A 57,671-nucleotide genomic window follows, 5' to 3' on the forward strand; every position below is an offset into this window, starting at 1 on the left:
TCGCCGTCGTTCGAGCTCCTCGATCAGCGTCACCACGTCCGAGACCGCCGCGTCGACGAGCGCCGCCCCCTTCTCCGCCGTCGCGACCGTCGGGTCGCCGACGTTGCCCGCGGGGGTGATGGACGCCATCTCCTCGGCGGTGAACGCCCAGCCGACCCGGTTCTCGCCGAGCGCGTCGTAGTCCGTGAGCGGGAGCGACTCCGCGGGCGGGTCGACCGCGGTCGCGGCGTCCATGTCGACGAGTTCCGGGAACAGTTCGAGCGCGATGCTCGTCTCGAACTCCGAGGCGTGAAACGAGACCTCGCCCGTCCGGACCTCCTCGGCGACGTCGGCGAACAGCTCCACGAGCGGGACGTGGAACGCCTCCACGTCGCTCTCGGTCCGGAGACGACGGACCACGACCTCCAGTTCGGGGTCCTGAGCGAGGTAGTGGCCGTTGACGAGCAGGACGTGTTCGATCCCCCAGTCGGCCGCCGAGTCGCAGACGTCGAAGACGTACCGCTGGAACGTCTCCGTCGACACCGTGACCGTCCCTGGCTTGAACGTGTGGTGCGGGGTGACGCCGTACGGGACCGGCGGAGCGAGAAGCGCCGAGACGCGCTCGGCGACCATCTCGCCGATCGCCTCGGGCATGAAGACGTCGACGCCGAGCGGCAGGTGGTGGCCGTGCTGTTCGACGCTGCCGACCGGAAGCAACAGCGTGCGGGTCCGCTCGAGCGCGGACTCGACCTCGCGCCACGTCAGCTCGTCGAGCCGGCTCGTCTCGAGACCGGGGGAGTCGTCCATGCGACCGCTTCGCGCGCGCTCGAGAAAAAGCCGGACGGAGAGCGGAGGGACGCGGACGGGATGAGCGGTCGGCGAGCGAGTCCGACGACCCGAGGCTACGCCTCGGCGAAGTCGTCGTCGCTCACGGCGGTCGTACAGACCGGACAGCCGACCTCGAGGATGGTCTCGCGCATCTCGTCGTTCACCTCGATGGTCTGGTTACAGCCCGGACACGAGAACTCTGCGGTCGTCACGATGGTCCCTCGTTGGTCGAAAAATGGCGGCGGGCGATATAAACCACCGGCTTTCGGTCGGGGCGGCGGTCTCGCGCTATGCGAACGCGAGCGAATCGTCGGCGTCGGTCTCGTCGGTCTCCTGGAGCTTCTCGTAGGCCTCGAGGAAGTCCTCGAGCGTGACCTGCGTCCGGTCGTCGCGGATCGCGAACATCCCGGCCTCGGTACAGATCGCCTTGATGTCCGCGCCGGAGGCGTCCTCGACCATGCCGGCGAGTTCGGTGAAGTCGATCCCGTCGGCGAGGTTCATCTTGCGGGTGTGGATCTGGAAGATGATCTCCCGGCCCGCGGTGTCGGGTTTGGGCACCTCGATGAGCCGGTCGAAGCGACCGGGCCGGAGGATGGCGGGATCGAGCATGTCGAAGCGGTTGGTGGCGGCGATGATCCGGACCTCGCCGCGCTCGTCGAAGCCGTCCATCTCGCTGAGTAGCTGCATCATCGTCCGCTGGACCTCGGCGTCGCCGCTCGTCTTCGAGTCCGTCCGTTTGGAGGCGATCGCGTCGATCTCGTCGATGAAGAGGACGGCGGGCTGGTTCTCGCGGGCGACCTCGAAGAGGTCGCGGACGAGCTTCGCGCCCTCGCCGATGAACTTGTGGACGAGCTCGGAGCCGGCCATCTTGATGAACGTCGCGTCCGTCTCGTTGGCGACCGCCTTCGCCAGCATCGTCTTGCCCGTCCCCGGCGGGCCGTACAGCAGAACGCCGCTCGGGGGCGTGATACCGACGTCCTCGAACATCCCCGGGCGCTCGAGCGGCATCTCGACGGTCTCGCGGACCTCCTGCATCTGCTCTTCGAGACCGCCGATGTCGTTGTAGGTGACGTCGGGAGAGTGTTCGACCTGCATGACGCGGGCGCGGACGTCCGTCTCCTTCTCGAGCTTCTTGACGACGGACAGCGAGTTATTGACCGCGACCCGGTCGTCGGGGTCGATCCGCTCGCGCATCTCGTCGGTTATCTCCGTCAGCGCCTCCTGGTTGTTGCCGTGCTGTTTGATGACCGCGCCGTCCTCCGTGAGTTCCTGGACGGTCGCCACGAACAGCGGCGACTGCTTGAGCTTCTTGTTCTCGTGGGTGAGCCGCTCGAGCTTCTGTTGGTACTTGTTGTTCTCGGCGTTGGCGTCGAGGAGTTTGTCGCGCATCTCCTCGTTCTGCGTCTCGAGGACCTCCAGCCGATCCTGGAGGGTCTCGATCTTCTCCTGTCTCGACGCCGATCCCTCGTCGTAGGGCATGTCGACGTCGTCGACGGTGTCACTCATTGGCTGTAATAAAGCGTTTCGCGGATAAGAGGCTTCGGGTGGGGGCACTCGAGACCCGTCGAACGGCAAAATAATTCTTAATAGTAATAAAATAGGATAGTAAATATTATCTAACGGCATGAAGTACTGACGACCACGCATGAGCACCACGGAAGCCGTCGCCGCCGACGAGGACGCCCCGGACCGCTGGGAGGCCGTTCGCGACCTGCCGCCGAGCGCGAAGCTCGTCGCGAAAGTCCTCGATTACAACGACACGTTGACTCAGAGCCAGCTCGCCGAGGAGACGCTGCTCCCCCCGCGAACCGTCCGGTACGCCCTCTCTCGGCTCGAGGAGGAGGACGTGATCGACTCTCGCTTCTCCTTCACCGACGCCCGCAAGCGGCTGTACTCGCTGGCGGTGTGAGTTCCGGTCCGTCGGCCGCTATCGCCTGGAGTTCTCGCCGTTTCCGTCCGAATCCCTCGCCGCCGTTCGAAGCTCTCGCCGTCCCCGTCCGGAGTCCTTCACGCTCCGCCCGCGACCCTCCGAGGGTCTAAATCAGATGCCGACCCAGCCGCCGCCATGGTCTCGACGGACGACGTGAAACGAGCGCTCGCCGCGCTCGCGACTCGGACGGACACCGCGACCCGACCCTATGCGGCGGTGATCGACGAGGCCGACGCCGCCCGCTCGGACCTCCGCCGGGCGGCCGGGTTCGTCGAGGCCGTCGGGCTCGACCGGCTCGCGGAGGCGGTGGCGGAGGCGGACCGCGACGGCGACGCCGACCTCGCCGCTCGCGGGCGAGAGTCGCTCGAGGCGTACCGTCGGTACCGGGCCGTCGCCTCGGGGTCCGAGAAGCGATCCGACCCACCCGGCAGCCCCGGAACCCCTAAACCCGACACGGGCCAACCGTCGAGCCGATGACACGGGTGATCCACACCGGCGACACCCACGTCGGGTACCAGCAGTACCACTCGCCGGTCAGACGCCAGGACTTCCTCGACGCGTTCGGGGCCGTCGTCGACGACGCGGTCGACGACGACGTCGACGCCGTCGTCCACGCGGGCGACCTCTTCCACGACCGGCGACCCGAGCTCCCCGACCTCATGGGGACGATCGCCGTCCTCCGGCGGCTCGCGGACGCCGGGATCCCCTTCCTCGCCGTCGTGGGCAACCACGAGTCGACCCGCGGGGGCCAGTGGGTCGACCTCTTCGAGCGGCTGGGGCTCGCGACCCGGCTCGGCGACGCGCCGACCGTCGTCGGCGACGTCGCCTTCTATGGGCTCGATCACGTCCCCGTCTCCCGCCGCGACGACCTCGAGTACGCGTTCGAGCCGCACGACGCCGACTACGCGGCGCTCGTCGCACACGGGCTCTTCGAGCCGTTCGCACACGCCGACTGGGACACGGAGACCGTCCTCGCCGAGAGCGACGTGGACTTCGACGCGATGCTCCTCGGCGACAACCACACCCCCGATCGCGCCGAGGTCGCGGGGACGTGGGTCACCTATCCGGGATCGACCGAGCGCGCGAGCGCGAGCGAGCGCGAGGGACGCGGTTACAACCTCGTGACCTTCGACGAGACGGCCGTCGGCGGCGACGACCGCGTGGAGATCCGTCGCCGCGCGCTCGACACTCGGGAGTTCGTCTTCGTACCGGTCGAACTCGGACCCGAGGAGGGCGAGGCACGGGTCCGCGAGCGGGTCCGCGAACACGATCTCGCGGACGCCGTCGTGCTCGTCGAGATAACCGGCGAGGGCGACCCGGTCACCCCGGCCGCGATCGAGGAGTTCGCGGACGCCGAGGGCGCGCTCGTCGCGCGCGTCACCGACCGGCGGACGGTGGAGACCGACGAGGAGTTCGACGTGAGCTTCGCCGACCCCGAGGCGGCCGTCCGCGAGCGGATCGAGGAGATGGGGCTCTCGGCGGCCGGGCTCGACGTCGACGACGCGGTCCGGTCCGACTCGATCGCCGACGCCAACGTCCGCGAGACCGTGAAGGGCCGCGTCGAGGAGCGGCTCGACGACCCCGCCGCGTTCGTCGCCGCGAACGACGGGAAAGGCGAGGGCGACGCGGAACCCGACGACCCCGAGAAGGCGTCGGAAGGCGGCGAATCGACCGATATCGACGACGCGGGCGGTGAGGACGGCGCGGACGGTGAGGAGTCGACCGAGGATGACGCGATCGACGACGAGCGGCCGATCGGGGACGACGCGCTCGACGACGAGAGCTCGACCGACGACGAAAACGAGCGATCCGACCGGTCCACGCCGGCGGACGGGCAGGTCTCAATGGAGGACTACCTGTGAGGTTCGACCGGATCCGGCTCTCGAACTTCAAGCCGTACGGCGACGCCGACCTCCGGCTCTCGGAGGGAGTCACCGTCATCCACGGGATCAACGGCAGCGGCAAGTCGTCGCTGCTCGAGGCCTGCTTCTTCGCGCTGTACGGCTCCAAGGCGCTCGAGGGGACCCTCGAGGACGTGATCACGAACGGCGAGGAAGAGACGGAGATCGACCTCTGGTTCACCCACGACGGGACCTCCTATCACGTCGAGCGACGGCTCCGCCGGTACGACGACCGCGTCGATCACGACTGCGCCCTCGAGACCACCGCCGGCGGCGACGTGACGCGCGACGGCGCGACGGCGGTGAGGCGGTTCGTCACCGAACTGCTCAGGATGGACGCCGACGCGTTCGTAAACTGCGCGTACGTCCGGCAGGGCGAGGTGAACGCGCTCATCAACGCCACGCCGAGCCAGCGGCAGGACGTGATCGACGACCTCCTCCAGCTGGGCAAACTCGAGGAGTACCGTGAGCGCGCGGGCGACGCCCGCCTGGGCGTGGAGGACGTGTTGAACGCGAAACGGGCAGTCCTCGAGGAGAAGGAGGCGCGGATCGATCGGAAGGAGGACGAGAACCTCCACGAGCGGCTCAACGGGCTCGAGAGCGACCTCGCCGAGGTGACCGACGAGATCGAGCGTTACGAGGCCCAGCGCGATCGCGCGAAGGAGACGCGTGCGGAGGCGGCCGAGGCGCTTTCGGCCCACGAGGAGAAGCGAGCCGAGCTCGCGGCGGTCGAGGAGGACGTCGAATCGATCGAGACGGCGATCCGGGAGACGGAGCGCGAACGCGAGGGGCATCGGGAGGCGATCCGCGAGACCCGCGAGCGGATCGAGGAGGTCGAATCAGCGATCGACGACCGGCTCGACGCGGCCGGGCTCGAGGTCGCGACCGGCGACGCGATAGCGGAGCGCCGAGCGGAACTCGACGACCGGGAGGCGGAGGTCCGGGAGGAACTCGACGATCGACGGGTGAACGCCGAGGCGTTCCGCAACCAGGCGACGAACCTCGCAACGAAGGCGGACGACCTCGCGGAGCGCGCCGCCGAGCTCGAGGAGGAGGCCGACGACCTCGCCGAGGCGGCCGACGCTGCCGAACGGGAGGCCGACGAGCGGGAGGCCTCGATCGAGGAGCTTCGCGAGGAGGCCGAGACGCTCCGCGATCGGTTCGAGACGGCCGACGTCGACGTCGATCGAGACGACGCGGCGGAGCGGCGCGAGACGCTTCGGGAGCGACGCGGCGAGGTCCGCGAGCGGATCGCGGAGCTGTCCGCGGAGTTGAAGAACGCCCGCGAGCGCGTCGCGGAGGCCGAGGAGCTGCTCGCCGCCGGCAAGTGCCCCGAATGCGGTCAGCCGGTCGAGGACTCCCCGCACGCGACGGGGATCGAGGCGGACCGCGAGCGAGTCACGGAACTCGAAGCGGATCTGGCGTCCGCTCGCGAGCGTGCGAGCGACCTCGACGACCGGCTCGAGGAAGCCTCCGCGCTCGCCGACGCCGCCGAGCGACTCTCGGAGATCGACGAGACGATCGCGATGCTCGAGGAACGAGTCGCCGAGAAGCGCGAGGCGGCGACTGAGAAGCGCGAGGCGGCGACCGAGAAGCGCGAGGCGGCGACCGAGAAACGCCGGGAGGCCGAGTCGACGCGGGAGGTCGCCGAGGAGAAACGCGAGGAAGCGACGGAGACCGGAGAGCGGATCGAGGAGTCGGAGGACGCGCTCGACCGCGTCGCGGACGCTCGCGAGTCGATCGACGAAGTCGAGGAGCGGCTCGCGGAGATCGACGAGCTGGAGGCGGAGATCGAGCGCCGGCGCGAGAAGCGCGCGGATCTGGAGGCCGTGAACGACGAGCGGCGCGACCGACTCGCGGACAAACGCGCCCGGCGCGACGAACTTCGCGAGGTCGTCGACGAGGAGGCAGTCGAGGCGGCGAAGAAACGGAAGGAGGACGCCGAGGACTATCTCGAGAAGGTCGTCGAGGAACTCGACGGACTCGACGACCGGCGGACCGAACTCCAGAACGCGATCGGTGGGGTACGCGGCGAGATAGAGGCGCTGGAGGATCTCCGCGAGGAGCGCGAGGCGCTCGCCGAGACGGTCGGGGCGCTCGAGTCGCTTCACGAGGAGACGACGGAGCTGGAGGCGACGTACGGCGACCTCCGGGCGGAGCTCCGCCAGCGCAACGTCCGGGAGCTCGAGCGCACGCTCAACGAGACGTTCGAGCTGGTGTACGGCAACGACGCCTACTCGCACATCGAGCTCGACGGCGAGTACGCGCTCACGGTCTACCAGAAGGACGGGGAGGCGCTCGACCCCGAGCAGCTCTCCGGCGGCGAGCGGGCGCTTTTCAACCTCTCGCTGCGCTGTGCGATCTACCGGCTGCTCGCGGAGGGGATAGAGGGGGCCGCACCGACCCCCCCGCTCATCCTCGATGAGCCGACCGTCTTCCTCGATTCAGGACACGTCTCCCGGCTCGTCGACCTCGTCGAGGAGATGCGCGGGTTCGGCGTGAAACAGATCGTGATCGTGAGCCACGACGACGAGCTGGTCGGGGCCGCGGACGAGCTCGTGACCGTCGAGAAGGACCCGCGGACGAACCGGTCGACGGTCACCCGGGAGGACGCCGCCGGGATCGACGTCGCGTCGCTCGCGGACGACTGAGCTCGTCGGGTACCGGTTTTCGGGTATCCCGGTTCCCATACGTCCGCGGTGGCGCGCGCCCGTGAGCGGCCGGTGGCCGCGAACGGCTCGCGCGAGGGAGGTCGAAGGCGGCCCGCCGACGTATCCGGCGGGTCGCCGAGGCCGAGGCTGGGGAGGCGTGAGGTGCGGTCAGCGGTCGGTGGTCAGCGGTCGGCGGTCGACGATCGATCGACTTCCTACGACTCGTCGTCCACGGTCTCCGCGCTCTCCACGTCCCCGCGCAGCAGTCGCACCGCCGCCTCGGCAGTCGGCGTCGTCGCGTACCCTCGGCGGCCGCCGACGTCGACCTCCTCGATCAGTTCGGCGACGCGGAACTCCGCGAGCCGGCCGTGGAGGTCGGACTCGCACATGTCGTAGGCGTCCATGACTTCGACGACCGACAGCGGTCCGCGGTCGACGAGGTCGATCAGGAGCCCGAGCGCCCGGTCGTCGGGAGTCGCCCGGATCGTCCGCCGGACGGGCTCCGGAACACCCGCCGCGGCGGTCGCGAGCGACGACTCCCCCTCGACCGCCTCGAGGTCGGCGTTCTCGACGTACCGCTCCTCGCCCGTCTCCGGGTCGCGGACCCGGCTCGACTCCCCGGACCGTTTCACGAGGAGGTACGTGTCGCCGTCCGCGTCTCGAACCGTTCGCATGGATCGGAGAAGGGAGACTGGACGGATTACGGTTCCGGGGCGGGGCGGTCGGCGTCGGCGTCGTCAGGATCGTCCGCCACGTCCCCGTCGTCGTCGAAATCGGCCGTTTCGCCGTCGCCGTCGGTGACGCGTTCGGGTTCGGCGGCGGCCGCGTCCCCGACCTCGTCGTCCCCCCGCGACCGATCCCACGACCGATACGTCTGGTAGGTGCGGACTCCGGCGAGAAGCCCCCCGACGGTCAGGCCGATCCCGATCCGGCTCCACCCCTCGAAGAACCAGACGAGCGGGCCGAGGCTGACGAAAAGCACCGCGACGTTCGCATAGATCACGGCGACGACGAACGCGCGGAGGGTGCCGCCGTCGACGTCGCCGGCGGCCGAGAAGTCCCCGTCGTCGTCGAACGACTTGACCGAGGGTGCCTTCGGGATCTCCGGCGTCATCTCGCGCTCGGCGTCGGAGCTCTCCCCGAAGGAGACCTCGCCCTCGTCGTCCTCGTCGAAGGGAAACACGTCCGCCGGTACGGTACGGCGGGTCAAAGGGGTTGTGTCCGGCGGTCGCGGAGGATGACGGTCGGACGCGCCGAAACGCGATTCAGGCCGCGTCGGCGAGCCGGACCGTTCGGCTGGCCTCGACCCACGCGAGCGGGTTCTCCGCCTCGAAGAGCACCACGTTGCCGTCGTCCTCGTACACCTCCACCTCGGCGTCGGCCGCGTCGTGGTCGCCCGAGCGGTGCGTCCCGTCGTCCCGAAGCGGGTTCGAGGGCATGGACCGTGGTAAGTCATTACATGATATATGCTTTTCCGTGGGGGTGAGTGTCACCGGTCGGGGTTGCCACCGCTCGTGATAACCGCCGCTCGAGCACGACCGGCGAGCGACGGGTCCGGGAACGAACGCCGGTCTTTTAGCCGGGTGCGCCGAACGGAGCCTATGACTCAGTCGGGGCTCACGGACTTCTCGTCGCCCGCCGGTACGGAGGCCGACGGCGACGACAGCGCCCGCGACGACCTCGCCGCCGAGGAGGCGAGAGTCGTCGCGGGCGGCGGACACGGACGCGTCAGCGACGTCGTCGACGTCGACGAGGCGAAGTTCCCGGAATCGACCGGAACCGTCGATCTGATGATCACCCAGATCGACTACGCCGTCGAGGGGTACGGCAGCGACGAGTACCCCGTCGTTCACGTCTTCGGCCGGCGGCCGGCGGAACACGTCGACGGGGACGCGGACCACGACGTGGTCGAACACCTCCGCGTGCTCGGCGTCGAGCCGTACTTCTACGTCCCGACCGCCGAACTCGATCGCGATCCCGTCGAGGCGTACGACGTGGTGATCGGCACCCGCGAGGAGGGGCCGGACGGCGAGCCCTACGAGAGCATCCGCGGCGAGCCGCTCACCCGGATCGTCGCCCGAACTCCCCGCGACGTGGGGAACATCCGCGACGACTTCGAGACCACCTTCGAGGCGGACATCCTCTTTCCGAACCGCTTCCTGATCGACAACGGGCTCAACGGCGGCCTCCGCGTCGAGGAGCGCCGGCTCGACGACGGAGAGGGGACGATCCAGGTCCACGAGGGGATGTTGGAACCCGCCGACGTCGACGCCGAGATGCGGGTGAACACCTTCGACATCGAGGTCGACGACCGCCGCGGGTTCCCCGAGGACGGCGAGGAGCCGATCATCTGTCTCACCAGCCACGACTCCTACGACGACGAGTACGTCGTCTGGCTGTACGACGCGCCCGAAGCGGAGGTGCCGCCGCCGGAGGATCTGCCCGACTACGAGGGGATCGTCGAGGACGGGCAGATCGATTTCGAGGTCCGCGTCTTCGAGGAGGAGGCCGCGATGCTCGACGCGTTCGTGGACTACATCGACGAGACGGACGCGGATCTCATGACCGGGTGGAACTTCGAGGACTTCGACGCCCCCTATCTGCTCGACCGCATGGAGGTGCTCGACGAACGGGACGACGTCGAGGTGGACCTCTCGCCCGACCGGCTCTCCCGGATCGGCGAGGTGTGGCGCTCGGGCTGGGGCGGCCCCGACGTCAAGGGTCGCGTCGTCTTCGACCTCCTGTACGCCTACAAGCGCACGATGTTCACGGAGCTGGAGTCGTACCGGCTCGACGCGGTGGGAGAACGCGAGCTCGGCGTCGGCAAGGAGCGGTACGCCGGCGACATCGGCGACCTCTGGGAGCAGGACCCCGAGCGCCTGCTCGAGTACAGCATCCGCGACGTGGAACTCTGCGTCGAGATCGACCGGGCGCAGGACGTGATCGCCTTCTGGGACGACGCCCGGAAGATCGTCGGCTGTAAACTGGAGGACGCGACGACGCCGGGCGACGCGGTCGACATGTACGTGCTCCACATGGCGTTCGGTAACTTCGCGCTCCCCTCGAAGGGCCAACAGGAGGCCGAGGAGTTCGAGGGCGGTGCGGTGTTCGACCCCATCTCCGGCGTCCGCGAGATGGTGAGCGTGCTCGACCTGAAGAGCCTCTACCCCATGTCGATGGTGACGATCAACGCCTCGCCGGAGACGAAGGTCGATCCCGACGAGTACGACGGCGAGACGTATCGGACCCCCACGGGCGTCCACTTCCGGAAGGAACCGGACGGCATCATCCGGGAGATGGTGAACGAACTGCTCGACGAGCGCGAGGAGAAGAAGGCGCTCCGGAACGAACACGATCCGGGAACCGAGGCGTACGAGCAGTACGACCGCCAGCAGGGAGCTGTCAAAGTTCTGATGAATTCGCTGTACGGCGTTTTCGGATGGGATCGGTTCCGCCTGTACGACCGCGAGATGAGCGCGGGCGTCACCTCGACCAACCGCGAGGTGATCGACTTCACCGCCGGCGTGACCGAAGAACTCGACAGAAAAGTCACATATGGTGACACCGATTCTGTTATGCTTTCTCTTGGTGATCTATCGAAAGAAAGGGCGATCGAGACCTCCTTCGACATCCAGGAACACATCAACGACCGCTACGACGACTTCGCGCGCGAGGAGTTGAACGCCGAGTTCCACCGCTTCGAGATCGAGTTCGAGAAGCTCTACCGGCGGTTCTTCCAGGCGGGCAAGAAGAAGCGGTACGCGGGCCACATCGTCTGGAAGGAGGGGAAGGACGTCGACGACATCGACATCACGGGCTTCGAATACAAGCGCTCGGACATCGCGGGTATCACGAAGGAGGTCCAACAGCACGTCATCGAGACCATCGTCACCGGCGACGACATCGACGAGGACCTCGAGGCGATCACGACGTACCTCTCGGAGGTCATCGACGACTTCCTCGCGGGGAACGTCGACGTCGAGGAGGTCGGGATCCCCGGCGGGATCGGCAAGCGGCTCGACGCCTACGAGACGCCGACCGCCCAGGTCCGGGGCGCACAGTACGCCAACGAGCTTTTGGGGACGAACTTCGGGAGAGGCTCGAAACCCAAACGGCTCTACTTGCGGAAGGTCCACCCCGACTTCTGGGAGCGGATGGAGTCCGAGGAGGGACTCGACCCCCAACGCAACGGGCTCTACGGCGAGTTCAAGCGTGACCCGGACGTGATCTGCTTCGAGTACGCCGACCAGATTCCCGAGGAGTTCGAGGTCGACTGGGAGAAGATGCTCGAGAAGACGCTGAAAGGTCCCATCGAGCGAGTCATCGAGGCGCTCGGGACCTCCTGGGAGGAGGTCAAGACCGGCCAGGAGCAGACCGGCCTCGGCTCGTTCATGTGATCTGTCGAATCTACGTTTTCGTTCCTGAAAATATTCTTCTCTAATTCGTGATTTTCGGCGGGATATCCGTAACTATTAACCTCCGGAACCCCCACGTTACACCCACGAGGCAGAACCCTACATATGGCAACTCTCGAGATAAGCGACCTACGCGTGCGGGTGGCCGAAGAGGGCGGAGAACGGATCCTTCGAGGCGTCGACCTCGAAGTCGAGTCCGGGGAGATCCACGCACTGATGGGTCCGAACGGCTCGGGGAAGTCGACGCTGGCGAAGGTCATCGCCGGTCATCCCGCCTACGAGGTCACCGACGGGAGCGTCGCGCTCCACCTCGACGAGGCCGACGTGGAGGACATCGACGCCGACCTCGACGACGAGGACTACCACTGGGAGCTGCTCGAACTCGAGCCCAACGAGCGCGCCGCGCTCGGCATCTTCCTCGGGTTCCAGTACCCCGCGGAGATCGAGGGCGTCACGATGACGAACTTCCTCCGGCAGGCGCTAAACGCGAAGGCGGACGAGCGCGAGGAGCTGTTCGAGGAGGAAGACGAGGAGGAGGCCGACGCCGACGACGCGGGCTACGACACCTCCCCGATGGAGGGTCCCGCCGACGACGGCGAGATCGGCGTCGCCGAGTTCCAGGAGATCCTCTCGGAGAAGATGGAGCTTCTCGACATGGACGAGAAGTTCATGCGGCGGTACCTCAACGCCGGCTTCTCCGGCGGCGAGAAGAAGCAGAACGAGGTGCTTCAGGCCGCGATGTTGGAGCCCGCGATCGCCGTGCTCGACGAGATCGACTCCGGGCTCGACATCGACCGCCTCCAGGACGTCTCGAAGGGGATCAACGCGCTCCGCGACGAGCAGGGGACGGGCATCCTCCAGATCACCCACTACCAGCGCATCCTCGACTACGTCGAGCCCGACCACGTCCACGTAATGCTCGACGGCGAGGTCGCCAAGAGCGGCGGGCCGGAGCTCGCCGAGAAGCTCGAGGACGAGGGGTACGACTGGGTCCGCGAGGACGTCTACGGAGCGGCGTAACCGATCGTGGTTATACACCAACGATATACAACCAGAGGCGTAACCAACTGATATGAGTTCACAAGATCACCTAAAAGAGACCGACACCGAGGCCCGCTTCGAGTTCAAGAAGGAGGAGAAGTCCGCCTTCAAAAGCGAGAAGGGCCTCACCGAGGAGACGGTCCGCGTCATCTCGGAGGACAAGGACGAACCGGAGTGGATGCTGGAGCGCCGCCTGCGCGCGCTCGAGCAGTTCCAGGCGATGCCGATGCCGACCGACTGGCCCGAGGCACCCGATCTCTCGGAGGTCGACATCGACCAGATCGTCCCGTACATCCGCCCCGACATAGACGTCCGCGGCGGCGTCGACGACTGGACGGACCTCCCCGACGAGATCAAGGACACCTTCGACAAGCTGGGCATCCCGGAGGCCGAGAAGAACGCGCTCTCCGGCGTCGGCGCGCAGTACGAGTCGGAGATCGTCTACCAGAACATGCAGGAGCGGTGGGAGGAGAAGGGCGTCGTCTTCTGTGACATGGACAAGGCGGTCCAGGAGCACGAGGAGCTCGTCAAGGAGTACTTCATGACGAAGGCCGTCCCGCCGAGCGACAACAAGTTCGCGGCGCTTCACGGCGCGATCTGGTCGGGCGGGTCGTTCGTGTACGTCCCCGAGGACACCACGGTCGAGATGCCGATCCAGGCGTACTTCCGGATGAACTCCGAGGGGATGGGCCAGTTCGAGCACACGCTCATCATCGCCGAGGAGGGGTCGGAAGTCCACTACATCGAGGGCTGTTCCGCGCCCAAGTACTCCGCGTTCAACCTCCACTCCGGCGGCGTGGAGGTGTTCGTCGGCGAGGACGCTCACGTCCAGTACTCGACCGTCCAGAACTGGTCGAAGAACACGTACAACCTGAACACCAAGCGCGCCATCGCCGAGAAGGGCGGGCGCATGGAGTGGATCTCGGGGTCGATGGGGTCGAAGGCGACGATGCTGTACCCCTCGACGATCCTGAAGGGCCGCGGCGCGTCCGACAACCACATCACCATCGCCTTCGCGGGCGAGGGCCAGGACATCGACACCGGCGCGAAGGTGTACCACAACGCGCCCGAGACCAAATCGACCATCGAGTCGAAGTCGATCTCGAAGGACGGCGGCCGCACCAACTACCGCGGGCTCGTCCACATCGCCGACGGTGCCGAGAACTCCTCGACGGCCGTCGAGTGCGACGCGCTGATGTTCGACAACGAGTCGACGTCGGACACGATGCCGTACATGGAGATCAACGAGTCGAAGGTCGACGTCGCCCACGAGGCGACCGTCGGGAAGATCGGCGACGAGGACATCTTCTACCTCCAGTCGCGCGGTCTCGACGACGACGACGCCAAACAGATGATCGTCTCGGGGTTCATCGAGCCGATCACGGAGGAGCTGCCGATCGAGTACGCCGTCGAGCTGAACCGGCTCGTCGAGCTTGAGATGGAGGGTTCGCTCGGATAACATGAGCACGAAAGCAATCGAGAGCCTCTCGGAGGACACGGTACGACACATTGCGGAGGAACGCGACGAGCCCGAGTGGCTCCTGGAAACCCGTCTGAACGCGCTCGAGGCGCTGGAGACGGCCGAGCTGCCCGACGTCATCCAGACGCCCGGCCGACGTTGGACGGATCTGGAGGCGCTGGACTTCGAGGCGCTCGTCGACCCACTGAACCAGTCGGACGCGACGGAGCGGACCGCCGGCGACGACGAGGTCGTCGTCGCGCCGTTCACGGAGGCGTTCGCCGAGCACGGGGACGTCCTCGAGGAGCACTTCGGAAGCGTGCTCGACCCCGAGCACAACTACCTGACGGCGCTGTCGGTTGCGCTTTTCACCACCGGCACGTTCGTCTACGTCCCCGAGGGAGTCGACGTCGAGGACGTGAAGATCCGCGCGGAGATGAACTCCCGCTCGCTGTTCAGCCAGACGCTCGTCGTCGCCGAGGAGTCGTCGTCGGTGACGATCCTCGAGTCGATCGAGTCGGGGAGCGAGGCCGCCGCCTCGGACATCGAGGGCGACCGGTACTTCTCGAACCTCGTCGAGGTCGTCGGCGGCGAGAACGCCGACGTCCAGTTCGGATCGCTCCAGAACCTCGACGACGACACCTACACCTACTCGCTGAAACGCGGGGTCACGGACACGTACGCCACGATCGACTGGATCGAGAGCAACTTCGGCTCGAAGCTCACCCGCTCCGACGTCGAGACCGAGCTGAACGGCGACGGCTCCGAGAGCCAGATCGTCGGGACGTTCTTCGGCAGCGAGGACCAGCACTTCGACGTTAACGCCCGCGTCTGGCACCAGGCCGAACACACCACGGCCGACCTCGTCACGCGCGGCGTGCTCGACGACGTGGCGCGCTCGGTCTACGAGGGCGTCCAGGACGTCGGCCGTGACGCGTGGAACACCTCCAGTTACCAGCGCGAGAACACGCTCATGCTGTCGGACGACGCCGAGGCCGACGCGTCGCCGAAGCTGATCATCCACAACCACGACACGGAGGCGTCACACTCCGCGACCGTGGGACAGGTCGACGCCGAGGACCTCTTCTACCTGGAGAGTCGCTCCATCGACCCGAAGACGGCTCGGAACATGCTCGTCGAGGGCTTCTTCGTTCCCGTCTTAGAGGAGATCGCGGTCGACGAGTTCCGCGAGGACGTCGAGGAGCTCGTCATCGAGCGGCTCCAGTAGCGGGTCGCTCGCAGCAAAGACTCACGGGGATTCGATTTTTCGCGACCGCCTCCGGGAACGCCGTTAGTATCCCTCCTCGTCGGCGACGCGGTTCACGGCCGAGACGACGGTCTCGCCGATCGTCTCGATGTCGCCGTCGCCGACCGTGAGCGGCGGCGCGAGCATGAGGTGGTCGCCGGCCTGCCCGTCGACGCTGCCGCCGCCGGGATACGTGTACACGCCGTTCGCGAGCGCGGCGTCGTAGATCCGGTCGGCGACGTCGGCGTCGGGGTCGAACGGGGCCTTCGTCTCCCGGTCGGCGACGAACTCGACGCCGACCTGGAGACCGACTCGTCGGATCTCGCCGACGATCGGGTGTTCGGCGAGCGGTTCCAGAGTCTCCTCGAGCCGCCGCCCGCGCCGCCGAACCGCCGCGAACAGGTCCTCGGTGTAACGGTCGAGGACGCGGTCTGCCACCGCCGCCGAGATCGGGTTGCCGCTGTAGGTGTGACCGTGCTGGAAGGGGTGGTCGTGCTCCTCGAGCGTCTCGACGACGCCGTCGGCGACCATCATCGCGCTTATCGGCGCGTAGCCGGCGGAGAGTCCTTTCCCGAGCACCATGAGGTCCGGCGTGACGCCGAGCCCCTCGCAGGCGAACGGCTCCCCGGTTCGACCGAACCCGACCATCACCTCGTCGGCGATGAAGAGGAGCCCGTACTCCGAACAGATGCGCCGTATCTCGCGGTAGTAGGCGGGATGTGGACGCGTCGCGGGGATGCTCGACCCGCCGACCGGCTCGGCGATGAACGCCGCGACCGTCTCGGGACCGCGCCGTCGGACGAGCCGTTCGAGCTCTCGAGCGGCCGCGATCGCCTGCTCCTCGGGTGACCCCTCGTGGTCCCAGCGGTACGGGTACGCGGGGCCGATCTTCGGCCAGTCCCGCAAGAGCGGGTCGTACGTCGTCCGGCGACCGGTGTTGCCCGAGGCGGCGAGCGCGCCGAGCGTCGAGCCGTGGTACGACGCCCACCGGCCGATCACCGCCTCCCGGGTCGGCTCGCCGCGGGCGACGTGGTAGTCGCGGGCGAGCTTGATCGCCGACTCGACCGCCTCGCTGCCGGAGTTGACGAAGAAGGCTGCGTTCAACGGATCCGGCGTCATCGACGCGAGCTTCTCTCCGACCGATTCGACCGACGGGACCGAGAAGTGCGACGTCGAGACGTAGCCGACCCGCTCGGCCTGTTCGGCCATGGCGTCGGCGACGTCCGGCGGCGAGTGACCGAGGTTGGCGACCGCCGCGCCCGCGGCCGCGTCGAGTATCTCCTCACCTTCGGCGGTCACGAGCGTCGAGTCGTACGCGTCGACGATCTCGGGATGTCCGGGGTCCCGGCCCGCGCCCCACTTGTAGAACACGCTCATAGGGACCCTCTTCGGGTGGGGCGTATAAATCGATCCCCGAAGAGTCCGATCCCCGAGGGAACCGCTTAAGTCGGGCAGGCTCCGACGTGACACGTATGCGAACGGGCGTATCGAACGGCGACGGGTGGTCGAGGTGAGCGTCAGCCAGCGGATCACCTCCGACGACCAGCTCGCCCGACTGTTACAGATCGGAATCGTCTTGGAGGAGGTCGTCGAGGCGCGGGCTCACCACCACTACGAGAGCCTCGACGCGGAGCTCGACGAGGAGGTCGAGACGCTGCTCGCCGACGCCGCCGAGGAGTCCGCCGAGCACCGCGCGCGATTGGAGGGGCTCATCGAGGGGCTCGGCGTCGACAGCGTCCCGTTCGACGAGATCGAGTCGCTCGTCGACGCGCGGTACGGGCGGACGCAGCCGGACGACTTCGACGGCGTGTTGTACGACCAGCTGTGTAACGAAGAGACCGCCTACAAGTTCTACGACGACCTCATCGAGGCGATAGAGGGGTCGGACGCCGAGTTCTCGCTGGACCGCGCCGAACTGCTCGACACCCTGGAGTCGATCCGCGAGGAGGAAGCCGAGGGCGTGAGCGAGGTCACGGAGGTCATGGAGCGGCGATGAGTCGGAGCACCGAACCGACGAACTGGGGAACCGAGCCGACGGGACGAGCGAGCGGGCCGACGATCACAGACGGAGGCGAACCGTGAACACCGCAGACCAGTACCTCAAGACGATCTACGTCGTACAGAAACAGGAGGACGGCCCCGCCTCGACCGGGTCGATCGCCGACGCGCTCGGCGTCAGTCCGGCGAGCGCGAACGAGATGATCGGCAAGCTCGAGGAGCGCGGACTCGCCGAACACGAGAAGTACAAGGGCGTCCGGCTCACCGACGACGGGATCGTGAAGGCGCGCGACGCGCTCCAGACCTACTGTATCATCGAGCGCTTCCTCGCGAACGTGCTCGCCGTCGAGGAGTTCCGCGAGGAGGCTCACGAGCTGGAGGCGGTCATCGACGACACCGTCGCCGACCGGCTGGACACGATCATCGACCGGCAGCCCGAGTGTCCGGACTGTTTCGACCCCGAGACGGACGCCTGCGCGTGTCTGGAGGTCGCGGCGGTGCCGGCGGAGCCGGAGCAGTAGGACGGGAGAACGAGGACGTTTCGACGTTTTATACGCCGGTCGAGTACCGGAGAATGCCCGCGATGCCCCCGAAGGCGTCGAGCAGCTGTTCGCCCTTCTCGAAGTCCGTGGAGATGAACTTTGTGTCCGTGCCGCGCTGTTCAGCGATCGCCATCAGGTGTTCGATGACGTCTTCACGCTCCTCGACGGCGGCCTCCTCCCCGCATTCGGAACACTCGTGGTCGGGCGTCGAGTGACGCGCGTCGACGACCTCGAACTCCTCGTGGCCGTTCGGACACTCGTAGACGACCACGTCGGAGCGGAGGTCCTCGGAGATGAGCAGCCGGTCGACGGAGCCCATGATCAGGTTGCGCCGGGTCTGTTCGAAGCCGTAGGTGGCCTCCTCGCCGGTGTGGAGGTTCTCGAAGAACTCCTCCATGTGGCGTTTGTCCTCGACGATCTCCTGATCGGAGAGCGCCTCGCTGGCGGCGTCGACGAGGTCCTTCAGTCCGGACTCGTCGGTGTAGGCCACGTCGAACTTTCCGAGCACCTTGTCCTGTAGCTCGTGGTGGAGGTAGTCGCCGTCGAGGAACTCGTCTTTCGTCGGCGAGGGGCCGCCGACGAGGATGCCGTCGAGCTCGTGGCGCTTGTCGACGAACAGGTCGTTGGCCATCCCCGCGACCTCCTGATAGAAGTTGTCGATGGCCTCGAGCCGGAGGCGGGCGAACCGCTGGGCGGACTGGCCCCCTTTGCGCTGTTTGCCGGGAACGAGCGAGGAGGCGGACTTGACGGGCTCGACGCGTTTCCCCTTCAGCCAGCCGACGTTGGCCTCGCGGCGGTCGAGGACGATGAGCCCGAAGAGCCCGGAATCCGCCAGCATGTGCTCGAGCGGCTCCGTGAGGAACCCGGAGTCGCAGTGGTAGCGGAACGACTGGACGGGGTTCGGCGGCGACTCGAGCGTCCGGGTGACCATCTCGGTCCGGCCGCCGCCGGAGTCGACCGCGCCGGAGAAGATCACCATCCCGTTGTCGGGCGGGTAGGTGTCGTAGTAGCGGAGCCGGTCCTTGATGCTGGTCAGCGCGTCCTGGACGTTCGTCCGGGTCTGTTTGGACTTGATGTTGGACGCCTCGCTGTGTTCCTGGGTGACGTGGGCGACCACGTCCGAGATCTGCTTGTCTTCGGGGATGTAGATGGTGACGAGCTGCGTGCCGGAGCCCTCGAAGTCCTTGAGCTCCTCGATGACCTTGCGGAACTCGTACTTCCGCCGGTCCGCGCTCGTCTCCTGGGCGTCGCTACTCATTGTCTTCAATACGGCTTCGTGCGTGTAAGTAACCTTTGACCTGCCCGTCGACCCGGTCCTACATCGACTCGGGCGCGGAGACGCCGAGCGCGTCGAGCGCGTTCGCCATCGTGTAGCGCGCGGCCGCGACGAGCGCGAGCCGCGCGTCCCGCAGTTCGTCGCTCTCGGCGGTCAGGACGGGGCACTCCCGGTAGAAGGCGTTGTACGCGTCCGCGAACTCGCGGGTGAACGTCGCGATCGTGTGCGGCTCCAAGTCGTCGGCGGCCGACTCGATGACGGCCGGGAAGCGCGCGACCTCCCGCAGTAGGGCCTCGGCCTCCGCGGTCTCGAGGGCCGCGGCGTCGACGTCGGTCGGTTCGCCCGGTTTGGGAACGTCGAACCCCGCGTCGGCCGCCTCATCGAGGATCCCGCAGCAGCGCGCGTGGACGTACTGGACGAACGGGGCCGACTGCGCCTCGAAGTCGAGCGCCTCCTCCCACTCGAAGGTGATCGCCTTCGCGGGCTGTTTCGAGACGATGTCGTACCGCACCGCGCCGATCCCGACCTGGTGGGCGATGCGCTCGACGTCCTCGTCGGTCAGGTCGTCGTCGCGGATCCGGTCGTCCATCCGGCTCTCGACCGCCTCGCGGGCGCGGTCGATCGCCTCGTCCAGCAGGTCGTCCAGCATGACGCCGGTCCCTCGCCGGGTCGACATCTTCCCGTCGGGCAGGTTGACGTACGAGTAGATGACGTGGCCGAGCGCGTCGGTGTCGTTGCCGAGCAGTTCGAGCGCGGCGTCGAGCTGGTCGGCCTGGAGCTTGTGATCCTCCCCGAGGACGGTGACGGCGCGGTCGTAGTTCGCGAACTTCCACTCGTGGTGGGCCAGGTCGCGGGTGGTGTAGAGGCTGGTGTCGTCGGAGCGTAAGAAGACGAGGTTCTTGTCGATCCCCCACTCGTCGAGTTCGAGCTGCCAGGCGTCCTCCTCGTAGACGGCGTGCTCCGTCTCCTTCAACCGCGTCGCGATCTCGTCGGTCGAGCCGTCGCGCATGAACCGCGTCTCCTTGACGAACTCGTCGAACTCCGCGGGGAGCCGGGCGAGACAGTCCTTCATCCCGCCGAGCACCGCGTCGACGACCTCGCCGACGCGCTCGTAGGTCTCCTCATCGCCCGCCTCCAACCCCTGGAGGATCGCCGAGATCTCGGCTTCCGCGGCCTCGACGTCGTCCGGATCGGCCTCCTCGAGATAGGCGTTCCCGCGGCGGTAGTAGCGCACGAGGTCGTACTCGATCCGATCGTGGGCGGGCTCGCCTTCGAGGTCCGACTCGTCGAACGTCTCGTAGGCCCACGTGAACACCGCCATCTGGCGGCCCGCGTCGTTCACGTAGTAGTGGCGGTCCACGTCGTAGCCGGCGTACTCGAGGAGGTTCGCGACCGCGTCGCCGACGATCGGGTTGCGGGCGCGCCCCACGTGGACCGGCCCCGTGGGGTTCGCGCTGGTGTGTTCGACGACGACCGAGGTATCCCGGTCCGGGAGCGTCCCGTATTCGGCGTCTCCGGCCGCCGAATCGAGCGTGTCCGCGAGATAGCGCTCGCCGACGTGGAAGTTGACGTACGGTCCGGCGGTGTCGACGGAGACGAGGTAGTCGTAGGGGTCGACGTCGACCGCCTCGGCCACGTCGCTCGCGACGTTCGGCGGCGCGTCGCCGACCTCGCCCGCGAGCCGGAAGGCGACGCTGGAGGCGAGCGTCGCGTCCATCTCGTCGGGCGGGCGTTCGATGCCGAGGTCGTCGGTCGGGAGGTCGAGGGTAGCGAGCGCGTCCGAGAGCGCCGCCTCGACCTCCGACCGGAACTGTCTGAACATACCGTCCGTTCGTCGGGCCGGTTAAAAGGGCCTTCCGAAGCGACTCGGCAGAGTGAACGGACGTGACTCCGCCGCTAACCTTCTCGGTCGGGATTTCGTGTCGACAGGTAGCCTGCCGTACCTCCAAGGGCCGCAAGGGCAGTTCCGATCCCGAATCCGGGAACCGTAAGAATACTATCATCAGTCGTCTCAGAACTTTCCTCTGGCGGAGCCGTCGCTTCGGGGTTTTCCTCTGGCGGAGCCGTCGTTTCGGATGTGTTTTCCTCTGGCGGAGCCGTCGTTTCGGATGTGTTTTCCTCTGGCGGAGCCGTCGCTTCGGATGTGTTTTCGGATGAACTCCCGGAACCGTTCGATACGATGTCTATGGCTTGTCCCTGTCCGCCGTGATGACCGAGCGTTCGTAGTCTCACCCTCGATCCTTCACTCGATCCCTCTACACCGGCATCAAGTGCGTAGAGAGAACCGCTCCTACTCCCGATGAATACGATTCCGTCCACGACGGTTGGTGAACAGTGAGTCCCCTGGATCGATTCCGTAAGTGACCACCGCTCTTTTCCGGTGGCCAAGTCGATCGCGTATACACCACCCGCCCAACTCCCGACGAAGACGGTTCCGTTCGCTATCGTCGGAGACGAAAACACCTGCCCCCTCGGTCGGTTATACACCCACTCCTCCTCACCCGTCTCCGAACGTATCGCGTAAACGGCATCGGCAGATCCGATGCAAACAGTTCCGTCGGCGACCGTCGGAGAGGATCCTCCTACGACACGTTCGTCTGAGGCGGTGGTGTAAGACCATTTTTCGTTTCCCGTTCGTACGTTTATCGCATCAAGCGTCGCGCCAGTTCCGACATAAACCGTATCGTCCACCACGGTAGGCGACGAATTGATCGAAGAGATCGCTTCGAACTCCCAAATCGGATCCCCGGTTGTCGCGTCTATCGCGTATAGCGTTCCCGGATGGTCCATAGTGCCGATATACACGACGCCGTCGACGACTGTCGGAGAGGAATGAACGGGTCCCTCCGGGTCGGTGAACTCCCACTCTCGATCCCCTGTCTCTCCGTTTACGGCATACAGCGTGTCGTCGTTGGCACCGACGTAGACGGTTCCACCCACCACGTTCGGTGATGAATCGACGGCTTTCGATGGCTCGGTAAACCGCCACTCCTCCTCCCCTGAAGACGCATCGAGAGCGTACAGCGTACCGTCTTTGGATCCGACGTAGACGATTCCTCCGGCCACGGTCGGAGACGAATGGATCTCCCCGTCAGTTTCGTAGCTCCACGCCTCTTCGGCAGTTGCCGCGTCGACCGCGTATAGTGTTCGATCGTTAGATCCAACGTAGACGGTCCCATCGCTCACCGTCGGGGACGACCGCACGTGAGCCCCCGTCTCGAATTCCCAGAGGACGTCTACATCGGGGGTAGATTGTGCCGCACTCGTTCCTGTGAGTCCGATCGCCCCGATCGTTCCACCGCCAATCACGCGTAACAGGTCGCGTCTGTCGGTCGAAGGCGTGTTATTTGAATGTTCAGGCGTCGAGACGTCGTTTTCGATCCGTCGTGTACCTTTCATATTCGCAATATTTGATTACCAACAGATAATTGCTCGGAGCGGATCCGCCATGTTCCTCGACGGAAAAATCGCTGGAGTAGGATCGTCCGAACGGAAGAACCACCCGTGCGGTGGTACACTCTCAGGCAGAGCGAGCCGGAAACTCCGGTCTGTGACCAGCCCGTAGTGTCGGCGATCGGATGGGACGGTGTGGTCCGCGGTGGGATTCAAGAGGGAACATCCTATGTACTCCAACGTCCGATATCGTCCGATCGGAGCACGTACTCGAGAAGACACAGCACCAACGAGATCATGAATCCGCCCACGTCGCTGGTGACGATCTCGCTCGGGAATCTCTGTGGATGGGGTAAGTGACGGGAACTCCGAGAAACGGGTCGAAGTTTACCGATTCGGATCAGACGTTCGTCGCCGATCGACGTATCCGGTCAAATATTGGCGATGAACATCTGAATCGCCTTGGGAAGCACGATGCTGAGCAACAGCTGTGACCAGATACTGAAGGTCGCTGGGTACTCTCTGGTTTCGCTCACGAGGCTCATTCGATGTTGAATGTCGTCGATGATATCCCGGTTGTCTCGTGGGACGGAATACGTCGCGACGTCCCATGGATCCTCTGTGTGCTGTCGTCTGGCTTGCTCCAATCGGTGAAGCTCACGTCGCTTCTCTCGGTGCATGAAGCGATGGAGGATGAAGACACCAAACGCGATCGTTGCGATCGTTCCGACCCACGCTAGCGTGAAAAACAGGTTCGTCGCCGCAGTGATCTCGACCGTCGGATCCGAGAGGATCGGCTCATAGATCACGAGCGCGAGGGCGATCAGACCGGCGGCCAGGTAATAGTACGCGTGTTTGATCAGTTCACCGAGCGGTCGGAGTCCACCCAAGCGTTCGGGATCGAGAAAGTGTATTCCCACGTCTGAGCGCCAGAGACGCCATGGTGCGAGCAGGACCACAGAGACGTATACGGCGAGAAACTGAGCGGCGATACTCAACCAGATCGGGTTGGCGACCGTGAATCCGAGAAATCCCGAAAGACCGTAGTCTCGATACACGGCAACCGGTCCGCCGAGCGAGAGAACTCGAATGTACGTCACGGCGACCGTCACGAGAAACAACCCCCACGGGAGCCAGTTCGGAACGATCTGAATCAGTCGTTCGGGATCGCTCGCTCGCTCCGAGACGTCCATCTCCCACATCACCTGGTGATAGCGCTGGCGCAGTGCGTGTGAACCGTACACCGCGTACAGTAACCCGATCGGTTGGAGAAGGAAAAACGGGTTCTCGAGGACGTGTGCGGTTCCCGTAGTCAGGTACGTTCTTCCCTGTAACGAGACTTCGACGGTGAGAATCATCACGACGGCGTACAGATACGACGGTCGTATCTCTCCCGGGAGCCGTTCGGACAGCCAGCCGAACCCGATCTTCCGTGCTACTCCGTCTAACCATAAGTCGTCGGTGAACTCGACGGAGAGTTCGGCGTCATCGACGACTCCGATCCCGGGATCACCCCCGCCGCCATCGAGTGCGTCGGGAGTTGAGCTTTCGCCGTCAATCATACTGCCAGTATGAAAACGAAACATGAAAAATCCGGATCAACGCGGAATCGGATCGGCACACACCGACCGAACTCGCCCTCACTCCACGATCTCGTCGATCAGCTGTCGCGCCGCGCGGCGGACCGCCTCGTCGCTCTCGATGGAGGGCTCCCAGCCGAGTGCGGCGAGGCGCTCGATCGACAGCCGCATCTTCGGCACGTCGCCGGTCCAGCCGCGGTCGCCGCCGGTGTAAGCGTACTCCGGGTCCACGCCGAGTTCCTCGCTCACGATGTCGGCGATCTCGGTGACCGAGGTCGTCGTCCGCGTCCCGAGGTTGTACACGTTGAGATCGTCGTCTGCGTGCTCGACGACGTGGCGGATCGCGTCGACGCAGTCGGTGACGTACATGTACGACTTCTCCTGGCGGCCGTCCCCGAGGATCTCGAGCTCCGTCGGGTCCTCCTCGAGCTTCTCGATGAAGTCGGGGATCACGTTGCCACGCTGGTGGGGACCGACGATGTTCGCGAACCGGAACACCCACGACCTGACTCCGTAGGAGTGCGCGTACGTCGATATCAACGCCTCGTCCGCCAGCTTCGAGGAGCCGTAGATGGAGATCGGTTCCATCGGCGCGTGGTCTTCCGGGGTCGGACGGGGCGCCTCCCCGTAGACGGTCGAGGAGGAGGTGAACGCGAAACGGTCGACGCCGACCTCGCGCACGCGCTCTAAGACGTTGTACGTCATCTCGGTGTTCGCCTCGAACAGCTCGCGGTCGTCCTCGTAGTTCGTGTCCGTGTACGCGGCGAAGTGGAAGACCACGTCGAGGTCGGCGGTGACGATCCCGGCGACGTCGTCGGGATCGGTCACGTCCGCCTCGACGAACTCGGCCCCCTCGGGGACGCGGTCGCGCTCACCCTTCGAGAGGTCGTCGGCCACTCGAACGGTCGCGCCCGCCTCGAGGAGACGGGCCGCGAGGTGGCTCCCGACCAGCCCCGCTCCGCCCGTGACCAGCACGCGTGAATCGGCGAGATCCATACGAATCCGTGGTGGGTGTGGGGTAAGTACGTGTGGGATTCGGACGGGCGGGCGGTTCGGAGCGTTCTCTGCGGGCACCCGGGGATCGGAACTCCGGCTGACTTCCGAAGTCAGAACCCCCAGCGGATACCGGACATCGTCCCGAGGATGGCGATCATCAAGAGGAGTTCGACCATGCTCAACATGCCGTACTTCTCGTTCAGTTCGGCGAGCCGCTCGTGGTCGGTGTCGTCGGCCGCGATCTCGTCGAACATCCCGGAGGTGAACGCGTGGAGGGGGCCGAACCCGAGCACGAGCAGCGCGGCCGCGAGCACGAGCGCCGCCCACAGCGACGGCGAGGGGGAGGAGAGAAGTCCCATCATCGAGGCGAGCCCGATCCCGGAGCCGACGACGCCGAGCGAGATCGGTTCCATGAGGAGGTTCATCCGCGGGACGAACCCCGACGCGAACTCGACGTTCGCCTCCTCCGAGAGCGACCCCATCACGGGGCCTAACACGACCGCGCCGAGCACCGCGGTGCCGAACCAGAACGCGCCCAAGAAGAGGTGGACGGTGAACATCGCCCGGACGTCGCCGGAGAGGTAGCCGACGACGGGCAAGAGGAGGGGAACCGCGATCGCGCCGACCGCGAACGGTCGGCTCGCGGCGTCGGCCATCAGGCGGTACCGTTCACGACGGGTCGAAGGTCTGTGTGCGTCGGCGAGTGACATGTCGGATCGCTCAGTGACGGATCGACCGTGTGGTATCGGATCCATAAGTGGTTTGGTTGGCACAAATACATGTGTGTGGGTTCGTCGAGATCGGATCCTTCCGGCGGGCTTTCGCGTGAAACAGCCGTTATATTTCGAATGCGTATTGTTCACCGAAACTCTACGGTGGTCATCGGAACTACTGGCTCTTCTCAGGGGGCGTGATAATCGACGGTGATCTCAGTCGGTCGGTCGGCACCGTTCAGATGCCAGAGAGTGAACGAATAGTCGTAATGATACTCAGGGGTGTCCGGGTCTGGCGGGAACGCTTGGTATGAGGTTACGTCGTATCGGAGTTGCCCGTTTCGGTAGACTGAGCGGTCGGTGAAGTCATCGACGACATCTTCGACGACATTCTCGGTTTCTTCGCTATAGTCCACGAGGGCGTCACCAGTTGGAAGGACGCCGACAATGACCGACATAAACTGCGTGTCCGGCTCAAACGTGCGGAACTCCGCTCCGGGGCCGCTGTCACCCTCTGCTGGGGTGAGTTCTCCCCAGTCGATGAGTTTGCGCGCGGCATCCGGATGCCCGAGTATTATTCCCCAGGCCGCGGGGACACCCTCCTCGGGTGTTGGTTGGTCATCAATAACCGCATCATAGGCAGTCGTTCCAAGCGATGAATTAACCTGTGGCTGAGCGTCGAATCCCACGGCGCTACAACCAGCAAGGCCAGTGAGGGCTGCTACACTGGAGAGGTGGAGGGTCTTCCGTCGTGACCATTCAGGGGCCATACGCACAGGTGACTATACCGGCTGTTATAACCGGCGCATTAAACTCAAAATGCCGTATTGATGCTTCAAAGGCAGGAGAATTCACTAGATCCCTTGTCTGTACTGAACTGATTCATGTCCCGCTTGTCGCAGTCCAGGTTGCGCTCGCTTCGACAGCAGTCTCGAAAGTGAGGTGAGCTACTTCTGGCGGATAATCCTCACCACCGCCTGCGGGGAGAAACTGGAAACTGATTTGTTCGCCAGTCTCTCCGAGCAGAGCTTCTAGAGTCACGATCTCACCCGATTCGGCGGTGACAAATTCACGACGGACAACCGTTTCACCGCCAGCGACTTCGGTGTCAACTTCGGCATCAAACTGCTCTAATTTAGTGTTTACCGAGACTCTCACAGGTCTGTCACCGGTATTTTCAATAACTAATGTCCCACCCGGATACTCAGGGGCCGTATTACCGCCTGGGAGCATTTTCGCACACCCTGCGAGTGATAGCATACCAGAGCAAGTTCCAATCCTCCGGAGAATTCGCCTTCGCTGCATACCTACACACTCAACCCATCAGCAAAATATCTGGTCATAAGTCAAGAATTCCTCTCGGATTCTCTGTACTGAACAGTTCTTCGACTATGTTGACCGGTGAGGGTCGAGCGGGTCATCGACGGAGGGCGAGACCGCGGTAGAGGGCGGTGAGACGCGAGTTCGACTCGCGCCGCCTCAGATCCCCTCTTCGCCCTCCTGTGCGAGGATGACCACCATCGAGAGCCCGGAGATGACGAGCAGGATGAGCGTCGGGACGACGGCGTACTGGTAGAGCGCGGTCTCCTGGGCGCGCCAGATCTGCGTGACGATCGTGTCGAACCCGGAGGGGCGGAGCACGAGGGTGACGGGCAGCTCCTTCATCGTCGTGAGGAACACGAGGGCCGCGCCGGCGACGATCCCCGATCGCGTGAGCGGGAGCGTCACGCGCCTGAACGCGCCGGTCGGCGACTCCCCGAGCGTGCGACCCGCCTCGACGAGCCGCCGGTCGACCTGAAGGATCGACGTCCGGGTCGACCCGACCGCCTGCGGGAGGAATCGAACGACATACGCGAACACGAGGAGGGGGAGCGTCTGGTAGAGCCACGGCACGTAGCCGGAGCCGAAGTAGACCAACGCGAGTGCCAACACGATCCCCGGAACCGCGAACCCGACGTACGTCGCCCGCTCGAAGACGGTCGCGAGCGGCGAGTCGTGGTTCGCGGCGAAGTACGCGACGGGGATCGCCGCGAGCGCGGCGACGACGGCCGCCGCCGCGGAGACCGACACCGAGTTGAGCACCTGTACCGGCTCGAACGCCATCGAGGGGCGCCGACCCGCCTCCGACCGGACCAGCCACAGCCCGAGGATCCACAGGGGCACGATCAGCGCGAACCCGGAGACGCCCGCCGGAAGCAGCGTCGCCGGCCAGCGCAGCCTGCCGAGCGACACGCGGTCGTTCGTCCGCCCCGCGTCGTCGCCGGTCGCGTTCCGGTCCGATCGGACGGCCCACTCCAGCGCGAGCACGAGGAGCACGACGACGAGGAGCTGCAAGGAGAGCAGCGCGGCGTAGTCGCGGCCGAACGCGTTGTACTCGACGTAGATCTGGCGGGTGAACACTGGCAGCCGCATGATGGAGGGCGTTCCGAAGTCGGAGACGGCGTACAGCGCCGCGAGCAGCGATCCGGCGGCGATCGCCGGCCGGATCGTCGGGAGCGTCACCCGGCGGAACGCCGCGAGCCGGCCGTGGTTCAGCGTGCGCGCGGCCTCCAAGAGGGTCGTGTCGAACGACAGCAGCGCGGCCCGCGTCGTCAGGTAGACGTACGGGTACGTGTACAGCGCGATGACGAGGATCGAGCCGGAGAGCCCGGTGATCTCGGGCACGCGCGCGACACCCAGCGGCGCGAGCACCTCGTGGAACTCGCCTTGCGGGCCGAACGCGGAGACGAACGAGAAGGCGCCGACGTAGCTCGGCACGACGAGGGGGAGCGCGACGGCGACCGACCAGAACCGCCGGAACGGGAGGTCCGTCCGCGTGGTGAGGTACGCGAGCGGGACGCCGACCGCGATCGAGAGGGCGGTGACGCCGGCCATCAACAGCAGGCTGTTGACGAGCACCTCGGCGGTGGCCGCACTGAACAGCAAGTCGGTCGCGCGCTCCCGCTCGACCGCGGCCGCCTCGATGACGAGCCACGCCAGCGGGAACACGAGCGTCGCGGCGATCGCCGCACACAGCAGCGTCAGGCCGAGCGGGAGTCGGTCCTCCCCGTCGGTCAGGTGGTCGCGGATCCGGTGTCGCAGGGTCATGGTGCGGGAAGCGGAGTCGTTGCCTCCAAGCGAGGGCGCGCCCGGCGTTAGGGGTTCCGATCGTCCGGCGGACGCGCTCCGACGGATATAAGGATTTAGGGCCACCTAAAATCTTCCATGGAACTGACGCGACGCGACGCGGCGGCCGCGCTGGCCGCGGTAGGCGCGACGGGCGGCGTCGCGCTCGGCGTCCGTCGAGCGGGCGACGGGAGCGCGAGCGGCGCGGACGGGGCCGTCGGCGACGGAGAAAGCGGCGAGGAACTCCCCGACGACGGGGCGGTCCGCGAGGCGATGGCCGCGATCGCGACGACGGTCTACCCGGAGGCGGTCTCGGGCGTCGACGCGTTCGTCGACGGCTTCCTCGACGGTCGACTCGACGGCTCGGCACACGGCGAGGGGATCCGCGCGGCGGTCGCCGAGCTCGAGTCGACGGCGCGGTCGTGGTACGACGCCCCCGTCGCCGAGCTCTCGGTGGCGGACCGCGACGAACTGCTACGCGGACTCGGCGCGGACACCGCCGAGGAGAACCCGCACGGCACGACCGCGGAGCGGGTGCGGTACTACGTCGTCAACGAGCTCCTGCTCGCGCTGTACGCCTCGCCGACCGGCGGCGAGTTGGTCGGGATCGAGAACCCGCAGGGGTACGCCGGCGGGGCCGAAAGCTACGCGCGGGGGCCACCGTGAGCGGCGCCGAAAGCGTTGGAGACGGTCGATCGGACGCCGGAGGTGGGTCGCGAGGCGACGGCGTCGACCGCACGCCGGTCCCGGACGCGGACGTCTGTGTCGTCGGCGCGGGGCCGGCGGGAGCGCTCGTCGCGGATCGACTGGCGGGCGAGCACGAGGTCGTGGTGCTCGACGCCGGGCCGCGCTTCGACCCCGACGAACGACTCGCCAGACAGGAGCGGGCGATCCGTCCCTTCTACGACCGCCCGGACGTGTGGGGAGTCGGCGGCGACCGCGACGCTCACGAGAACGCGGGCGAGCGGGCGTACCCCCTGAACCACGCCCGCGTGAAGGGGGTCGGCGGGTCGACGCTCCACTGGCAGGGGATGGTGATGCGCCTCCACGAGGACGACTTCAACTCCGGGACGGTCCGTGGCGTCGGCCCGGACTGGCCCATCGACTACGACGACCTGCGTCCCTACTACGCCGAGGCCGAGCGCGAGCTGGGCGTCGCGGGCGGGAGCGGCGTCGACAACCCCTACGCGCCGCCCCGTGAGGAGCCGCACCCGATGTCAGCCTTCGAGCCCTCCTACAGCGACTCGCTTTTCGCCGAGGCCTGCGAGTCGCTCGGGATCGACATACACTCGGTGCCGAACGCGCGCAACTCCGAGCCGTACGACGGCCGGTCGCCCTGCGTCGGCTACGGCACCTGCCAGCCCGTCTGTCCCTCGGGGGCCAAATACGACGCGACCGTCCACGTCGAGCGCGCCGAAGAGCAGGGCGCGACCGTGATCGACCGCGCGAACGTCGGGACGCTCGAGCACGACGACGAGGACAGGGTGACGGCGGCCGTGTACGCGACCCCGGACGGCGAGGAGCACCGACAGGAGGCCGACGCCTTCGTCGTCGCCGCCGGCGGCGTGGAGACGCCGCGGCTCTTCCTTTTATCCGCCTCCGAGCGCTACCCGGACGGCCTCGCGAACGGGAGCGGCCACGTCGGGGAGTTCTTCATGGACCACCTGTTCACGGGCGCGGGCGGCACGCTCGACGAGCCGACCCGACAGAACCACGTCGGATTCTACACGAGCGCGTGCGACCAGTTCTACGACGAGGCCGACGAGAGCCGAGCCCCGTTCAAACTGGAGTTCTTCAACTACGCCGGCCCCTCGCCGGTCGAGATGGCGCTGTCGGGTGAGGACTGGGGCGATCCGCTTTTAGAGCGCCTCTGCGACGGCTACGGGAATCACGTCGCGATGGGTGGACTGGTCGAACAGGCCCCGCAGGCGGACAGCAGGGTGACGCTCGCGGAGGACCACACCGACGACCACGGCAACCCGGTCCCCCGGATCGAGTGGTCCGTGGACGACCGCGCGCTCGACACGATCGAGCGCACGAACGAGATACAGGTCGAAATTCTGGAGGAGCTCGGCGCGGACGTGGAGTGGGTCGCCGGCCCGGACGCGACCGGCCCCGCCTACCACCACATGGGGACGACGCGGATGAGCGACGACCCCGATCGCGGCGTCGTCGACGCCGACTGCCGGGCACACGACCTGGAGAACTGCTGGATCGCCTCCAGTTCCGTCTTCCCCACGAGCGGGGCCATGAACCCCACGCTCACCATCGCCGCACTCGCGCTCCGGGTCGCCGACGACGTAGACGCGCGGCTCGCGGGAACGTGAAACCGAACGAACGCGCGTTTCACTGGCGTATGACCTGATTCACAGATTTTTTAGGCAAACCTAAAAATTCAAGTGCGTGTGGATCGAGTTGCGGGTAATGAGCGACTCAGTACACGCGACGAACGGGACCGCGGCTTCCGTCGAGACGGAGTCCGATGCGGCGATCGACGCGACGGACGCGACCGATGACGCCGCGAGCGCCGCCGCCGACGCGGCCATCACGTCCGACGACGACGCCGGCGACGCCGGCGACGCCGACGAGTACACCTTCGACGACCTGAGCGTCGTGATGGGCACGTACAACGAGGAGGAGGCGATCGGGACCGTCCTCGACGACGTCGAGTCGGTCACCGACGGGAAGGCTGAGATCGTCTGCGTCGACGGCTCCGACGACCGGACGCCGGAGATCGCCCGCGAGCACGGCGCGCGCGTCGTCGAGCAGGAGCCACAGGGGTACGGCGTGGCGGTTCGCGAGGCGATCCTGACGCCCGACCGCCCTGTGGTCGTCACGACCGACTGCGACGACACCTACCCGATGGAGGCGCTGCCCGAGTTCCTCGCCGAGGTCAACGACGGGGCCGACGTGGTGAGCGGCGACCGGCTCTACCACGGCGCGGAGGCGATGCCGGCGTTCAACCGCCTCGGGAATCACGCGTTCGCGGCCGTCGCGAGCCTGCTGATGGGCGAGCGCGTCCACGACACCACCACCGGGATGCGCGCGTACCGCCGCGAGGTCGTCGAGGAGATCGGCTGGACGGAGAACACGGGGCTGTCCGCGGAGCTTCTGATCCGCCCGCTGATGCGCGGCTACGACGTGCGCGAGCGCCCGATCCACTACGCCGAGCGGCTCGGCGACACGAAGCTCGACCCGATCGGCGGCGGCGCGGCCATCGCGAAATCGATCGTCACCGTCTGTCTCGAGGAGCAGCTGCGGCGGTTCTGACGGGACCGCCTCGATTTCGAACCGGACGGCGGTCCACACACAGTGGGCATCCCGGACCGCCGCCGGTGACGTTTTTAAACTCGTGAGCGGCGGCGACGACCAGTCGTCACCGAAACACTCGTCTCACTCCTCGGCCGCTTCCGCGTCCGTCTCGAAGACGACCCACTCGGGGTGGGTGTCGGGCTCGTCCGGGAGGTAGGTCCCCTCGTTCCCGCACTCGGTGACGAGCCGACAGGTCGAGCGCTCGGGCGGCCAGACGGCCTCGACGCGCTCGCCGTCCTCACCCGCCTCGCCGCCCTCCGTCACCCGAACCGTGACCTCCTGCCGGTAGGTGTACGTCGCGCCCGCGGGGTCGACGAGCGTCACCGTCACGGCGACCACGTCGCCCTCGGGGTCGAACGGGACCGACTCGGCCGAGCCGTCGGCCGCGTCCGCCGCCGCGCCTCCCGCACCCGGCAGTCGCACGCCGTCCGGCGTCACCGTCCAACCGACAGCGAGCGAGTCGTCGGGGTCAGTCACCGTGTAGGAGACGTGGTCCGGGCCGCCCTCGCCGCCTCGACGCGGGTCCACGCGCACCTGCGCGCGAGCGACGCGGTCCGGGACGCCGACGGTCGTCTCGGCGGCGAGTTCGGAGCCGGACCGCCGGTCGAGCGATTCCAGTTTCGGCGTGACGTACACGTCGGGATTCGGGGTCCAGGTACCTCGGTAGCCGTAGCGGTACAGCGTCCGGTCGGGATACGCGTCGAGCACCGCGAAGTCCTCGACCGGGTCGCGGCCGAGCGCGTAGACGACGTCGCCGTCGAGCCCCGGCCCGTTCCGGAGGTACTGGAACGGGTGGTTCTGCCACTCGCCGTACGGCGTCGGGAGGAAGACGAGCCCGTCCTCGAAGTCGGTCGCGTCGATCGGCGCGTACGCCGCCTCGTGTTTCGCGTCGACCGCGGCGTTCCGGTCGATCGGCTCGGAGGCCGCGTCCACGGCGGCGACGCCAGCGACGGCGACCGCGCTGACGACGACGACCGCGACCGCGACGCGGGCGACCGTGGGAGGGACGTCCCGACGCACGAGCCGCTCGCGCGCCGAGGCGAGCGCCCGCCACCCGGCGGCGACGGCGAGCCCGCCGAAGACCGACAGCGGCACGAGCAGGTCGAAGTGGTAGAAGGGACCGAACAGCGACGCGAGCCCGTCGGTCGGGTCCGCGAGGTCGGCGAGCGCGTTGTGCGTCCCCCAGAAGAACAGGTTGCCGACGACGACCGCGACCGCGACGCCGACGAGGAGCAGGGCGGCCGTTCGGCGGAATCGGGGCGAGCCGGGAGCGGTCGAGGAACCCGCGGATTCGCCACCGCCGTCGCCGTCGGCCGCCGCGAGATCGCTCGGGTCCCCGCTCGCGAACCAGCCGCGGAGCGCGACCGCGCCGCCGGCGAGCGCGAGGGCCGTCCCGAGCGAGCCGCCGGCGAGCCACCGGGTCGCGATCTCGGCGAGCGCGTAACCGTTGGACTCCAGCGCCAGTCCGAGCGTGTACTCGACTGAGTGCCCCAGGATCCGCCGCTCGCCGAAGCCGGGTCCGTCCATCGGCGCGAACGCCTGGTAGGGGAAGGTGAGCGGCGACCCCGTCATCCGGACGTTGTACGCGAGCGTGACTGCGACGAAGAGGGTGCCCAAAAGCGCCGTGAGCCCGTGCCGACGGACCGGGTCGGGAAGCCCGCGGACGCCGGCGACGACGAGCGCGCGTGGCGTCGCCCTCGTCGACTCGGCGCCGAACCGCCGGGTCGCCGAGATCACCCGCCACAGGGCGTGACAGATGAACGGGGCGGCGAACAGCACCGCGGTGTACGGGCGCGCGAAGAAGGCGATCCCGATCGTGACTCCCGCGAGTCCGGCGGCCGGGAGCGATCCGTCGCGGACGCTCCGGAGGTACGCGACCGCGAAGACCAGGTTGAAGAAGGTCGTCGGCGCGTACGGGAGGAAGGTGGAGGTGGTCGCGATCGCCATCGGCGACGCCGCGAAGAGGACGGCCGCGGCGAGACCCGCCCGCCGGCCGAACGAGAGCGACCCGAGCAGGTACACTAAGGCGGCGTTGCCGGCGGCGACCGCCGCGAGCGTCACGCGCGGCTCGCCGAACAGGAGCATCGAGACCCCGAACGTCGCCGCCGGAACGGGGTTGTACTTCGGGTAGAGCCGGCCGCCGTCCTCGATGAAGAACCACGGGTGAAAGGCGTCCGCGAGCGGTCCCGCGTGGAACTCCAGCTGGCCGCCCAAGAGCAGCGCGGCCTGCGTGAGGTAGACGCCTTCGTCGTGGTTCGCGGAGTGGTGTGAGAAGACGGTCGCGGCGACCGCGAACGTCAGGACGCCAGCCGTGAGCGAGACGAGCGCCGCGGCCGCGGTGACTCGGTCAGCACGGGCGAGTCGCTGGCGGAGACGAGTCGCGAGTCGGCGCGGACGGACGGACGGGGGAAGAACTGACACGAACGGTGATCTGGCGGTGGAACGAGCGTTCAGATCTGGACGCCGGCCTCGCGCATGAGGTCGATCGTCGGTTCGAGGTTCGACAGCTCGGCCAGGTCGATGTCGGGGACGTCGAGCTCGTCGATCGTCGGGAGGTCGCCGATCGGCTCCACGTCGGGGATGAGCGGGTACTCGAAGGTGGAGCGCGCGAAGTAGTCCTGCGCCTCCGCCGACAGCAGGTGGCGGACGAAGTTCGACGCGAGGTCGGCGTCGCTCGCGGTGTCGACGACCGCCGCGCCGGCGACGTTGAACACCGCGCCCGCGTCGCCCTCGGTGAACGCCGTGGCGATCGGGGCGTTCGGGTTACCGTCGAGCACGCGCTGGATGTAGTAGTGATTCGTGAACGCCGCGTCGATCGCGCCGTCGGCGATCTCCTGACAGGTGCGGAACTCGTCCGGGTACGTCGTCGCGCCGCGCTCGACCATCGCCTCCAGCCACTCGAGCGTCGCGTCCTCGCCCTCGATGAGCCGCATCGCGGTGATGAACGCCTGTGCGGAACCGTACGACGGGGCCCACCCCAGGTCGCCGGGGAACTCCTCGGGGTACGCCATGACGTCGTCCGGCAGGTCGCTCTCGTCGAACTCGTCGGTGTTGTACGGGACCGTCCGAGCCCGCCCGGAGGTACCCACCCACTGCTCCGTGCGGAACTCGGAGCGGACCTTCTCGGCCACGTCGGCGGGTAGCGCCTGCGTGCGCCCCGCGTCGGCGAGCGCGCCGAGCGACCCCGCGTTCACCGAGTAGAACACGTCCGCCGGCGACCCCTGTCCCTCGTTGACGATCTGGTTCACGAGGTCCGTCGATCCGGCGTATCGGACGGTCAGATCGAAGTCGTCGTAGAGGTCGTCGATGTAGCTCACGAGCTCGCCGACGAGGAACTCGCCGCGTCCGGAGTAGACGGTGAGTTCGCCCGACAGATCGGGCATCTCGGCCATCGGCGTCCCACCGGGAGCACCGCGACCCTCGCGACCCGAACCGATCTGGCCGACCGCCGATTCGGGATCGCCGCCACCGCCACCGCCACCGCCGTCACCGGCCTCGCCGTCGCCGCTCGCGTCCTCGTCGCCGCTCCCGGAACAGCCCGCGATCCCGGCGACGCCGACCGAGCCGGCCGCGGCGAGGAACCGCCGTCGTCGCACGTTTCTCCCGTCGTCGCGTCCGCCGCCGTCGCGTTCGTCGCGTCCGTTGAATTCGTGTCCAGTCATGTGTTTTAGGCTTGCCTAAATACGTTTAATCGTGTCGATTCAATCGTCCGCGGGCGCCGGCGTCCGCCGGATCGCGTCCAGACAGTCGAGCCAGTCGCGCATGTACTCGCCGCAGTGGTTGAGGAACGCGCCGTTGTTCCACTCGGAGAAGTCTCCCTCCGCGAGCGCGTCGGCCGTCTCGGCGAAGACGGCCGCGAACGAGTCGGCGTCGTCCCCCTCCTCGTCGACGACCTCCCAGACGTGCTCGTTCAGCTCCAGCCCCGCCACCTCGTTCGCGAGGTCGTCGAACGTCGAGCGCGCGGCCTTGTTGTGCTCACACAGCGGCCCGCCGTTGTAGATACGCTTGCCGAGCACGTCGCAGGCGCGCTTCAAGAAGAGGCCCGACCAGATGTCGTCGAAGCGCCCCACGTCCCACTCGTTGTCGTCCATCGGCAGCTGGTAGAACGCCGGGATCACCTCGCGGCGGAACGCGAGGTTCATCGAGCAGACGGTGAGGTAGTTGCCGCGCGCGGCGACGAAGTCCTCGTCGAAGTCGTCGGCGGTCGTCCGCGTCTGCGCCTGCCCCTCCAGGTCGCCGTCCATCAGGATCCGGACCGCGTCGAGGTCGGGGACGTTCGTCCACAGCCCCTGCGAGGCGACGACCTCGCCGGGCTCGACCTCGGCGGTCCCCGTCTCGACCGTCTCGTCCATCGCCGAGTACGGGTAGCCGCGGGGGTAGAGACCGTGTTCGTCGGCGTTGTCGTAGAGGACGTTCACCCAGTTCTCGTCCGAACTGACGCGCTCGATCGAACCACCGAACGCGAGGTTCCCCATGTGACGACCGAAGTAGTCCGTATCGTCGTGCGGGAGCGTGTCGTCGTCGATGAAGACCCCGTACTCGAACTCGGGGTTCGCCCACATGTACAGCAGGCCGAAGCTCGTCTCCGCGTGGCTGGCGGCCGGGACGACGTGGCCGTACTCCGCGACCCCGTTGGCCTCGTACCACTCCTCGCGACCGGTTCCGTCGAAGACCTCGCCGGAGACGGCCAGATCGTCGAGCATCTCGCGCATCGATTCGACCTCACAGAAGTCCTCGGTGATCAACACGAAATGGAGCCGTGAGACGTCGAATCCGTGCGTGCGGGCGTTCTCGACGTACGCGCGGATACACTCGTACTCCCGGATCGTGGGAACGATCACGCAGACGTCCCGCGTGTCCCCTCGTGTGCTGCGTTCGTCCATGTCTCCAAGTTTTTAGGCCAGCCTAAAAACTTGGCGGTCCGGTCGCAGACGGGTCGCCCTCGCCGGTCGCGGGCTCTCCCTCCTCGGCGCCGGCTGTCGGGAGGCGATCGAACGCGAGCGCGGCCAGCCCGCCGCCGCCGAGCGTGACGACGTTCTTCAGCGCGTGGTCGAGGACCGCCGCGACGACCGCCGTCTCCACGGGGATCGCGGTGGTGCCGACGACGAGTCCGACGAACGCCGCCTCGTAGAGTCCGATGCCGCCCTGCGAGAGCGGCAGCACCTTCGCGAGGTTCCCGGCGCTGACCGCGAGCGTCCCGACCGTCACCAGCGTCACCGTCGGAACCGACCCGCCGCCGACACCCCCGACGAGCGCCGCGAGCACGAGCACCGCGGTGACGACGTCGAGCCCCCACACGAGGAGGCTCCCGGCGTAGACCCGAGCCAGCCCGCGCGGCGCGACGGCGACGACGCGAACCGCCGCGCCGAACCGGACCGCGGCGTCGACGATCCCGGAGAGTCGTGAACTCTCGGAGAGCCGAGAATCCTCGACGCGGGCGCGGAGCGCGGAGCCGAACTCCCGGTCGCTCCGCGCGACCGCGACCGTCGAGACGGCGAGGAGAACCGCGACGACGGCGAGCGCGCCCGCAGCCGCGAGGGGCGTCGAGGCACCCGCCGTCCCGACCGAGCGGTCCCCGAGCAGGAGGGTCGCGAGGGCGGTCCCGCCGAGCGTGACGATCGCCACGAGGTCGAAGCCGCGTTCGACCGCCAGCGAGGCGACGCCGGTCGGGTAGGGGACCTCGTGCCGGCGCTTGAGGAGGTACGCCCGCACCCCGTCGCCGGCGCGCGCCGGGACGACGAGGTTCACCGTCTGGCTCGCGAACACGGCCGCGGTGAGGAAGCCGACGCCGTGTCGACGGTCCATCGGCGCGAGCACGTCGCCGTACCGCTGCCCGCGGAGCGGCCACGAGAGCAGGTACGCGAGGAGGGCGAACGCGAGGAGCCGCGGGTCCGCCTCGGCGACTGCCGCGAGAACCGTGTCCGCGTCGAGGGTCCGCGAGAGCACTGCGAGGCCGAGCACGAGGACGACGACGGTCCCGACGAGGGTGAGTCGGCCGCGTGTGAGTCGGCGGGAGAGCCGGTCGCGAAGCCGTTCCTCTGACATACACTCGTTTAGGCATGCCTAAAACATATAACGCTGGCGGTTCGATCGGCGACTCCCGGTCCGCCGGCCGGCCCGAACGGTCCGGCGATCGAGTTTAATTCGACTCGGACCGAAGGGACGATCGATGCGCGCCACGCTCGAGACGCTCGTGATCGTCTGCGTCGTCGGCCTCGCACAGGCCGCGTTGAGTCTCGTCGGTCTCGGGTCGTCGCTGGCGCTCTCGACCCCGTTGTCGGTCGCGCCGTGGACGGTTCTCACGAGCGTGTACGCACACGGCTCCGTGAGCCACCTGCTCGCGAACGCGCTCGGTCTACTCCTCGTCGGCCCGCTCGTCGAGCACCGGACGACCCGGCTCCGGTTTCACGCCTTCGTCGTCGCCACCGGTGCGCTCGCCGGAACGACGCAGGTAGTCATCGGCGGGCTCGTCGGCCCGTCGACCGCGGTGCTCGGGATCAGCGGCGCGGTCTTCGCGCTCGGCGGGTATCTCCTCGCCAGCAACGTCGTGAGCGCGACGCTGTTCGACCGCCTGCGACTCTCCGTCCGAGCACAGTTCGTCCTCTTCGCCGGGCTCGCCGTCCTCCTCACGTTCGCGACGGCCGCACCCGGCGTCGCGCTGATCGCACACGCCGCCGGAGCGTTCGTCGGGCTTCTCGCCGGACGCGCGCGGCTGCTGGAGTACGACCACACGAGATAGCGGCCGCTACCGCGGTGACGGACCGAGGACGGCGGCGCTGTCCGGGATGAAAAACGAAAACGGAGAGCGTGGCGCGAACGCGCCTTAGCGCTTAGTCCTCGAGAACGATCTCGATGCTGACGTCGTTGGGCACCTGGACGCGCATGAGCTGACGGAGCGCGCGTTCGTCGGCGTCGATGTCGATCAGCCGCTTGTGGACGCGCATCTCCCAGTGCTCCCACGTCGCCGTCCCCTCACCGTCCGGGGACTTCCGCGACGGGATCTCCAGCGTCTTCGTCGGGAGCGGGATCGGGCCCGACAGGGCGACCCCCGTCGAGTCCGCGATCTCGCGGACGTCGTCGCAGATGGCGTCGAGGTCCTCGGGGCTGGTACCGGCGAGGCGGACGCGTGCCTGCTGCATCGATTATCGCTCGTTGACTTCGAGCACTTTCCCGGCCGCGATGGTCTGACCCATGTCGCGGATGGCGAAGCTGCCGAGTTCCGGGATCTCGCCGGACGGCTCGATGCTCAGCGGCTTCTGCGGGCGAACGGTGACGACCGCGGCGTCGCCCGACTTGATGAAGTCCGGGTTCTCCTCGGCGACCTCGCCCGAGGAGGGGTCGATCTTCTGGTCGATCGACTCGATCGTACAGGCGACCTGCGCCGTGTGCGCGTGGAAGACCGGAGTGTAACCGGCCGTGATCACCGACGGGTGCTGCATGACGACGACCTGCGCCTTGAACGTCTCGGCGACGCTCGGCGGGTCGTCGGCGGGACCACACACGTCGCCGCGACGGATGTCGTCCTTGCCGAGACCGCGGACGTTGAACCCGACGTTGTCGCCGGGCTCGGCCTTGGGAACCTCCTCGTGGTGCATCTCGACCGTCTTCACCTCGCCGCCCACGTCGGACGGCTGGAAGGAGACGTTGTCCCCCGTCTGGAGGATCCCGGTCTCGACGCGTCCGACGGGGACGGTCCCGATGCCGGAGATGGTGTAGACGTCCTGGATGGGGAGTCGGAGCGGTGCGTCCGTCGGCGGCTCGGACTCCGGCAGGTCGTTGAGCGACTCCAGCAGGGTGGGGCCGTCGTACCAGCCGGTGTTCTCGGACTCCTCGGCGATGTTGTCGCCCTCGAACGCCGAGATCGGCACGAACGTCGTGTCGTCGGTCGCGAAGCGAACCTGGTTGAGCAGGTTCTTGACCTCCTCGACGACCTCGTCGTAGGAGGACTCCTGGTAGTCGACCAGGTCCATCTTGTTGACGCCGATGATGAGCTCGTTGATGCCCAGCGTGCGGGCCAGGAACACGTGCTCTCGGGTCTGGGGCGCGACGCCGTCGTCTGCCGCGACGACGAGGACCGCGTTGTCGGCCTGCGAGGCACCCGTGATCATGTTCTTCACGAAGTCACGGTGGCCCGGGCAGTCGACGATGGTGAAGTAGTACTTGTCCGTGTCGAACTCCTGGTGGGCGATGTCGATCGTGACGCCACGCTCGCGCTCCTCGGCGAGGTTGTCCATCACGTAGGCGAACTCGAAGCCGCCCTTGCCCTTCTCTTCTGCTTCCTCGCGGTGCTGCTCGATTACGTGCTCGGGGACGCTCCCCGTCTCGAAGAGGAGTCGGCCCACGAGCGTACTCTTGCCGTGGTCGACGTGGCCGATAATGGCCAGATTCTGGTGCGGTTTGTCACTCATGGGGTAATCACGCGCTAAGGCGCTCTGTGAGTACGTTTTCGGTTGATTCCACTAAAACGGTTTCGATACGGCTTACGGCCGATCGCGACGCCGTCACCTGATTCCTGTGATCGGGGAACACGGCAGACCGACGCACGGTCGGGAACCGTTCACCGAAGGATCGCGAAGCGATCGCCTCGAGGCCGTTTCCCGCTCCTCGGCGTCAGCCCAGCCGACCCACGTCGCCGAGGATCGCGCTCGCCGTCTCGGGGCCGCCCGCGCCGCGTCCGGAGATGTTGAGCCGCCCCGCGTGCGTGGTCTCTATCTGAACGATGTTCTGCGTGCCCGAGACCGCGAGCGTCCCGTTCTCCTGGACGAGCCGCGGAGCGACGCGCACCGTCTCTCCCGTCGCCTCGCCGATCAGCCGGACCGTCCGGCCGTCCTCGGCGGCGAGTCGGAGGACCGACCCCGGCACGTCGCGGATCCCTTCGACCGACGCGTCCTCGAGCGAGAACTCCCGGGCGTCGGCCGGGTCGTCGGCCCCGCCGAAGGAGAGCACGTTCGCGAGGATGACGCACTTCAGGGCGGCGTCGGTCCCGTCGACGTCGAAGGAGGGATCCGCCTCCGCGACGCCGAGGTCCTGCGCCTCCGAGAGCACGTGATCGTAATCGAGCCCCTCCGCGGCCATGCGCGTGAGGATGAAGTTCGCGGTCCCGTTGAGCACGCCCCGAACCGCGGTGACGTGGCTCGGCTCGATGTCCTCGACCGTCGACACCGCCGGGATCGCCCCGCCGACCGTCGCCTCGAAGCGCACGTCGCCGGCGCTGTCGGCGGCGAGCGCTTGGAGATCGCCGTACCGCTCGGCGACCGGCCCCTTGTTCGCCAACACGACGTGACGGTCCCGCTCGAGGGCGGTCCGGACGTGTGAAAAGCCCGGCTCGGCGTCGCCGAGCGTCGTCGGCGTCGCCTCCACGAGGACGTCGTAGTCGGCCGCGAGCGCGTCCGCGGGGTCGTCGTCGCCGACGATCCCGGTCTCCGCCTTACGCGTGACGACCGCCTCGGCGTCGACGCCGTCGGAAGAACCCGCGACGATCGCGCTCGAGGAGTCCGCGACGGCGACGACCTCGTGGCCGTGCTCGCCGGCCAGTTCGACGACGGACCGACCGACCGCGCCCGCGCCGATGACGGCGAGCCTCACGCTTCCACCCCCGCGAGCGGCGCGACGACGCGAAGCTCCTTCTCGTCGGCGATCTCACGGACCGCCGCGATCGCCTCCGCCGTCTCGCCCGAGCGCGCCTCCAGACGAAGCCGGGCGCTCGAGACCTCCTCCGTCCCCTGCGGGGCCGCGAGCGACACGTCCGCGACCGACGCCGACGCGGACGCCTCGATCCGCGAGAGCGTATCGGAGAGATCGGTGTCGATGAGGTGACCGAACAGGACCAGAGTGATCTCCTCGGCGTACCGCTCCGTGCCGGCCTGCATCACCGTGATCCCCTCCGCGCGAAGCGCCTCGACTATCCCCTCGAAGCGCTCCGGCGTCGCCTCGAAGTCGACCTCGACCGGGATCCGGCCGCGCGGGGTCTTGTTCCCGCGTTCGTGGTAGATCGACAGCAGGTTGCCGCCGTTGTTCGCGATCGGCTGGAGCGCCGCGAGCAACTGTCCCGGCTCGTCGACGAGCTCCAGTCGAACCGTGTGCGTCGACGGCGAGGAGGGATCGTGCCCGCCGTCGGCCGCCGGGTCCGATCCGGCCGCCGCCTCGGGCGCGCCGTCTCGAGTGTCGCTCACGCGACCACCTCCGGTGACCCCGCCGCCGTCAGGCACGTTCCTGTCGGCGCGGAGCGGCCGCTCGCTTGCTCCGTACCGATGCGTCGATCGGGGATCGTGCCCGTCTGCATACCCGAAAGGAGTCGGTGGGATCGGTATAAGCCTTCGGCGATGGCAGTCGTTGCCTTCGAGTCATGTGAACACGTTTGACGTGCTCGATATCGAGTGGAGACTGAGCGATTCTGCGGTGGCGTCGCCGGCGACGAGGCTGGGGAAGCATGAGGTGCGGGCTGTGCTGGGCGGGTAGGACTCAACGGGGCAGCCGCGATCCCCGATCCGCTTACGCTCGCGGAAATCACGGCCGGGGTTTGGCGGTGTTCACCTCGGTCGGAAAGCGGAGAGAACGAGGAGAGAAGAACCGCGATCGAACTCGACGCGTTAGTTCAGATGTAGTCGATCGAACTGGGCAGTTCGAGCTTCATCCCCTTGCGCTCGCGGATCTCCATGATCTTCTCGCGCTGGAGGTTGTCGACGAGCACGCGGAAGCCCGCGTTCTCCGTGTTCCAGGAGGCGCGGCCCTCGGTGGCGGAGCGGATGTCGGAGGAGAATCCGATCATCTCCTCGACGGGCGCGATGCCCTCGACGACCATGAGGTCGCCCTCCTGGTACATGTCGTCGACGCGGCCGCGACGACCCTGGATCTCGCCGGACGCCGCGCCCATGTGCTCGCTGGGCACGTCGATTCGGACGTCCTGGATCGGCTCGAGCAGGCGAACCTCGCCGTCGATCAGCGAGCGGTGGACCGCGTCGCGGACGGCCGGAATGACCTGCGCGGGACCCCGGTGGATGGTGTCCTCGTGGAGCTTCGCGTCGTGGAGCCGGAACAGCGACCCCTGGACCGGCTCGGCGGCCAGCGGGCCGTCGTCGAGCGCCTCCTGGAGGCCCTCTAAGACGAGCTCCATCGTCTCGTTGAGGTGCTGGATACCCTTCGTGTCGTCGATGAGGATGTTCGTCCGGTGGATGTCCTCGACGTTCTGGGAGGTGTCCTTGTCCATGCCGGCCTCCTGAAGCGCCTCGCGGCGCTCCAGTTCGGGCATGTCCATGGAGACCTCGCCGAGCTGGATGGCGTCGACGATGTCCTGGGCCATCGGCTCGACCGTGAGGTAGAACTTGTTGTGGCGGTTCGGCGAGACGCCCTCGACCTCGCGGGACGCCTCCTGGGGCTGCTCGCGATAGACGACGATCGGCTCGCCGGTGATGACCGGGATGCCCTGGTTGTCGCGGATCCGCTGGGTGATCACTTCGAGGTGGAGCTCGCCCTGCCCGCTGATGAGGTGCTCGCCCGTGTCCTCGTTGATCTCGATCTGGATCGTCGGGTCCTCCTTGGCGACCTGCTGGAGCGTCTCGATGAGCTTCGGCAGGTCGTCCATGTTCTGGGCCTCGACGGACTTCGTGATGACCGGCTCGGAGATGTGCTCGATCGACTCGAACGGCGTCATCTCCACGGAGGAGACCGTGGAACCGGCGATGGCGTCACGCAGACCGGTGACGGAAGCGATGTTCCCCGCCGGGACGTGTTCCACCTCCTCGCGTTCCGATCCCATGAAGAGGCCGACGCTCTGGATGCGGTTCTTGCCCGCGGTGCCGGAGACGTACAGCTCCTGGCCCTTCTCCAGCGTGCCGGAGAAGACGCGGCCCGTCGCGATCTCGCCCGCGTGCGGGTCCATCGAGATGTCGGTGACCATGAAGACGACCTCGCCGTCCTCGTCGACGAGCTGCATCCCCTCGGCGAGCGAGGAGTCCGGGTCGCCGCGCCAGATGCGCGGGACGCGGCGAGGCTGGGCGTCGACCGGGTTCGGGAAGTGCTCACAGACCATGTCGAGCACGACGTCCGAGAGCGGCGTGCGTTCGTGGAGCTCGTCGCGCTTGTCGTTCTGCTCGAGCTCCATGATGTCGCCGAAGTCCATGCCGGTCCGCTGCATCGACGGCATCGAGACGCCCCACTTGTACAGCGCGGAGCCGAACCCGACCGTCCCCTCCTCGACGGAGACGGTCCAGTCGGTGGGGATGTCGTCCATGTTCTCGGCCATCCCGCGGATGAGCTCGTTGACGTCGGCGATGACGGACATGAGCCGCTCTTGCATCTCCTGGGGACCCTCCTGGAGCTCCGAGATGAGGCGGTCGACCTTGTTGATGAACAGCGTCGGCTTCACGCCCTCTCGGAGCGCCTGCCGGAGCACCGTCTCCGTCTGGGGCATCGCGCCCTCGACGGCGTCGACGACCACCAGCGCGCCGTCGACCGCGCGCATCGCACGGGTGACGTCGCCGCCGAAGTCGACGTGGCCCGGCGTGTCGATGAGGTTGATGAGGTGGTTGGTGTCCTCGTACTCGTGGGTCATCGAGACGTTCGCCGCGTCGATGGTGATCCCACGCTCCTGTTCGTCTTCCTTCGTGTCCATCGCGAGCTGCTCGCCCGCGGTGTCCTGGGAGATCATGCCCGCGCCCGCCAGCAGGTTGTCGGAGAGCGTCGTCTTCCCGTGGTCGACGTGGGCGGCGATGGCGATGTTCCGGATGTGCTCCGGGTTGTCCATCAGCCGCTCACACTCTTGGACGATCTTCTTGCGTCGGCCCATTATACCGCGTGTTACCGACAGCAGGGTCAAAAGGGTAGTGTTTCTCCGCGGCCGTTTCGTGGAGGATCGGGGCCGATCCACGCCGATTTCGTGTCGATCGCTCGCACGGTTCACGGCCCTCACGCCGCGGTTCCGAACCGCCTCGGACGGATTTAAGTAACCGGTCGGAAAGGAGGAGACATGAACGAGACGCTCACGGGGATCGTCGACAGCGGCGTCGTCGCGGTGTTGCGCGGGGTCCCGGCCGACGAACTCATCGCGATCGCCGAGGCGCTCCGAGAGGGCGGGGTCACCGCGGTCGAGATCACCGCCGACACGCCGGACGTCGCCGATCTCCTGCGGGACGTGACCGGATCGTTCGGCGACGACGAACTGGTGATCGGCACCGGGACCGTCCTCGACAGCGAGACCGCGAGAACGACCCTGATGGCCGGCGCGGAGTTCGTCGTCTCGCCGAGCCTCCACGAGGACGTCATCGAGACGTGTAACCGGTACGGCGCCGTGAGCGCGCCAGGCGTCATGACGCCGACGGAGGCGGTCCGCGGCTACGAGGCCGGCGCGGACTTCGTGAAGGTGTTCCCCGCGAAGACCGTCGGTCCGGATCACGTCGGTGCGATGAAGGGGCCGCTCGGCCAGATCCCGATGATGCCGACCGGCGGCGTCGGCCCCGACAACGCCGCCGACTTCATCGACGCCGGCGCGTTCGCCGTCGGTGCCGGCGGTGCCCTCGTCGACTACGACGCGGCCGCGCGCGGAGACTACGAGGCGATCACGGAAACCGCCCGCGAGTTCACGCGGATCGTCGAGGACGCGCGAGCGGACGGGTAGAAAGCGGGAGAGCGGAACGGAAAGGGGTCGGGCGAGAGCGGAACGAGGAGGGAAAGCGAGTGCTGCTCGTGTGACGGACCACCGCGACCGGAACGTTTTCGGAGCCGTCGCCGGACACCTCCATCCGTCGATGATCGTACTCCACGCGGTCTTCCCGATCGAGGCGGACCGACTCGACGAGGCGCTCGACCACGCGGAGACGCTCGTCGAGGGGTCGAACGAGGAGGACGGCACCATCGAGTACTGTGCGGCCACGGACGTCGAGGACGGGACGACCCTCCGGTTCTTCGAGCAGTACGAGGACGCGGCGGCGTTCGAGGCGCACACGGAGACCGACCACTTCAAAGCGTTCGAGGCCGCGCTCCCGAACCTGCTCGCCGGGGAACCGCGGGTGACGCGGTTCGAGGTCGACTCGGCGACGGAACTCGACCTATGAGCCGGAGCGCGAGGTGATCGGTTCACCGGACGGATCGTTTATAATCGCTGACCGTGCGGCGCACAGCGTCAAAGCCCCAGCCGAACCGCACCTCGTGCCTCCCCAGCCTCGTTGCTCGCGCTTTTCAAGCGCTCGCAACTCCTTCGCGCGCGACTCGCGGCTCCGCCGCTCGTTCCGCGCGCGCCGACCGTCTCACAGGATCACATGAAGTCGGCGTCACAGGATCACATGAAATCCGCGATGCCCGACTGCTTGTTGGTGTCGTCCTCGAAGATCGACTCCAGCGAGTCGTCCAACACCTTCAGCCGCTGTTTGGTGTAGGGCCGGCAGCCGAACCGCTCCGCGACCTCGATGGCGGTGTCGACGTACTTGCTCACGGAACCCTCGTGGACGGTGAGGTTCACCCGGCCGCCGCACTCCCGGCAGTCGCCGGAAAGCGGCATCCGGCGGTACTTCTCCCCGCAGTCGAGACACCGCGTCTCCTGGCGGGAGAAGGCCCGCAGGTTCCCGATGATGTCGGGCAGGAAGTGGTACTCGATGACGCGCTCGGCGACGTCCGTCTCGTCGACCGCGCGGACCTTCCGGGCGAGCTCCAGTTGCGCGTCCATCTTCTCCATCATGTCGCCAAGCGTCTTGTACGCCGAGAGGTCCGGCCCCATCGCGATGTCGGTCGTGTCGTGGGTGTGGTCGAACCCGCGGTACTCGTCGTCGGTCCCGAGCGTGTCCTCGCCGAGTTTGATCCGGTCCTCGACGACCTCCGGGTCGGCCATCTCTCGGGTCGCCTCGTAGAACTCCAGCGGGTACCGCCGCACGACGTCCATGTTGTGCGCCTCGTCGTCGATCTCCGAGGGGTCGATCCGCGAGGACATCACGAGCGGCGCGTCCATCTTCCCGCCGCGCTGGTTCGGGAGAAAAGTTTTCGAAAAGTTGAGAAGACCGTCCATGAGAAGCATCACACAATCTTCGTCACCATCGCAGTTTCGACGCTTCGCGGCGTGAAAGTACGGGTGTGCGTACCCGACCGCGGCCGACGTGAACCCGATCACCCTCCCGACCGTCGCGGCGCTCGTGTGCGGGGCCATCCCGAAGACGAGCTCGCCGACGAGGTCGTCGCGCTCGTTCACCTCGTAGAAGCGGGGGAGGTCGTAGAACTGCGCGAGGAGGTCGTCGACGAAGTCGGCGGTCTTCAGCATGTGTTCGGCCGCCCCGTCCGAGAGCACCACGTCCTGTACCTTCAGCTCGACCAGCTGGTCGTCGTGCCGGAGCGGGTCGCCGTCGATGTCGGTCTCGTACCCCAGCTCCCGGAAGTGGTCGGCGGTGACGTCGAGTTCCTCCGGGCGGACCGACGTGACCGGGAGGTCGGTCATGTCGTACCGGACCGTCCCGTCCTTGAACGAGGTGACGCCGTTCTTCGCGCGGAGGATCCCCTTCTCGATGGCTTCGGGCGTCTTGTTCGTCGACGTGAGCCCCTGAACCCCCTTCAGGATCTCGAAGGCGGACTCGCGTTCGCCGACCACCTCCATCGCCGAGCGGTAGGCGTCGTTGAGGTCGACCTCCTGATAGGTGGCCGCGGTCACCTCCCACTCACAGCGCGGGCACTCGACGCGGCCGGCCTCGTCGGGCTCACAGACGGTCCCGCAGTCGCCGCACTCGTAGTGGGGCTCGGTGTGGGCGCCGCAGTCCGGACACGCCGACCGGTAGGTGTGGGTGCCGCAGTCGGGGCACGCGCGCTCCGCGACCTCGAGTTCGTGGCGGCCGCGTCGCCCGCGGTCGTCCATCGTCGACGCGGCCTTCGCCACGTCGCGCTGGGGCCCCCCGGCCTCGTTGATCGGGAACAGCGTGTGGACCGCCGGCGAGAGGTCGCGGCTCTCCGACTTCTCCGGGCGGCCCATCCGGTTGCCGATCCGGACCGGCGCGCGTTCGCGGACCGCGAAGGGGGCGACCGCGTTGACGGCCTTCACGGCGTTGTCGCCGCCGTCCCACTCGCGGACCTGCCGTGGGAGGTCCGCCGGATTCCATTCCTTCCGGAGCCCGTCGTCGATCCCGAGCGAGCGCGCGAGCGGCCGCCACGTCGGGATCCGGAGCGAGTCGGGCGTGGCGGCGTGCTCGACGAGCAGGCTCTCGAGCGCGCTCGCCACCCGGTCGGTGCGTTCGATCGCCAGCACGCCCTCGACGACCTCGCCGCCCGCGACCGCGTCCGCGAGCGCCTCGAACTCGGCGACCGACACGTCGTGCCAGAGGTAGGTGTACTCCGGGTGGAGCGGACAGTCGTACGACTCCGCCCACTCGAGCGCCTCGCCGGGCTCCGGGTGTTCGAGGTCGACGTGGGGGTCGTCGTCGAGCGCTTGGACGTCGGCACCCGCCGCCTCGAACTCCTGGACCCACCACTCGTAGACGTACGACGCGGGCGCGAGCGGGTGGTTGTTCTCGACGAACTCCCCGTAGTTGACGAGGTACTCGCCCAGATCGAGGATCGCCTCCACGCCGTTGCGGACCGCGAGCGCCTCCTTCGGGTCGTCGATCCGCCGGACCTCGCCGTTCGCGAGCTTCACCGTCGGCCCCTCGATGGAGTCGACGGGGACGACGCCCGCGGCCTTCCCCGGACGCTCGGTCTTGATCTGCGTCCCGGTCGCGAGGAAGTCGTCCACGAGGTGCATCGTCGCCGGGTGAACGCCCGCGGTCGCGAAGCCGTGGTTCCGCGCGCGACCGTATCGGAGCCGGAACCCGCCGTCCTCCGAGGGGTGTGTGAACACCGGCCGCCCGGCGATCAGGTCCCGCAGGAACTTCTGTGAGGGCTTCGGACGGAGCGGGCCGGTGGGGCCGGTGGAGTCGTCGTCGCCCTCGTCGTCGTTCGCGTCCCCGGCCTGCTCGTCCTCACCGTTCGCGTCGTCGGTCTCCCCGTCCCCGTCGTCTCCGTCGTTGCTCCCCCCTTCCTCGCCGTCGGCTCCGTCCTTCCCGATCGTCCCGTCGATGAGGTCCTGAAGCCACGGCCAGTCGACCTCGTCGAGGTCGCGGGTGTACCGCTGGATCTTCGGGGCCTTCAGGGCGATCCCCTCCGCGGCGACGAGGCACATCCCGCCCCGCGCGGAGTTGGTGTCGACGCGCTCGAGGTCACGGAAGCCCGAGACCTCCTCGTCGCCGGTCGCCTCCCCGTCGAGCATGATTGGGAGGTTCTCCGCGATGAACTTCGACTCCTTATCCTTCGGCGTGTACTGGAGCCCGGTCTCGCGGTCGTAGAGGGCGATCTCCTCGGCGTACCGCTCGACCTCCTCGGTCCGCGCGTGGTACTCGTCGATCCCCAGGAGCGCCCGCGCGTAGTCGGCCACGAGCACCGAGAGCGCCTGTGCGGTCCCGCCCGCGGACCGGATCGGTCCCGCGTAGTAGACGTTGATGAACTCGGTGCCGTCGTCGTTCTGTAACAGCTCGACGCGGTCGATCCCCTCGATCGGCGCGGCGACGACGCCCTCGGTGAGCAGCGCCACGGCGGTCCGAACCGCGCCCTCGATCTTGCCGGCGCGGGAGTCGTAGTCGCCGACGGTCCCCTCGACGAAGTCCGTGACGAGCTCGAGGGCGGCCTCCTCGCGGGACATCTCGCCCTCCAGATCGCGGACGCGCTCGGCGACGCCGTCGATCCCGAGGATGTTCTCGACGCGGTCGGCCATGTCGCGCGCGACCGGGATCTCGATCTCCGGTTCGGGATCCTTTCCCTGTGCCTTCGCCGTCTCCGCGACCTCGAAGGCCTCGTCGAGCCGCTCCTCGAGCCGCGCGAAGTAGCGCTCGTCGTCCGGTCTCATCGCAGCCGCCTACGCGGAGCCCTCGGTCCCGACATCAGAGCCATAGGTCCAGGTCGGTGACCGGGTCGTGTTCGCGCTCGAGCGGTTCGGCGAACGCCCGGAGGTGACACTCGCCGGCCCAGACGGTCGCCGAGTCGAGGTGGCCGGCGAGCGCCTGTCCGCTCGGTCGCGACAGCACGGCGTGGGTGTGCGCGAACACGTCTCCCTCCAGGAGCGAGACGTTGCCGACGCAGGCTGCGACCTCGAGCGGCTCGTCGAACGTCACCGACCGGTACTCCGTCTCCTCTTGGTCGTAGAACCACACCTCCGCGTCCTGAACCGCGCCGAGCGCCGAGAACCACCCGGCGTCGACGTCCTCCTCGCGGGCGAGGTCCTCGATCTCCTCACGCCAGTCGGCCCCCGTCTCGAACCGCGCGACGTACTCCGCCGTCGGTTCGACTTCGCGGTACTGCATAGGAACCGGTGACGGGCCACGGGACAAAAAGCCTTCAGTCGTCCGAGTCGACCGAGCGGATGCTGTTTTCATATCGCGATATACAATTTATGACTTCACACGAGAGCGAATTCGGGACGGATAGGGAGATCGAACGAACGCGGTCGCTATCGGCTCTCGAACAGGAAAACGGGAGAAGAACCGACCGAGAACGCTCTCGCAGTTAGAAGGGGGCCTGCGGCCCCTCGTCGTCGCCGTCGGTCGTCTCGCCGGGGAAGGAGGGAGACATGCCGCTCCCGCCGCCGGTGCCGCCGAGGTCGCCGTCGGCGCCCGCGCCCATGCCGGTGTCGGCGTGGACCGTCTCGATCTCGGGGATCTCCTTGACCATCCGGGACTTGATCGCCTGGATCGTCATCGGAGAGATGCCACAGCCCGAACACGCCCCGCCGAGCTGGATCTGGACCTCGCCGCTCTCGCGGTCGAGGTGGCTGATCGCGGCGTTCCCGCCGTGCATCTGGATCTGCGGGAAGTTGCGCCGCAGGAAGTTCGTGATCCGCTCGCGGAGATCGTTGTCCGCGTCGCTCGTATCCGTGCTCATACCTCCGAGTTGGCGGTCGGTCGGCTTATGCCTTTGGTTCGGGTATATCTCCCGGCTATTCGGGTGCCTCGACGCCGAGCGTGCGGTAGAGTTCCGTCTCGATCCGGTCGACGTACTCCTCGAGGGTGGCCTCGAACTTCTCGTCGTCGACGAGGACACCCTGGAGCCGCTCGCGGGGATTCTCGGGCAGTTGGACGCGGAACTCGCCGTCCTCGTACATCGGCTCGGACTCGTTGAGCACCATCTGGTCGATCCCGTGGATCAGCTCGGAGTCGTAGCGCTCGTTCATCTGGTTGAACGCGTTCTTGTACGCCCGCTGGAGCTCGGGAAAGTAGTGGACGTACTTGTCCTCGAACTTCTCGGGGTCGAACTCGTCGGCCATGGCGGGAGCGAGGGACCACTGGGGAAAAAGCCGGTCGATCCACGAGAATCGGACCCGAACGGCGACGTGATCGGCGGATGCGCCGGCGTATCCTCGTTCCGGAGATCCGGATGTGACCCTTGAATAAACCTCATAGCGCAATATAAAATCATCTCTCGGCGGCTCACACCGACACGACTCATCGCGAAGGTGGCCGACGACGCTCACGGCGTCGGTCGGGCGGAAACGGAGATACGAGAAAAATTTCCTAGCGGTTCAGCGTATGGATCGCCTGTCCGCGGGCGTTCTCGGCGGCCTCCATCACGGCCTCCGAGAGCGTCGGGTGGGTGTGGACCGTCGCGGCGACGTCCTCGAGGGTCGCTCCGAGTTCGATCGCGAGTCCGACCTCCGCGATCAGTTCGGAGGCCTCCGGGCCGACGATCTGTGCGCCGAGGACGAATCCCTCGTCCGCGTCGGCGACGATCCGGACGAAGCCGTCGGTGTGGCCGGTCGTCAGCGCGCGGCCGGAGGCGCGGAAGGGCATCTCGCCGACCGCGACGTCGAAGCCGGCCTCCTCGGCGTCGGCCTCGGTCATCCCGACGGTCCCGATCTCGGGATCCGTGAAGACGGCGGCGGGGATCGCCTGCTGGTCGAGCGCCGCCGGCTCGCCGGCGATCGTCTCGGCGGCGACGATCCCCTCCTTCGAGGCGGCGTGTGCGAGCATCGGTTCGCCGGCGACGTCGCCCACGGCGTGGACGTGCTCGACGGCGCTCCGGGTCCGGTCGTCCGTCTCGATGAATCCTCGATCGTCGGTCTCGATCCCCACCTTTTCGAGGCCAACCCCGCCGGTGACGGGTTCGCGACCGACCGCGACGAGAACCCTGTCGGCGGGGTACGTCGACTCCTCACCCGCCTCGGTCTCGGTGTGGATCAGGTAGCCGCCGTCGCCCGCCTCCGACCAGCCCGAGGCACCCTCTCCGAAGTGGAACTCGATCCCGAGGTCTCCGGCGCGCTTCCGGACGACGCGTTTCACGTCGTCCTCGTAGGGATCGAGGACGTCCTCGAGCATCTCGACGACCGTGACGTCCGCGCCGAGCTTCGCGTAGACCGTCGCGAGCTCCATCCCGATGTAGCCGCCGCCCACGACGACGAGCCGGTCGGGGACGCTCTCGGCCGCGAGCGCGGCCGCGGAGTCCCAGACGTGCTCGTCGGCGAAGGAGAAGCCGGGGATCTCCACCGGCCGGGAACCGGTGGCGACGATCGCGTGCTCGAACTCGATCGACTCGGAGCCCTGGCCGTCGCCGCCGTGAGCGACGCGGACCGTGTGGTCGTCGACGAAGCTCGCGGTCCCCTCGATCAGGTTCACGCCGTTGGCCTTACACAGCTTCTCGACCCCGCCCGTGAGCCGGTCGACGACCCCCTGCTTCCACTCGATCATGCGCGAGAGGTCGACGGCCGGGTCGGCGTGGATCCCCATCTCCTCGGCGGTACCCGCCTCGTGAGCGAGTCCGCTCGCCGTGATGAGCGCCTTCGAGGGGATACAACCGCGGTTGAGACACGCCCCGCCGTAGGCGTCCTTCTCGACCAGCGTCGTGTCCAACCCCTTCTGTGCGGCGCGGATGGCGGCGACGTAGCCGCCCGGCCCCGCGCCGATCACCAGTACCTCCGTTCCCGTCGAGATGTCTCCGACCACCATCACTCGTTCAACAGCAGCAGCGGCTCTTCAAGGTGATCCATCACGGTGTTCGCGAACCGGGCGGCGACTGCCCCGTCGACGACCCGGTGGTCGATCGACAGCGACAGCGGCAGCGTCGAGGCCGGAACGACCTCGTCTTCGGCTCCACCTTCGGATCGGTCCCGCACGACGGGCCGCCGCTCGATCGCGCCGAGCCCCAGAATGGCCGTCTCGGGGTAGTTGATTATCGGCGTCGCGTACTCGCCGCCGATCGCGCCGAAGTTGGTGAGTGTAAACGTGCTGCCGCGCAGTTCCTCCGGCGAGAGCGATCGATCGCGCGCACGCGACGCGAGGTCCCTCACCTCGGCGGCCAGCTCGAAGAGTCTCTTCTCGTCGACGTCCTCGACCACCGGAACCATCAGTCCCGCATCGGTCGCGACCGCGACGCCGAAGTGGTACTCCTCTTTCAAGACGATCTCCTCGTCCTCCTCGCGCAGTTCGCTGTTGAGGATCGGATACTCCCGCAGTCCGGCGAGGACCGCCTTCATCACGAACGGCAGGTAGGTGAGCGTCACCCCCTCCTCGGCTGCCCTCGGTTTCAGTCGCTCGCGGGCCGCGACGAGGTCGTCGACCTCGGCGGTGTCGTGGTGCGTGACGTGCGGGGCCGTGAACTTCGACTGCGCCATGCGCTTCCCGATCGTCCGACGGACGCCCCGATACGGGATCGTCTCGCGAGTCGTTTCGGCGTCGTCCACGGGCGGCTCGGACTCGGCGTCGTCCGCGGGTGGCTCGGCCTCGGCGTCCGACCGCGGAGTCGCTTCGGCGTACGCTCGGACGCGATCCGCGTCGACGAACGCCTCGCCCTCGCGCGTCTCGTCGGTGGGTACGGCGTCGAGATCGACGCCCAGTTCGCGCGCGAGCTTCCGGGTCGACGGCGTCGCGAGCGTCCGATCTCGGTCGGCGGCTTCGGGGCTCGAACCCGACTCCGTCGCGGTCGCTGCGTCCGTCTCCTCCGCGGAGCCGCGCTTGCTCACCGCCGACTTCCGGTCGCCGGACCCGACGTCGACCGGTTTCGGACCGGGGGCGTCGTCGTCGCCCTCGTCGTTCGCGGATCCCTTGCCCTCGGCGTGCTCTCGAACGTCGCGCTCGGAGATCCGGCCGCCGGGGCCGCTCCCGTCGACGGCCACGAGGTCGACACCCAATTCGCGCGCCAGCCGACGGACCGACGGCGGCGCGAAGGTGCGATCCGACGACGACCCGGCTTCGTCGCTCTCGACGGGAGTCGGCTCCGGTTCGGTCGGCTCCGGTTCGGTCGGCTCCGGTTCGGTGGGATCCGAGTCGGTCGGCTCCGAGTCGGCGGGATCCGCGTCGACCGCTCCCTCGTCCGCCTCGTCGACGCGGAACGAGATGATGACGTCGCCGACGGGGACGATATCGCCCTCCTCGACGAACAGCTCCTCGACGACGCCGTCGTAGCTGGAGGGCACCTCGACGAGCGCCTTGTCCGTCTCGACCTCGGCGACGGGCTGGTCCTCCTCGACCCGGTCGCCGGGCGCGACCAGCCACGAGACCAGTTCTCCCTCCGCGATCCCCTCGCCGACGTCCGGCAGTCTGAATTCCTTTATCGTCATGGCTCGAACTCCGCGGCCTCCCTGATACCCTCCTCGATGCGCTTTGCGCTCGGGAGGTAGTAGTCCTCGAGCGCGTACAGCGGGTACGGCACGTCGAACCCGGTGATCCGCTCGATCGGGGCCTCCTGGTACAACAGCGCCTCCTCCTGGAGGATCGCCGTTATCTCGGCGGCGAGCCCGGCCGTCTTCGGAGCCTCGTGAACGACGGCCGCGCGGCCGGTGTGCTCGAAGGCGTCGACGATCGCCTCCCGGTCGAGCGGCGATATCGTCCGTAGGTCGAGCACCTCACAGTCGATACCGTCCTCGGCGAGCGTCTCGGCCGCCTCGAGGGTCGGGCGGGTCATCGCGCCGTAGGTGAAGACGGCGACGTCGTCGCCCTCGCGTCTGGTCGCCGCCTCGCCGATCGGGACGGTGTACGGCTCCTCGGGGACCTCCTCGCGGAACGCGCGGTAGATCAGCTTCGGCTCGAGGAAGATCACGGGGTCGGGGTCGCGGATCGACGCCGCGAGGAGGCCCTTCGTGTCGTACGGCGTGGAGGGGATCACGACCTTCAGCCCCGCCTCGTGGGCGTAGAACGCCTCCTTCGACTCCGAGTGGTGTTCGGGCGCGCGGATCCCGCCGCCGTAGGGCGCGCGCAGGGTCATCGGCAGCGTGAACCGCCCCCGCGAGCGGGCCCGGAACCGGGCCATGTGCGAGACGATCTGGTCGTAGCCGGGGTACATGAATCCCGAGAACTGGATCTCGGGGACCGGCCGCATCCCCATGGCGGCCATCCCGACCGCGCAGCCGACGATGGCCGATTCCGCGAGCGGGGTGTCGACGACGCGGTCGCCACCGAACTCGTCGTACAGCCCCTCGGTCGCGCGGAAGACGCCGCCGTTCCTCCCGACGTCCTGGCCCATCACGACGACGTCGTCGTCCTCGCGGAGTTCGGTGTGGAGCCCATCCCGGACCGCCTGTACCAGCGTGAGGTTTCGTGTGTCGCTCATTTATTCACCAAGGAAGGCCGCGTCGCCGCGTTTCTCTCGGAGCGTCTCGACCGCCGCGTACTGCGTCTCCAGTTCGGGCGGTAACCCGTCGTAGGCGTGCTCGAACAGCGCCCGGGGTTCCGGTCTGGGAGCAGACTCCGCCGCCTCGATGGCGTCGGCGACCCGCCTCTCGACCTCCGATTCGATCGTCTCGATCCGGTCGTCGTCGAGGATCCCCTCGTCGCGGAGGTACCGCTCCAGCCGGGGGATCGGGTCCTTGCGCCGCCACGTCTCGACCTCGTCGTCGTCGCGGTAGACGGTCGGATCGTCGGCGGTGGTGTGCGCGCCGAAGCGGTACTGTATCGCCTCGATCAGCGTCGGTCGGAGCCGGCCGTCCGGCGGGTCGCGCGCCTTCTCGACGGCCGCCTCCGTGACCTGATACACCGCGAGCGGGTCCATCCCGTCGACCTGGACGCCGGCGAAGCCGTACGCCTCGGCCTTCTGTGCCAGCGTCGCGCTCCGCGTCTGCCGCTCGCGCGGCACGGAGATCGCCCACTGGTTGTTGTTACAGAAGAAGACGGTGGGTGTGTCGAAGACGCCCGCGAAGTTACAGGCCTCGTGGAAATCGCCCTCGCTCGTCGCGCCGTCGCCGAAGTAACAGACGAAGACGTCGCCGTCGCCCCGAAGCTTCGACGCCCACGCGCCGCCGACGGCGTGTGGAACCTGCGAGGCTATCGGCACCGCGATCGGGAAGACGTTGACGTCGTCGGGCGCGCGAGCGCCGTCGCCGTGGCCCATCCAGTAGAGCAGCGTCTTCTCCGGAGGGAGCCCGCGGACGAACGCGGCACCGTGCTCGCGGTAGGAGGGGACGATCCAGTCGGTCTCGCCGAGCGCGGTCGCCGACCCGACCTGTGCGCCCTCCTGTCCGGACAGCGGCGGGTACGTCCCCATCCGCCCCTGTCTCTGGAGACTCACCGCCCGCTCGTCGAAGTGCCGGGCCAGCCGCATGTCGCGATAGATCCCGACCAGTTCGGCCTCGTCGAGGTCGGGCACGTCGCCGACGACCGTGCCGTCCTCGTCGAGGACGCGAACCGGATCGTCGTACGCCCTGTCGAACACGCTCACGGTCGGAGCCACCCCTTCATGTCAGTACAGTCCGACGCCCGGGTAATATCCTTTTCGTCGGTCGGTTTATAATGGACAAAAATCAGCAGGTAGTACGAATATATATCTATTATACTGCTCTATAACCAATGATTCGTAAACCATACGCCGCGAGAGCGGCAATCCTTTCGTCGAATCCCCGAGTTCGGCGAACATACTGAACAAACGTGATGATTGGGGAGATCCGTCCGCGTAGCGACTGGAGACGGGGGAGAAGGTTCGGTCGGAGGGATCGCTACCCGAGCCGGAAGGAGGGCTCGTCGGGCTCGCCGTCGAGGTCCTCCAGTTGGATCACGTCCTCGTCTTCGTCCTCGAGCTGCTCGCGGAGGTAGTTGACGTAGCGTTTGTGCTCCTCGAGCTGCTCGCGGAGGTGGTCGGCCTCGAGCTCCAGGCGCTCGTGCTCCCGGACGAAGCTCTTGGGGACCTCGATCTTCGGGGGGAACGACTCGCCGCTGTCGCCCATGCTCTCGAGCTCCGCCTCGGGAATGACGCGGACCTGTCCGTCGTGGGCAACGAGCGTATCCACGTAGTCCCGGAAGACGGCCGAAAGCGAGATGTCCCGCTCCTCGGCGATGTCCCGGAGGGTCTCGAAGGCGTCCTCGTTGACGCGGAACGAGATCGTCTTGTTCTTGTT

General features: G+C 67.4%; 50 protein-coding genes (2 of these 50 cut by a window edge). 16 read left to right on the forward strand and 34 right to left on the reverse strand.

Annotated features, from left to right (window positions below; all coding sequences use genetic code 11):
* From FN829_RS00565 to pan1, 3 genes are all read right to left on the reverse strand, one after another.
* A protein-coding gene (locus FN829_RS00565) for a creatininase family protein (RefSeq protein ID WP_142985069.1) crosses the window boundary here: on the reverse strand, positions 1 to 786 show its 5' portion. Its footprint begins 12 nt before the window's first position; only the first 786 of its 798 coding nucleotides appear in the window; its start codon is at positions 784 to 786; the stop codon falls past the left edge of the window.
* A 95-nt stretch (positions 787 to 881) separates the two neighbouring features.
* Positions 882 to 1,019, reverse strand: a complete 138-nt coding sequence (locus FN829_RS00570; protein ID WP_142985070.1) for a DUF7560 family zinc ribbon protein — start codon at positions 1,017 to 1,019, stop codon at positions 882 to 884.
* A 76-nt stretch (positions 1,020 to 1,095) separates the two neighbouring features.
* Entirely contained in the window at positions 1,096 to 2,313 is a 1,218-nt protein-coding gene (gene pan1 / locus FN829_RS00575; protein WP_142985071.1) for a proteasome-activating nucleotidase Pan1, read from the reverse strand.
* Positions 2,314 to 2,452: 139 nt separating this feature from the next.
* On the opposite strand from pan1, the gene FN829_RS00580 reads away from it, so the two are divergent.
* The 4 genes from FN829_RS00580 (at position 2,453) to rad50 (ending at position 7,289) form a co-directional block, all read left to right on the forward strand.
* On the forward strand, positions 2,453 to 2,716 hold the full coding sequence (locus FN829_RS00580; RefSeq protein ID WP_094532767.1) for a MarR family transcriptional regulator: 264 nt from the start codon (positions 2,453 to 2,455) through the stop codon (positions 2,714 to 2,716).
* A 156-nt stretch (positions 2,717 to 2,872) separates the two neighbouring features.
* Positions 2,873 to 3,214 (forward strand): hypothetical protein, encoded by a 342-nt coding sequence (locus FN829_RS00585; protein ID WP_142985072.1) that lies wholly within the window; start codon positions 2,873 to 2,875, stop codon positions 3,212 to 3,214.
* Complete coding sequence (gene mre11, locus FN829_RS00590) at positions 3,211 to 4,599, forward strand: DNA double-strand break repair protein Mre11 (RefSeq protein ID WP_142985073.1); 1,389 nt, start codon at positions 3,211 to 3,213, stop codon at positions 4,597 to 4,599. Before FN829_RS00585 ends, mre11 begins: the two co-directional genes overlap by 4 nt.
* Positions 4,596 to 7,289, forward strand: a complete 2,694-nt coding sequence (gene rad50, locus FN829_RS00595; protein ID WP_142985074.1) for a DNA double-strand break repair ATPase Rad50 — start codon at positions 4,596 to 4,598, stop codon at positions 7,287 to 7,289. Before mre11 ends, rad50 begins: the two co-directional genes overlap by 4 nt.
* A gap of 215 nt (positions 7,290 to 7,504) precedes the next feature.
* On the opposite strand, the gene FN829_RS00600 is transcribed toward rad50, so the two are convergent.
* The 3 genes from FN829_RS00600 to FN829_RS15750 all read right to left on the reverse strand — a co-directional run bounded on the left by FN829_RS00600 (position 7,505) and on the right by FN829_RS15750 (position 8,728).
* Positions 7,505 to 7,963 (reverse strand): DUF7346 family protein, encoded by a 459-nt coding sequence (locus FN829_RS00600; RefSeq protein WP_142985075.1) that lies wholly within the window; start codon positions 7,961 to 7,963, stop codon positions 7,505 to 7,507.
* Between the two features lie 26 nt (positions 7,964 to 7,989).
* A complete protein-coding gene (locus tag FN829_RS00605) occupies positions 7,990 to 8,472 on the reverse strand; it encodes a DUF7322 domain-containing protein (protein WP_142985076.1) in 483 nt (160 codons plus the stop codon).
* 82 nt (positions 8,473 to 8,554) lie between these two features.
* Positions 8,555 to 8,728, reverse strand: a complete 174-nt coding sequence (locus tag FN829_RS15750) for a DUF7331 family protein (RefSeq protein WP_185955650.1) — start codon at positions 8,726 to 8,728, stop codon at positions 8,555 to 8,557.
* 162 nt (positions 8,729 to 8,890) lie between these two features.
* On the opposite strand from FN829_RS15750, the gene FN829_RS00610 reads away from it, so the two are divergent.
* From FN829_RS00610 to sufD, 4 genes are all read left to right on the forward strand, one after another.
* Positions 8,891 to 11,686 carry a DNA-directed DNA polymerase gene (locus tag FN829_RS00610; RefSeq protein ID WP_142985077.1) on the forward strand — a complete coding sequence of 932 codons (2,796 nt, stop codon included), beginning with the start codon at positions 8,891 to 8,893 and terminating at the stop codon, positions 11,684 to 11,686.
* Between the two features lie 123 nt (positions 11,687 to 11,809).
* A complete protein-coding gene (locus tag FN829_RS00615) occupies positions 11,810 to 12,724 on the forward strand; it encodes an ABC transporter ATP-binding protein (RefSeq protein ID WP_142985078.1) in 915 nt (304 codons plus the stop codon).
* Positions 12,725 to 12,776: 52 nt separating this feature from the next.
* Positions 12,777 to 14,204, forward strand: a complete 1,428-nt coding sequence (gene sufB / locus FN829_RS00620) for a Fe-S cluster assembly protein SufB (protein ID WP_142985079.1) — start codon at positions 12,777 to 12,779, stop codon at positions 14,202 to 14,204.
* 1 nt (position 14,205) lies between these two features.
* Positions 14,206 to 15,432: a Fe-S cluster assembly protein SufD gene (sufD, locus tag FN829_RS00625; protein ID WP_142985080.1), complete on the forward strand. Its 1,227-nt coding sequence runs from the start codon at positions 14,206 to 14,208 to the stop codon at positions 15,430 to 15,432.
* Positions 15,433 to 15,495: 63 nt separating this feature from the next.
* Here sufD and FN829_RS00630 read toward each other — a convergent pair whose 3' ends face one another.
* Positions 15,496 to 16,827 carry an aminotransferase family protein gene (locus FN829_RS00630; RefSeq protein ID WP_142985081.1) on the reverse strand — a complete coding sequence of 444 codons (1,332 nt, stop codon included), beginning with the start codon at positions 16,825 to 16,827 and terminating at the stop codon, positions 15,496 to 15,498.
* 133 nt (positions 16,828 to 16,960) lie between these two features.
* Between FN829_RS00630 and FN829_RS00635 the strand changes: the two genes are divergently transcribed.
* Together FN829_RS00635 and FN829_RS00640 are read left to right on the forward strand one after the other, a co-directional pair.
* On the forward strand, positions 16,961 to 17,446 hold the full coding sequence (locus tag FN829_RS00635; RefSeq protein ID WP_142985082.1) for a ferritin-like domain-containing protein: 486 nt from the start codon (positions 16,961 to 16,963) through the stop codon (positions 17,444 to 17,446).
* An 82-nt stretch (positions 17,447 to 17,528) separates the two neighbouring features.
* Positions 17,529 to 17,969: a metal-dependent transcriptional regulator gene (locus FN829_RS00640; RefSeq protein WP_066412510.1), complete on the forward strand. Its 441-nt coding sequence runs from the start codon at positions 17,529 to 17,531 to the stop codon at positions 17,967 to 17,969.
* Between the two features lie 28 nt (positions 17,970 to 17,997).
* Here FN829_RS00640 and prf1 read toward each other — a convergent pair whose 3' ends face one another.
* From prf1 to FN829_RS00685, 9 genes are all read right to left on the reverse strand, one after another.
* The gene (prf1, locus tag FN829_RS00645) at positions 17,998 to 19,248 is read right to left on the reverse strand and encodes a peptide chain release factor aRF-1 (protein ID WP_142985083.1); all 1,251 of its coding nucleotides are present in this window, start codon (positions 19,246 to 19,248) and stop codon (positions 17,998 to 18,000) included.
* Positions 19,249 to 19,306: 58 nt separating this feature from the next.
* Complete coding sequence (gene argS / locus FN829_RS00650; RefSeq protein WP_142985084.1) at positions 19,307 to 21,088, reverse strand: arginine--tRNA ligase; 1,782 nt, start codon at positions 21,086 to 21,088, stop codon at positions 19,307 to 19,309.
* A 74-nt stretch (positions 21,089 to 21,162) separates the two neighbouring features.
* Positions 21,163 to 22,665, reverse strand: a complete 1,503-nt coding sequence (locus FN829_RS00655; protein ID WP_142985085.1) for an outer membrane protein assembly factor BamB family protein — start codon at positions 22,663 to 22,665, stop codon at positions 21,163 to 21,165.
* A 425-nt stretch (positions 22,666 to 23,090) separates the two neighbouring features.
* A complete protein-coding gene (locus tag FN829_RS00660) occupies positions 23,091 to 23,852 on the reverse strand; it encodes a hypothetical protein (protein ID WP_142985086.1) in 762 nt (253 codons plus the stop codon).
* 447 nt (positions 23,853 to 24,299) lie between these two features.
* On the reverse strand, positions 24,300 to 25,235 hold the full coding sequence (locus FN829_RS00665) for an NAD-dependent epimerase/dehydratase family protein (protein WP_142985087.1): 936 nt from the start codon (positions 25,233 to 25,235) through the stop codon (positions 24,300 to 24,302).
* Between the two features lie 110 nt (positions 25,236 to 25,345).
* Entirely contained in the window at positions 25,346 to 25,891 is a 546-nt protein-coding gene (locus FN829_RS00670; protein ID WP_142985088.1) for a hypothetical protein, read from the reverse strand.
* Between the two features lie 245 nt (positions 25,892 to 26,136).
* Positions 26,137 to 26,718: a hypothetical protein gene (locus FN829_RS00675; RefSeq protein ID WP_142985089.1), complete on the reverse strand. Its 582-nt coding sequence runs from the start codon at positions 26,716 to 26,718 to the stop codon at positions 26,137 to 26,139.
* A 112-nt stretch (positions 26,719 to 26,830) separates the two neighbouring features.
* The gene (locus FN829_RS00680; protein ID WP_142985090.1) at positions 26,831 to 27,208 is read right to left on the reverse strand and encodes a hypothetical protein; all 378 of its coding nucleotides are present in this window, start codon (positions 27,206 to 27,208) and stop codon (positions 26,831 to 26,833) included.
* 219 nt (positions 27,209 to 27,427) lie between these two features.
* Complete coding sequence (locus tag FN829_RS00685) at positions 27,428 to 29,035, reverse strand: ABC transporter permease (RefSeq protein ID WP_142985091.1); 1,608 nt, start codon at positions 29,033 to 29,035, stop codon at positions 27,428 to 27,430.
* 117 nt (positions 29,036 to 29,152) lie between these two features.
* Here FN829_RS00685 and FN829_RS00690 point away from each other — a divergent pair, with 117 nt between their 5' ends.
* The 3 genes from FN829_RS00690 to FN829_RS00700 all read left to right on the forward strand — a co-directional run bounded on the left by FN829_RS00690 (position 29,153) and on the right by FN829_RS00700 (position 32,323).
* On the forward strand, positions 29,153 to 29,719 hold the full coding sequence (locus FN829_RS00690) for a gluconate 2-dehydrogenase subunit 3 family protein (RefSeq protein ID WP_142985092.1): 567 nt from the start codon (positions 29,153 to 29,155) through the stop codon (positions 29,717 to 29,719).
* A complete protein-coding gene (locus FN829_RS00695) occupies positions 29,716 to 31,380 on the forward strand; it encodes a GMC family oxidoreductase (RefSeq protein WP_142985093.1) in 1,665 nt (554 codons plus the stop codon). Before FN829_RS00690 ends, FN829_RS00695 begins: the two co-directional genes overlap by 4 nt.
* 289 nt (positions 31,381 to 31,669) lie before the next feature.
* Positions 31,670 to 32,323 carry a dolichyl-phosphate hexose transferase gene (locus FN829_RS00700; protein WP_246066426.1) on the forward strand — a complete coding sequence of 218 codons (654 nt, stop codon included), beginning with the start codon at positions 31,670 to 31,672 and terminating at the stop codon, positions 32,321 to 32,323.
* A gap of 123 nt (positions 32,324 to 32,446) precedes the next feature.
* Here FN829_RS00700 and FN829_RS00705 read toward each other — a convergent pair whose 3' ends face one another.
* From FN829_RS00705 to FN829_RS00720, 4 genes are read right to left on the reverse strand one after another with little or no spacing between them, the layout of a single operon-like run.
* Positions 32,447 to 34,786 carry an ArnT family glycosyltransferase gene (locus FN829_RS00705; RefSeq protein WP_142985095.1) on the reverse strand — a complete coding sequence of 780 codons (2,340 nt, stop codon included), beginning with the start codon at positions 34,784 to 34,786 and terminating at the stop codon, positions 32,447 to 32,449.
* A 29-nt stretch (positions 34,787 to 34,815) separates the two neighbouring features.
* Complete coding sequence (locus tag FN829_RS00710; RefSeq protein WP_142985096.1) at positions 34,816 to 36,027, reverse strand: extracellular solute-binding protein; 1,212 nt, start codon at positions 36,025 to 36,027, stop codon at positions 34,816 to 34,818.
* A gap of 39 nt (positions 36,028 to 36,066) precedes the next feature.
* A complete protein-coding gene (locus tag FN829_RS00715; RefSeq protein WP_142985097.1) occupies positions 36,067 to 37,248 on the reverse strand; it encodes an alpha-1 4-glucan-protein synthase in 1,182 nt (393 codons plus the stop codon).
* A 22-nt stretch (positions 37,249 to 37,270) separates the two neighbouring features.
* Entirely contained in the window at positions 37,271 to 38,410 is a 1,140-nt protein-coding gene (locus tag FN829_RS00720; protein ID WP_142985098.1) for a lysylphosphatidylglycerol synthase transmembrane domain-containing protein, read from the reverse strand.
* 124 nt (positions 38,411 to 38,534) lie between these two features.
* On the opposite strand from FN829_RS00720, the gene FN829_RS00725 reads away from it, so the two are divergent.
* The gene (locus FN829_RS00725; protein ID WP_142985099.1) at positions 38,535 to 39,104 is read left to right on the forward strand and encodes a rhomboid family intramembrane serine protease; all 570 of its coding nucleotides are present in this window, start codon (positions 38,535 to 38,537) and stop codon (positions 39,102 to 39,104) included.
* Between the two features lie 91 nt (positions 39,105 to 39,195).
* Here FN829_RS00725 and rpsJ read toward each other — a convergent pair whose 3' ends face one another.
* From rpsJ to FN829_RS00750, 5 genes are all read right to left on the reverse strand, one after another.
* Entirely contained in the window at positions 39,196 to 39,504 is a 309-nt protein-coding gene (rpsJ, locus tag FN829_RS00730; RefSeq protein WP_023497061.1) for a 30S ribosomal protein S10, read from the reverse strand.
* Positions 39,505 to 39,507: 3 nt separating this feature from the next.
* Entirely contained in the window at positions 39,508 to 40,773 is a 1,266-nt protein-coding gene (gene tuf, locus FN829_RS00735) for a translation elongation factor EF-1 subunit alpha (protein WP_142985100.1), read from the reverse strand.
* Between the two features lie 202 nt (positions 40,774 to 40,975).
* Complete coding sequence (locus FN829_RS00740; RefSeq protein ID WP_142985101.1) at positions 40,976 to 41,950, reverse strand: homoserine dehydrogenase; 975 nt, start codon at positions 41,948 to 41,950, stop codon at positions 40,976 to 40,978.
* Positions 41,947 to 42,537 carry an amino acid-binding protein gene (locus tag FN829_RS00745; protein ID WP_142985102.1) on the reverse strand — a complete coding sequence of 197 codons (591 nt, stop codon included), beginning with the start codon at positions 42,535 to 42,537 and terminating at the stop codon, positions 41,947 to 41,949. Before FN829_RS00745 ends, FN829_RS00740 begins: the two co-directional genes overlap by 4 nt.
* A 422-nt stretch (positions 42,538 to 42,959) precedes the next feature.
* Complete coding sequence (locus tag FN829_RS00750; protein WP_142985103.1) at positions 42,960 to 45,149, reverse strand: elongation factor EF-2; 2,190 nt, start codon at positions 45,147 to 45,149, stop codon at positions 42,960 to 42,962.
* Between the two features lie 180 nt (positions 45,150 to 45,329).
* Between FN829_RS00750 and FN829_RS00755 the strand changes: the two genes are divergently transcribed.
* Both FN829_RS00755 and FN829_RS00760 read left to right on the forward strand, forming a co-directional pair.
* Positions 45,330 to 45,977: a bifunctional 4-hydroxy-2-oxoglutarate aldolase/2-dehydro-3-deoxy-phosphogluconate aldolase gene (locus FN829_RS00755; protein WP_142985104.1), complete on the forward strand. Its 648-nt coding sequence runs from the start codon at positions 45,330 to 45,332 to the stop codon at positions 45,975 to 45,977.
* Between the two features lie 130 nt (positions 45,978 to 46,107).
* The gene (locus tag FN829_RS00760; protein WP_142985105.1) at positions 46,108 to 46,413 is read left to right on the forward strand and encodes a putative quinol monooxygenase; all 306 of its coding nucleotides are present in this window, start codon (positions 46,108 to 46,110) and stop codon (positions 46,411 to 46,413) included.
* A 224-nt stretch (positions 46,414 to 46,637) separates the two neighbouring features.
* Here FN829_RS00760 and FN829_RS00765 read toward each other — a convergent pair whose 3' ends face one another.
* The 9 genes from FN829_RS00765 to FN829_RS00805 form a co-directional block, all read right to left on the reverse strand.
* Positions 46,638 to 50,207 (reverse strand): DNA polymerase II large subunit, encoded by a 3,570-nt coding sequence (locus tag FN829_RS00765; RefSeq protein ID WP_142985106.1) that lies wholly within the window; start codon positions 50,205 to 50,207, stop codon positions 46,638 to 46,640.
* A 34-nt stretch (positions 50,208 to 50,241) separates the two neighbouring features.
* Positions 50,242 to 50,661, reverse strand: a complete 420-nt coding sequence (locus tag FN829_RS00770; RefSeq protein WP_142985107.1) for a PPC domain-containing DNA-binding protein — start codon at positions 50,659 to 50,661, stop codon at positions 50,242 to 50,244.
* A gap of 202 nt (positions 50,662 to 50,863) precedes the next feature.
* On the reverse strand, positions 50,864 to 51,238 hold the full coding sequence (locus FN829_RS00775) for a NifU family protein (protein ID WP_142985108.1): 375 nt from the start codon (positions 51,236 to 51,238) through the stop codon (positions 50,864 to 50,866).
* A gap of 55 nt (positions 51,239 to 51,293) precedes the next feature.
* Positions 51,294 to 51,620, reverse strand: a complete 327-nt coding sequence (locus tag FN829_RS00780; protein WP_142985109.1) for a DUF5783 family protein — start codon at positions 51,618 to 51,620, stop codon at positions 51,294 to 51,296.
* 247 nt (positions 51,621 to 51,867) lie between these two features.
* Entirely contained in the window at positions 51,868 to 53,295 is a 1,428-nt protein-coding gene (gene lpdA / locus FN829_RS00785; RefSeq protein ID WP_142985110.1) for a dihydrolipoyl dehydrogenase, read from the reverse strand.
* Positions 53,295 to 54,905: a 2-oxo acid dehydrogenase subunit E2 gene (locus tag FN829_RS00790; protein WP_142985111.1), complete on the reverse strand. Its 1,611-nt coding sequence runs from the start codon at positions 54,903 to 54,905 to the stop codon at positions 53,295 to 53,297. Before FN829_RS00790 ends, lpdA begins: the two co-directional genes overlap by 1 nt.
* A complete protein-coding gene (locus tag FN829_RS00795; protein WP_142985112.1) occupies positions 54,902 to 55,894 on the reverse strand; it encodes an alpha-ketoacid dehydrogenase subunit beta in 993 nt (330 codons plus the stop codon). Before FN829_RS00795 ends, FN829_RS00790 begins: the two co-directional genes overlap by 4 nt.
* A complete protein-coding gene (gene pdhA, locus FN829_RS00800; protein WP_142985113.1) occupies positions 55,895 to 56,998 on the reverse strand; it encodes a pyruvate dehydrogenase (acetyl-transferring) E1 component subunit alpha in 1,104 nt (367 codons plus the stop codon).
* Positions 56,999 to 57,272: 274 nt separating this feature from the next.
* Positions 57,273 to 57,671, reverse strand: partial view of a CopG family transcriptional regulator gene (locus FN829_RS00805; protein ID WP_066412396.1) — the 3' portion only. It continues 6 nt past the right edge of the window; 399 of the gene's 405 nt are visible here — the last part of the coding sequence; its start codon lies off the right edge, out of view; the stop codon is at positions 57,273 to 57,275.

The organism is Halorubrum cibi, assembly GCF_900182635.1.
Taxonomy (GTDB): Archaea; Halobacteriota; Halobacteria; order Halobacteriales; family Haloferacaceae; genus Halorubrum; species Halorubrum cibi.

Bases quoted from the DNA above. Each gene is read 5' to 3' on its own strand.
- pan1 (WP_142985071.1), bottom strand. From the start codon at position 2,313: ATGAGTGACACCGTCGACGACGTCGACATGCCCTACGACGAGGGATCG.
- FN829_RS00580 (WP_094532767.1), top strand. From the start codon at position 2,453: ATGAGCACCACGGAAGCCGTCGCCGCCGACGAGGACGCCCCGGACCGC.
- FN829_RS00585 (WP_142985072.1), top strand. From the start codon at position 2,873: ATGGTCTCGACGGACGACGTGAAACGAGCGCTCGCCGCGCTCGCGACT.
- mre11 (WP_142985073.1), top strand. From the start codon at position 3,211: ATGACACGGGTGATCCACACCGGCGACACCCACGTCGGGTACCAGCAG.
- FN829_RS00600 (WP_142985075.1), bottom strand. From the start codon at position 7,963: ATGCGAACGGTTCGAGACGCGGACGGCGACACGTACCTCCTCGTGAAA.
- FN829_RS15750 (WP_185955650.1), bottom strand. From the start codon at position 8,728: ATGCCCTCGAACCCGCTTCGGGACGACGGGACGCACCGCTCGGGCGAC.
- FN829_RS00610 (WP_142985077.1), top strand. From the start codon at position 8,891: ATGACTCAGTCGGGGCTCACGGACTTCTCGTCGCCCGCCGGTACGGAG.
- FN829_RS00615 (WP_142985078.1), top strand. From the start codon at position 11,810: ATGGCAACTCTCGAGATAAGCGACCTACGCGTGCGGGTGGCCGAAGAG.
- sufB (WP_142985079.1), top strand. From the start codon at position 12,777: ATGAGTTCACAAGATCACCTAAAAGAGACCGACACCGAGGCCCGCTTC.
- sufD (WP_142985080.1), top strand. From the start codon at position 14,206: ATGAGCACGAAAGCAATCGAGAGCCTCTCGGAGGACACGGTACGACAC.
- FN829_RS00630 (WP_142985081.1), bottom strand. From the start codon at position 16,827: ATGAGCGTGTTCTACAAGTGGGGCGCGGGCCGGGACCCCGGACATCCC.
- prf1 (WP_142985083.1), bottom strand. From the start codon at position 19,248: ATGAGTAGCGACGCCCAGGAGACGAGCGCGGACCGGCGGAAGTACGAG.
- argS (WP_142985084.1), bottom strand. From the start codon at position 21,088: ATGTTCAGACAGTTCCGGTCGGAGGTCGAGGCGGCGCTCTCGGACGCG.
- FN829_RS00655 (WP_142985085.1), bottom strand. From the start codon at position 22,665: ATGAAAGGTACACGACGGATCGAAAACGACGTCTCGACGCCTGAACAT.
- FN829_RS00660 (WP_142985086.1), bottom strand. From the start codon at position 23,852: ATGGACGTCTCGGAGCGAGCGAGCGATCCCGAACGACTGATTCAGATC.
- FN829_RS00665 (WP_142985087.1), bottom strand. From the start codon at position 25,235: ATGGATCTCGCCGATTCACGCGTGCTGGTCACGGGCGGAGCGGGGCTG.
- FN829_RS00670 (WP_142985088.1), bottom strand. From the start codon at position 25,891: ATGGCCGACGCCGCGAGCCGACCGTTCGCGGTCGGCGCGATCGCGGTT.
- FN829_RS00675 (WP_142985089.1), bottom strand. From the start codon at position 26,718: ATGGCCCCTGAATGGTCACGACGGAAGACCCTCCACCTCTCCAGTGTA.
- FN829_RS00680 (WP_142985090.1), bottom strand. From the start codon at position 27,208: ATGCTATCACTCGCAGGGTGTGCGAAAATGCTCCCAGGCGGTAATACG.
- FN829_RS00685 (WP_142985091.1), bottom strand. From the start codon at position 29,035: ATGACCCTGCGACACCGGATCCGCGACCACCTGACCGACGGGGAGGAC.
- FN829_RS00690 (WP_142985092.1), top strand. From the start codon at position 29,153: ATGGAACTGACGCGACGCGACGCGGCGGCCGCGCTGGCCGCGGTAGGC.
- FN829_RS00700 (WP_246066426.1), top strand. From the start codon at position 31,670: ATGGGCACGTACAACGAGGAGGAGGCGATCGGGACCGTCCTCGACGAC.
- FN829_RS00710 (WP_142985096.1), bottom strand. From the start codon at position 36,027: ATGACTGGACACGAATTCAACGGACGCGACGAACGCGACGGCGGCGGA.
- FN829_RS00715 (WP_142985097.1), bottom strand. From the start codon at position 37,248: ATGGACGAACGCAGCACACGAGGGGACACGCGGGACGTCTGCGTGATC.
- FN829_RS00720 (WP_142985098.1), bottom strand. From the start codon at position 38,410: ATGTCAGAGGAACGGCTTCGCGACCGGCTCTCCCGCCGACTCACACGC.
- FN829_RS00725 (WP_142985099.1), top strand. From the start codon at position 38,535: ATGCGCGCCACGCTCGAGACGCTCGTGATCGTCTGCGTCGTCGGCCTC.
- rpsJ (WP_023497061.1), bottom strand. From the start codon at position 39,504: ATGCAGCAGGCACGCGTCCGCCTCGCCGGTACCAGCCCCGAGGACCTC.
- tuf (WP_142985100.1), bottom strand. From the start codon at position 40,773: ATGAGTGACAAACCGCACCAGAATCTGGCCATTATCGGCCACGTCGAC.
- FN829_RS00750 (WP_142985103.1), bottom strand. From the start codon at position 45,149: ATGGGCCGACGCAAGAAGATCGTCCAAGAGTGTGAGCGGCTGATGGAC.
- FN829_RS00755 (WP_142985104.1), top strand. From the start codon at position 45,330: ATGAACGAGACGCTCACGGGGATCGTCGACAGCGGCGTCGTCGCGGTG.
- FN829_RS00760 (WP_142985105.1), top strand. From the start codon at position 46,108: ATGATCGTACTCCACGCGGTCTTCCCGATCGAGGCGGACCGACTCGAC.
- FN829_RS00765 (WP_142985106.1), bottom strand. From the start codon at position 50,207: ATGAGACCGGACGACGAGCGCTACTTCGCGCGGCTCGAGGAGCGGCTC.
- FN829_RS00770 (WP_142985107.1), bottom strand. From the start codon at position 50,661: ATGCAGTACCGCGAAGTCGAACCGACGGCGGAGTACGTCGCGCGGTTC.
- FN829_RS00775 (WP_142985108.1), bottom strand. From the start codon at position 51,238: ATGAGCACGGATACGAGCGACGCGGACAACGATCTCCGCGAGCGGATC.
- FN829_RS00780 (WP_142985109.1), bottom strand. From the start codon at position 51,620: ATGGCCGACGAGTTCGACCCCGAGAAGTTCGAGGACAAGTACGTCCAC.
- lpdA (WP_142985110.1), bottom strand. From the start codon at position 53,295: ATGGTGGTCGGAGACATCTCGACGGGAACGGAGGTACTGGTGATCGGC.
- FN829_RS00790 (WP_142985111.1), bottom strand. From the start codon at position 54,905: ATGACGATAAAGGAATTCAGACTGCCGGACGTCGGCGAGGGGATCGCG.
- FN829_RS00795 (WP_142985112.1), bottom strand. From the start codon at position 55,894: ATGAGCGACACACGAAACCTCACGCTGGTACAGGCGGTCCGGGATGGG.